The organism is Pelomonas lactea, from assembly GCF_043555885.1.
Classification (GTDB): Bacteria; Pseudomonadota; Gammaproteobacteria; order Burkholderiales; family Burkholderiaceae_C; genus Pelomonas; species Pelomonas lactea.
Window position 1 is genome coordinate 839770 of sequence record NZ_JBIGHX010000001.1, and the last position, 56970, is coordinate 896739.

The following is a 56970-nucleotide window of genomic DNA, read 5'->3' on the forward strand; positions in this document are numbered from 1 at the left end:
TCAAGTCCGAGGAACTGGACACCTACAACGCCAGCGGCCAGGACATCCGCGCGCTGTCGGGCAAGGTGCCCAGCCTGAACATCGAGTCCGACTTCGGCCGCACCTTCCCGCGCTTTTACGTGCGCGGCCTGGGCAACACCGATTTCGACATGAACGCGTCCCAGCCGGTGGGCCTGGTCTATGACGACGTCGTGCAGGAAAGCATCGCGCTGAAGGGCTTCCCGGTCTTCGACATGGCGCAGGTGGAACTGCTGCGCGGCCCGCAGGGCACGCTGTTCGGCCGCAACTCGCCGGCCGGCGTCATGAAGTTCGACTCCGCCAAGCCCGGCAAGAACTTCGAGGGCTACGCCAACATCGGCTTCGGCCGCTGGAACGCCGTCAACCTGGAGACCGCCGTCAACCTGCCGGTCAGCAGCGACCTGCAGTTGCGCGTGGCCGGCCTGGTGCAGCGTCAGGACGACCGCGTGCACAACCCGCTGGCCGCCAGCCTGGGCGCCACCGCCGACCTCGAGGGCTACAACGACAAGGCCGTGCGCGTGCAGGCGCTGTACAAGAACAGCGGCTTCGAGGGTCTTTTCAAGGTGCAGGCCCGCGACTTCAAGGGCACGGCCACGACCTTCCGCGCCAACATCATCAAGAAGGGCACCAACGACCTGGTCGACGGCTACGACGACGCCTACTACCCGACGGACGGCTACAACTCGCAGACGCTGAAGTCCAGCGAGGTCAGCGCCCGGCTGCGCTGGGACTTCACCGGCATGTCGCTCTACTCGATCACATCGCACGCCCGAGCGAAGTTCTACAGCCGCGGCGACGTGGACGGTGGCTTCGGCGCACCCTACGCACCGCCGTCCGGCCCCGACTACGGCAGCCAGAAGGCCAACATCCCGTTCGACGCCCAGACCGCCGACGGCATCCCCTACCTGCGCCAGACCACGCAGGAGTTCCGCCTGCAATCGACCACCGCGGATGCGCTGCAGTGGATCCTGGGCCTGTACTACTTCAATGAGAAGCTGCAGGTGGACAGCTTCAACTTCGACAGCTTCAACGCCGGCGACACGCAGAACGGCTATGCCGTGCAGCACCAGAACGCCAAGTCCTGGGCGGCGTTCGGCAACGTGAAGTACACCGTCACGCCGGAACTGAAGCTCACGGCCGGCCTGCGCTACACCGACGACAAGAAGGATTTCGACGCCGCGCGCACGCAGACGCCGTTCGGTGGCGCCAACGTCGGCCCGCTGACCGCCAATCCCAAGTCCACCAACTGGAGCTGGGACTTCGGCGCCAACTACGCGCTGAGCAGCAGCACCAGCCTGTTCACGCGCATCGCCACCGGCTACCGCGCGCCCAGCATTCAGGGCCGCGTGCTGTTCGGCAACACCATCTCGGTGGCCAATGCCGAGAAGGTGTTGTCCGTCGAAGCCGGCTTCAAGGCCGACCTGCTGGACAACACGGCCCGCATCACCGGCACCGTGTTCAAGTACCGCGTGAAGGACATGCAGCTGACCGCGGGCAGCGGCGGCGTCAACCAGAACCGCCTCATCAACGCCGCCAAGGCGGAAGGACAGGGCTTCGAGATCGACGCCCAGGCCATCATCGCCCGCGACTGGCGCACGACGCTGGGCTTCTCGTACAACGACACCCAGATCAAGGACGCCAACCTGTTCGCCGCCCCGTGCGGTGCGTCCTGCACGGTGCTGGATCCGGCCGGCCCGCTGGCCGGCACGGTCAGCATCAACGGCAACCCGCTGCCGCGCGCGCCCAAGCTCGTCTGGAACTGGACGCTGAAGTACAGCACCCAGCTCGGCAACGGCGAGCTGGCCGTGCTGACCGACTGGGCCTACAAGGACAAGTACAACATGTTCCTGTACGAGGCCGTGGAGTACCGCGCCAAGTCGGCGCTGGAAGGCGGCCTGCGCGTGAGCTACGGCTGGGCCGATGGCAAGTACGAAGTCGCCGCGTTCGGCCGCAACATCACCAACCACCGCCAGGTCGTCGCCGCCATCGACTTCAACAACCTGACCGGCATCGTCAACGAACCGCGCAGCTACGGCGTGCAGTTCAAGGCCTCGTTCTGAGCGCCGCCTGACGACAAGCGGGCCCGGCCCGCGACTCGGTGAAAACCAGCTCACGGCTCGGCCTCTTCTAGGGGTCGAGCCTGTTTTTTTGACCCCTAGAATCCCGCGGACATGTCCGCCGCGCCCACCGATTCCCTCGCCCAGTCCTTTGTTGCCTTTGCCGTCGAGGCGGGCGTGTTGCGCTTCGGCGAGTTCAAGACCAAGGCCGGGCGGCTCAGCCCGTACTTCTTCAACGCCGGCCTGTTCGACGACGGCGCCAAGCTGGGCCGGCTGGCCGGCTTCTACGCCGAGCGCCTGATCGCCTCCGGCCTGGCCTTCGACATGATCTTCGGCCCTGCCTACAAGGGCATCACGCTGGCCGCCGCCGTGTCCATGGAGCTGGCCCGCCGCGGCCGCAACGTGCCCTTTGCCTACAACCGCAAGGAAGCCAAGGACCACGGCGAAGGCGGCACCCTCGTCGGCGCGCCGGTCAAGGGCCGCGTGCTCATCATCGACGACGTCATCTCCGCCGGCACCTCCGTGCGCGAGTCCATCCAGATGATCGAGGCCGCCGGCGCCACGCCCTGCGGCGTCGCCATCGCACTGGACCGCCAGGAGAAGGCGGCCGAGGGCGGCGTCGACAGCCCGCACTCTGCCGTCCAGCAGGTGCAGCAGCGCTACGGCCTGGACGTCGTCGCGGTGGCCGGCCTGGCCGACCTGCTGACCTTCCTGGACGGCGCCCCCGACCTGGCTGCCCACCGCCCCGCCGTCCAGGCCTACCGAGAGCGTTACGGGGTCTGACCCGCCGATGCGCACGCCGATCGTCGCTGCCGCCCTGCTGATCGCCGCGCTGGCCGCACACGCCCAGGAGGCCGTGGGCAAGGGCATCTACACCTGCACGACGGCCGACGGCCGGCGGCTGACCAGCGACCGGCCCATTCCCGAATGCACGTCGCGCGAGCAGCGCGTGCTCAACGCCGACGGCTCGCAGCGCGCGACGCTGCCGCCCTTCCTCAGCCCCGAGGAGCGCGCCGCCAAGGAGGCCGCCGATCGCCGCGCCGCAGCCGAGCGGCTGGCCCAGCTGGACGCCATCCGCCGCGACCGCACGCTGGTGCAGCGCTACCCCACCGAGGCGGCGCACCAGCGCGCGCGCAACGCCGCACTGGACGATGCCAACAAGGCCATGCGCATCTCCGAGCGCCGCATCAAGGACCTCGGCGCCGAGCGCAAGCCGCTGCTCGACGAGGCCGAGTTCTACAAGGGCCGGCCGCTGCCCGCCAAGCTCAAGCAGCAGCTGGACGCCAACGACGCCAGCGTCGAGGCGCAGCAGGTGCTCATCGAGAACCAGAAGGCCGAGATCGTGCGCATCAACACGCGCTTCGATGCCGAGCTGGCACGGCTGAAGAAGCTGTGGGCCGGCGCGGCGCCCGGCTCCATGCCGCCGCTGGGCGAGCTGCCCAAGGCGGCGCCGCCGGCCACGCCGTCGGCACCCAAGCGTTGAAGCCTCCCGGCGCACTGAGCGCCGGGGTCACCATCAGCCGAGCTTTTTCTTCAGCAGCTCGTTGACCAGCGCCGGGTTGGCCTTGCCCTTGGTGGCCTTCATGGCCTGGCCCACCAGCGCGTTGAACGCCTTGTCCTTGCCGGCGCGGAACTCGTCGACGGACTTCTGGTTGGCGGCCAGCACCTCGTCGAGGATGGCCTCGATGGCGCCGGTGTCGCTGACCTGCTTCAAGCCCTTGGCGTCGATGACGGCGTCCACGTCCGTGGCTTCACCCGTCCACAGCGACTCGAACACCTGCTTGGCGGCGTTGTTGGAGATGGTGCCGTCCGAGATGCGGGCGATCAGCCTGGTCAGCAGTTCGGGGCCGACCGGCGCGGCGGCTATCTCGGCACCGCTCGCATTCAGCCGCTTGCTGATCTCGCCCATCACCCAGTTCGCCACCAGCTTCGGCACTGCCCCCGCGGCCTTGGCGGCCTCGTAGTAGCGGGCCGTCGCCAGGCTCTGCGTCATCATCGTCGCGTCGTACTCGGGCAGGCCGTCGACCTCGATGAAGCGCGCGGCCATCACGGCCGGCAGTTCGGGCATCTCGCCCTTCACGCGCTCTACCCATTCCGGCGCGATGACCAGCGGCGGCAGGTCGGGGTCGGGGAAATAGCGGTAGTCGGCCGAGTCTTCCTTGCTGCGCATCGCGCGGGTCTCGCCGGTGTCGGGGTTGTAGAGGACCGTGGCCTGCTGGATCTTGCGGCCGTCCTCGATCTCGTCGATCTGCCAGTTCACCTCGTAGTTCACCGCGTCCACCAGGAAGCGGAAGCTGTTGAGGTTCTTGATCTCGCGGCGCGTGCCGAAGGGCTCGCCGGGCTTGCGGACGGACACGTTGACGTCGCAGCGGAACGAGCCTTCCTGCATGTTGCCGTCGCAGATGCCCAGCCACATGACCAGGGCGTGCAGCGTCTTGGCGTACTCGGCGGCCTCCTGGGCCGAGCGCATGTCGGGCTCGGAGACGATCTCCAGCAGCGGCGTGCCGGCGCGGTTCAGGTCGATGCCGCTTTGTCCGTGGTAGTCCTCGTGCAGGCTCTTGCCGGCATCCTCTTCCAGGTGGGCGCGGGTCAGGTTGACGATGTGCTTCTTGTCGCCGACGAAGAACTCCACCTTGCCGCCCTGCACCACCGGGATCTCGAACTGGCTGATCTGGTAGCCCTTGGGCAGGTCGGGGTAGAAGTAGTTCTTGCGCGCGAAGATGGACAGCGGCGCCACCTTGGCGCCCACCGCCAGGCCGAAGCGGATGGCCCGCTCGACGGCCGCGCGGTTCAGCACCGGCAGCGTGCCGGGCAGCGCCAGATCCACCGGCGAGGCCTGCGTGTTGGGCTCGGCGCCGAAGGCGGTGGAGGAGCCGCTGAAGATCTTGCTCTGCGTGGAGAGCTGGACGTGGTTTTCGAGGCCGATGACGACTTCGTAGCCGCGGATGAGTTGGGGCGTCGTGGGCATGATCAGATTCCTGCGGGCGCGGCCAGGTGCCAGTCGGTCGCCTGCTGCAGGGCGTGCGCGGTGTGCAGCAACTGCCCTTCCTTGAAGTAGTTGCCGATCAGCTGCAGGCCGACGGGCATGCCGCCGGCGCCGGCGCCCACCGGCACGCTCATGCCGGGCAGGCCAGCCAGCGAACCGGGCAGCGTGAAGATGTCGGCCAGGTAGGCCTGCGTCGGGTCGTCCTTGCCTTCGCCGTGCTTCCAGGCGACGGTGGGCGCCACCGGGCCGGCGATGACGTCGCACTGCGTGAAGCACTGCTGGAAGTCGTCCGCGATCATGCGGCGCAGCTTCTGGGCCTGCAGGTAGTAGGCGTCGTAGTAGCCGTGGCTCAGCACGTAGGTGCCGATCATGATCCGGCGCTTGACCTCGGCGCCGAAGCCTTCGGCGCGGGTCTTCTTGTACATGTCCAGCAGGTCGTCGTACTTGGCGGCGCGGTGGCCGAACTTGACGCCATCGAAGCGGGAGAGGTTCGAGCTCGCCTCGGCCGGGGCAATGATGTAGTAGACGGGGATGGCCAGCTCGGTGCGCGGCAGGCTCACGTCCACCAGCGTCGCGCCCAGCTTCTCCAGCTCGGCCAGGCCGGCGCGCACCGCGGCGTTCACGTCGGCCGACAGGCCGGCGGGGAAGAATTCGCGCGGCAGGCCGATGCGCAGGCCCTTCAGCGGCTGCGCGGCAGTGGCACCGTCACGGGCGGCCAGCATCTGTGCATGGAAGTCTTGCGGCGGCTGGTTGACGCTGGTGGCATCGCGCTCGTCGAAGCCGCTCATGCTGGACAGCAGCAACGCGCAGTCCTCGGCCGAGCGGGCCATCGGGCCGGCCTGGTCCAGGCTGGAGGCGAAGGCGATCATGCCGTAGCGCGAGCACACGCCATAGGTGGGCTTGATGCCGGTGATGCCGGTGAAGCTGGCCGGCTGGCGGATGGAGCCGCCGGTGTCGGTGCCGGTCACGCCGGGCACGAGGCGCGCCGCCACGGCGACGGCCGAGCCGCCGGAAGAGCCGCCGGGCACGCGGCCCAGGTCCCACGGGTTGTTGGCCGGGAAGAAGGCGCTGTTCTCGTTGGCCGAGCCCATCGCGAACTCGTCGCAGTTCAGCTTGCCCAAGGAGACGGTACCGGCCGCGTTCAGGCGGGCCACGACGGTGGCGTCGAATGGGCTGCGGTAGCCGGCCAGCATCCTGGAGCCCGCCGTGGTGGGCATGTCTGCCGTGACGTAGATGTCCTTGTGCGCGATGGGCACGCCCGCCAGCGCGCCGCCCTGGCCGGCGGCCAGCAGCGCGTCGGCCGCGGCCGCGCGGGCCAGCGCGCCGTCGGCGTCGACATGCAGGAAAGCGCCCAGCGCCTGGTCATGCGCGGCGATGCGGGCCAGCAGCGCCTGCGTGGCCTCGCGGCTGGACAGCGCGCGGGATTTCAGGGCGGCGGCCAGCTCGGCCACGCCCATGTCGTGAACGGGCTTCATTCGATGACCTTGGGAACGAGGAAGAGACCGTCCTCGACGGCCGGGGCGCTCTGTTGGTTGAGCTCGCGCTGGTTGCTCTCGGTGACGACGTCGTCGCGCAGGCGCAGCTGCACCTGCTGGATGGCCGACAGCGGCGTGTACAGCGGCTCGATGCCGGCCGTGTCGACCGCGCTCATCTGGTCGACGATCTTGAAGAAATCGTTCAGGTTGCCGAGCAGGCTGGCGGATTCGGCCGGCTGCAGCTCCAACCGGGCCAGGTTGGCAATGCGGCTCACGTCGTCGTGGCTGAGGCTCATGGAGGGCGTTTTCAGGTGTAAGGATTGAGCCGAAAACCTACTGTGCTAGGGCTCAAAACAGGGGTGTTCGGTTATTATCGCCGCCCATCTTGCAAGCCTTCGAGGCTGCCCGCTTCGCGATGAATTCCGTCGCGGCCCGGGCGGCCTCGCTGTTTATTCAGCCCCCCGATTTCAAGCCGCGCCCTGCCGGCGAGGCTCCCCGCGCCACACCATGTTCGCCTCCCTGCGCCGCTACTTCTCCACCGACCTGGCCATCGACCTCGGCACCGCCAACACCCTGATCTACGTGCGCGGCAAGGGCATCGTGCTGGACGAGCCTTCGGTGGTGTCCATCCGCCACGAAGGCGGCCCCAACGGCAAGAAGACCATCCAGGCCGTCGGCCGCGAGGCCAAGGCCATGCTGGGCAAGGTGCCCGGCAACATCGAGGCCATCCGCCCGATGAAGGACGGCGTCATCGCCGACTTCACCGTCACCGAGCAGATGCTCAAGCAGTTCATCAAGATGGTCCACGACTCGAAGACGTTCAAGCCGTCGCCGAGGATCATCATCTGCGTGCCCTGCGGCTCCACCCAGGTCGAGCGCCGCGCCATCCGTGAATCGGCCCTGGGCGCGGGTGCTTCCGAGGTCTACCTGATCGAGGAACCGATGGCCGCCGCCATCGGCGCCGGCCTGCCGGTGGCCGAGGCCTCGGGCTCCATGGTCGTCGACATCGGCGGCGGCACGACGGAAGTCGGCGTCATCTCGCTGGGCGGCATGGTCTACAAGGGCTCGGTCCGCGTCGGCGGCGACAAGTTCGACGAAGCCATCATCAACTACATCCGCCGCAACTACGGCATGTTGATCGGCGAACCCACCGCCGAAGCCATCAAGAAGAACATCGGCAGCGCCTTCCCGGGCTCCGAGGTCAAGGAGATGGAGGTCAAGGGCCGCAACCTGTCGGAGGGCGTGCCGCGCAGCTTCACGATCTCGTCCAACGAGATCCTGGAAGCGCTGACCGACCCGCTGAACCAGATCGTCTCCGCCGTGAAGAACGCGCTGGAGCAGACGCCCCCGGAACTGGGCGCCGACATCGCCGAGCGCGGCATGATGCTGACCGGCGGCGGCGCGCTGCTGCGCGACCTGGACCGCCTGCTGGGCGAAGAGACCGGCCTGCCGGTGCTGGTGGCCGAAGACCCGCTGACCTGCGTCGTGCGCGGCTGCGGCATGGCCCTGGAGCGCATGGAGCGCCTGGGTTCCATCTTCACCTCGGAATAAGCCTTTAACGCGCCGCGCGCGCCATGCCTCTCGGCACCCTCGACCGCACCCCTCCCGCCTTCTTCCGCCAGGGACCGTCGGCGCTGACCAAGCTCGCGCTGTGTTCGGCGCTGGCCCTCGTGCTGATGGTGGCGGATGCCCGCTTCAAGCTGATGCAGCCGGCTCGCGCCGCGCTGGCGCTGGTGCTGCAGCCGGTGCAGCGCCTGCTGCTGACGCCGGTGGACGCGTGGGAGAACGCCGGCGACTACCTGCGCGGCACCAAGCGCGCGATGGCCGCCGAAGACCTTGCCAAGCGCCAGCTCGCCGCCCAGGCCGAGCGGCTGTCACGCGCCGAGGCGCTGCAGGCCGAGAACGAGCGGCTGCGCAAGCTGCTGGACCTGCGCCCAGCGCTCACCGTGCCATCGCTGTCGGCCGAGGTGCTGTTCGAGGCGCCGGACCCGTTCTCGCGCCGCGTCGTCATCGACCGCGGCGCGACGCAGGGCGTCCAGGCCGGCTCGCCGGTCATCAACGAGGCCGGCGTGCTGGGCCAGGTGACACGCGTCTATCCGCTGTCCGCCGAGGTCACGCTGCTGACCGACAAGGACGCCGCCATCCCGCTGCTGAATGCCCGCACGCAGATGCGCAACGCCGCCGCGGGCCGGGCCGACGGCAGCGGCATGGAGCTGCGCTTCCTGGCCGCCAACGCCGACGTGAAGGTGGGCGACCTGATGACCACGTCGGGCCTGGACGGTGTCTACCCGCCGGGCCTGCCGGTGGCGAGAGTCGCGGCGGTGGACCGCCGTGGCGACTCCAGCTTCGCGCAGGTGCTGCTGGCGCCCATCGCGCAGCCCGACAGCGCGCGACACGTGCTGGTGCTGCAGCCCATGGATCGCCACATCGCCGCCAAGCAGGAGGCCGAGGTGGCCGCAGCGGCCGAGGCGGCGTCTGCCGCCGAAGCCAAGGCCGTGGCCCGCGAGGCGAAGAAGGCGGCACGCGCCGAGAAGGCCGCGGAGAAAGCCGCTGCCAAGGCATCGGGAGCCGCGCCATGATCATGCTGGCCTGTCTGCCCCCCGCCGCTTCGCGACGCCCCCCCGAGGGGGCCGGGCCTTGGTTGGGGCGGCCCGGCGCGCGGCCCATGGGGAGCGCGCCATGATCATGCCGCGCGCCGCCGAGAAGCTGCTGCTTCCCGCCAACCCCTGGTTCATCGCGTTCACGCTGATCGTCGCGCTGATGATCGACATGGTGCCGGTGGGCCGTGTTGCGGCGATGCCCGATGTACTGGCCGTCGTGCTGGTGTTCTGGGGCGTGCACCAGCCGCGCCGCGTGGGCGTGCTGTGGGCCTTCATCTTTGGCGTGCTCATCGACGTGCACGACGGCGCCGTGCTGGGCCAGCATGCGCTGGCGTACAGCGGCCTGAGCTTCGGCGCGATCACGCTGCACCGCCGGCTGCCCTGGTTCTCGCTGGGCGCCCAGGCCATCCAGGTGCTGCCGCTGTTCGTCGCGGCACATGCGCTGGCCGTCGTCGTGCGCCTGCTGGTGGGCGGCATGTGGCCGGGCTGGACGGTGCTGCTGGCGCCGGTGTTCGAGGCCGCGCTGTGGCCGGTGGCCAGCGTGTTGCTGCTGGCGCCGCAGAAGCGCGCGCCGGATCGCGACGCCAACCGGCCGTTGTGATGCGCCCGGCGCCCGGCCCGAAGTTCCGCCACTGACATGGTCGTCCTGAAGAACCTCCACCAGGAGCTGTCGCGCTTTCGCCTGCGCGTGCTGGCCGCGGGCGCGTTCGTGCTGTTCTGCTTCGGGCTGCTCGTTGCACGACTGGTGTGGCTGCAGGTCATCCAGCACGACAGCTTCGCCGAGCGCGCCGAGACCAACCGCATCGCCGTCGTGCCCATCGTGCCCAACCGCGGCCTCATCAAGGACCGCAACGGCGTCGTGCTGGCCAGCAACTACTCGGCCTACACGCTGGAGATCAACCCCGAGAAGGTGACCGACCTGGACGGCACCATCGAGGCGCTGGGTCAGGTCGTCGACATCCAGACACGCGACAAGCGCCGCTTCAAGCGGCTGCTGGACGAGGCCAAGCACACCGACTCGCTGCCCATCCGCACCAAGCTGACCGACGAGGAAGTCGCCCGCTTCACCGCGCAGCGCTTCCGCTTCCCCGGCGTGGAGATCAAGGCGCGGCTGTTCCGCTCCTACCCGCTGGGCGACGTCGGCGCCCACCTGATCGGCTACATCGGCCGCATCAACCAGGCCGAGAAGAAGGCCATGGACGACTGGGAAGAGGAGGACATCTCCAACTACCGCGGCACGGAGTACATCGGCAAGCTCGGGCTGGAGCAGGCCTACGAGCGCGAGCTGCACGGCATCACCGGCTTCGAGCAGGTGGAAACAAGTGCCGGCGGCCGCGCCGTGCGCCGGCTGGACCACCGCCCGCCCACGCCCGGCAACACGCTGAACCTGTCCATCGACATCAAGCTGCAGGCGCTGGTGGAACAGCTGTTCGGCGAGCGCCGCGGCGCGCTGGTGGCCATCGACCCGCGCAACGGCGAGGTGCTGGCCTTCGTGTCCAAGCCCACGTTCGACCCCAACCTGTTCGTCGACGGCATCGACGCCGACTCCTGGCGCGAGCTCAACGAGGACATCGACAAGCCGCTGCTGAACCGCGCGCTGCGCGGCACCTACCCGCCCGGCTCCACGTTCAAGCCGCTGATGGCCATGGCCGCGCTGACGAGCGGCAAGCGCGCGCCCGGCACGGTCGTCATGGACAACCTGACCTACAGCTTCGGCGGCCGCACCTTCGGCAGCCCCGAGACCGACCGGCCCGGTCCCAAGGACATGCGGCTGGCCATCGTCAGCTCGTCCAACGTCTACTTCTACAGCCTGGCCAACGAGATGGGCGTGGACCTGATCCACGACCAGCTCGCGCCGTTCGGCCTGGGGGCCAAGACCGAGATCGACGTGCAGGGCGAGGTCAGCGGCGTGCTGCCGTCGCAGGCCTGGAAGCGCGAGTACTTCCGCCGCAGCCCGGCCAACCAGAAATGGTTCCCCGGCGAGACCATCTCGCTGGGCATCGGCCAGGGCTACAACAGCTTCACGATGCTGCAGCTGGCCAACGCCTACGCGACCGTCGCCTCCGGCGGCCAGCGCTACAAGCCGCGGCTGGTGCGGGAGATCGAGGATGTCGTGAAGCACGAGCGCCGCCGCATCGCGAGCGACGCGCGCGAGCCGCTGCCGCTGCGCCCGGCCGACGTGGACGTCATCCGCAACGCGATGAACGGCGTGACGCTGGAGGGCACATCGCGCCAGGTCTTCATGGGCGCGGCCTACCAGAGCGGCGGCAAGACCGGCACTGCGCAGGCCGTGGGCCTGAAGCAAGGCGAGAAATACAGCAGCATCAAGGCCGACGAGCGCAAGCGCGACCACTCGCTGTACGTCGCCTTCGCGCCGCTGGAGCAGCCCACCGTGGCGCTGGCCGTCATCGTCGAGAACGCCGGCTGGGGCTCGGCCTCGGCCGCGCCCATCGCGCGCCGCGTGTTCGACTACCTGCTCACCGGCACCTACCCCAGCGAGGAAGACATCGCCAAGACCCAGCTGGGCCAGACCTTCGCGCCCATCGGCACGCCGCGCCGCGCGGCCGACGTGCCGCTGCCGGGCCAGCCCGGCGCGCCGGGCGCCGGCGCATCCGCGGCCTCGGCGCCCGCGTCAGGAGCCTCACGATGACCGTCATCGAGCGCCCGCCCCTGTGGCAACGCCTGAAGCCCTGGCTCAGCGGCTTCGACCTGCCGCTGCTGCTGGCCATCCTGTGGCTGTGCGGCTGGGGCCTGCTGTGCATGTACTCCGCCGGCTACGACCACGGCACCCGCTTCGTCGACCACGCGCGCAACATGGCGCTGGCGCTGGGGCTGATGTTCATCGTCGCGCAGATCTCGCCGCAGAAGCTGATGGCGGTGGCCATCCCGCTGTACGTCTTCGGCGTCACGCTGCTGCTGGCGACGGCGCTGTTCGGCGTCACGAAAAAAGGCGCCACGCGCTGGCTCAACATCGGCATCACGCAGATCCAGCCATCGGAGCTGCTGAAGATCGCCACGCCGCTGATGCTGGCCTGGTGGTTCCAGAAGCGCGAGGGCATCCTGCGCTGGCCCGACTTCATCGCCGCCTTCGGCCTGCTGCTGCTGCCCTTCCTGCTGATTGCCAAGCAGCCCGACCTGGGCACCGGGTTGCTGGTGCTGGCGGCGGGGCTGTATGTGATCTTCTTCGCCGGGCTGCCCTGGCGCCTGATCCTGCCGGTGATGGTGCTGGCGGCGGCCGGCATCGTCACGCTGGTGGCCAGCGAAGACCACATCTGCGAGCCCGACGTGAAATGGGTGCTGTTGAAGGAGTACCAGAAGCACCGCGTCTGCACGCTGCTGGACCCGAGCAAGGATCCGCTCGGCAAGGGCTTCCACATCATCCAGGGCGAGATCGCCATCGGCTCCGGCGGCACCACCGGCAAGGGCTTCATGCAGGGCACGCAGACCCACCTGGAGTTCATCCCCGAGCGCACCACCGACTTCATCTTCGCGGCCTTCGGCGAGGAGTTCGGCCTGATGGGCGCGCTGGCGCTGCTGGCCGGCTTCACGGCGCTGATCCTGCGCGGGTTGATGATCGCGTCGGACGCGCCCACGCTGTTCACGCGGCTGATGGCCGGCGCCGTGACGCTGTCCTTCTTCACCTACGTGTTCGTCAACATGGGCATGGTCAGCGGCATCCTGCCGGTGGTGGGCGTGCCGCTGCCCTTCATCAGCTACGGCGGCACGGCGATGGTGACGCTGGGGCTGAGCCTTGGCCTGCTGATGTCGATCGCGCGCGTCAAGAAGCTCGTCAAGACATAGCCGGCGGTGCGGCCGGCGTTGCCGGGAACCGGATCGTGAACCGCGCCCCCGGCCCCTGGCCGTCCGGCGACTCGCCACCGGCTGCGCGGCGCACGCGGGTGTCGTCCAGCATCAGCTCCGCGTCGTGCTGCTGCACGATCTCCTGCACGATGGCCAGGCCCAGGCCCGAGCCCTCCACACCGCTGCCGAGGGACCGGTAGAACGGCTGGAACACCTTCTCACGCTCGCCCGGCGCGATGCCCGGCCCGGTGTCCTCCACCTGCAGCACGACGACCTGGCCGAACGGATCCTCCACGACGCGCACCGTCACCAGCCCGCCCGCTGGCGTGTACAGCAGCGCGTTGTCGACGAGGTTGCGGATCAGCTCGCCGATCAGCACCGGCTGGCCGTGCACGCGCAGCCGGCTGTCGTCCGGCACCACGCCGTCATAGCCCAGGTCGATGCGCCGCTCCAGCGCCCGCGGCACGAAGTCGCGCACCGTGTCGACGGCCACCTCCGCCAGGTTGACCGGCTCGCGCTTCATGGCCTGCTCGGCATCCTCGGCCCGCGCCATGGACAGCAGCTGGTTGACCATGTGCGCGGCGCGCTCGCTGGCCCGCGCGATCTGCGCCAGCGAGCGCTTCAGCTCATCGGGGTTGGAGCGGCCCGCGTCGATCTCGCGCTGGATCAGCTCGGCCTGCGTGCGCAGGCCCGCCAGCGGCGTCTTGAGCTGGTGGGCCGCGTCGGCCAGGAAATGCTTCTGCCGGCTCATGGACGAGTCCAGCCGCGCCAGCAGGTCGTTGATGGCCTGCACCAGCGGCGCCACCTCGTCGGGCACGCGCTGCTCGTCGATGGGCGACAGGTCCGAGCTCTCGCGCGAGCGGATGCGCCGCTGCAGCTCGTTGAGCGGCGAGATGCCGCGCGCCAGCGCCAGCCACACCAGCAACACCGCCAGCGGCAGGATGACGAACTGCGGCAGGATGACGCCCTTGATGATCTCGTTCGTCAGCCGCGCGCGCTTGCCCAGCGTCTCGGCCACCTGCACCAGCATGGTCTTGCCCGGGCCTGCCTGCCCCTCGGGCGCCACCCACAGGTAGGCCACGCGCACCGCGTCCGCGCCCACCTCGTCGTCGCGGAAATGCAGCTCCCAAGGCACGCCGGGTGCGTCGTCGGTGGGGACCGGCAGCGTCGCATCGCCACTGAGCAGCTCGCCGCGCAGACCCAGCACTTGATAGAACACGGTGTCCGACGCGTCCACGCGCAGCAGCGCCGCCGCCTCGGGCGCCAGCGCGTAGCGGTCGCGCCCTTTCTGCGGCGCGTCGGCGGCGGCCACCTGCTGGCCCAGGCTGCGCGCCATCTCGCCCAGCTCGCGGTCGTAGGGCCGGCTCGCGATGCCCTGCGCCACCAGCCACGTCAGCGCCACGCTGATCGGCCAGATCAGCAGCAGCGGCGCGAGCATCCAGTCCAGGATCTCGCCGAACAGCGAGCCCTGCTGCGGGCTGGCGCCGTCCTTGGCAGGCATTCAGGAATTGATCTTTTCGAGGCAGTAGCCGAGGCCGCGCACCGTCGCGATGCGGATCGGCCCCTGCTCGATCTTCTTGCGCAGCCGATGGATATAGACCTCGATCGCATTGTTCGAGACCTCCTCGCCCCACTCGCACAGCCGCTCGACGAGCTGGTCCTTGCTGACCAGCCGCCCGGCGCGCTGCAGCAGCACCTCCAGCAGCGACAGCTCGCGCGCCGACAGCTCCAGCATCTGGTCGTTGATGTAGGCCACGCGGCCGGTCGCGTCGAACGTCAGCGGCCCGTGCTTGATGACGCTGCTGGCCGTGCCCAGGCCGCGGCGCGTCAGCGCGCGCACGCGCGCCTCCAGTTCCTGCAGCGAGAACGGCTTGGCCATGTAGTCGTCCGCGCCCAGGTCCAGGCCCTTGACGCGTTGTTCCACGCTGTCGGCCGCCGTCAGGATCAGCACCGGCATCGTCGAGCCGCGCGCGCGCAGCTTGCGCAGCACCTCCAGCCCGTGCAGCCGCGGCAGGCCCAGGTCCAGGATGACGAGGTCGAACTCATGCGTGGCCAGCGCCGTGTCGGCCTCGGTGCCGCTGCTGACGCGGTCCACCGCATAACCCGACGCGCGCAGCGCGCGCAGCAGGCCGTCCGCCAGCACTTGGTCGTCTTCCGCAATGAGGATGCGCATGGTTGTCTGTCTCCTGCGCCCGATGTTACGGGCCGACGCCGGCTGCCCTCTGCGCTGGCGCAACTCCGCAAACTGGCTCACGCCATGAGCCACCACGCCCGTAGCATCCGATCCACAGACCCGATACCGGCGCTTTCAAGTCCCCTCGCGGGGGCCGTCTGTCCTCAAGACGCCGGACAAAACCACTGTACAAACGTACAGATTGACCCATAATCCACGCATTCACCTGGAGATTCGAATGGACGCCCCCGTCAAAGCCCTCAACACCGAAAAAGCCAAGGCCCTGCAGGCCGCCCTCTCGCAGATCGAGAAGCAGTTCGGCAAGGGTTCCATCATGCGTCTCGGTGAAGGCGAGGTGCTGGAGGACATCCAGGTCGTCTCCACCGGCTCCCTGGGCCTGGACATCGCGCTGGGCGTCGGCGGCCTGCCGCGCGGCCGCGTCATCGAGATCTACGGCCCCGAGTCCTCCGGCAAGACGACGCTGACGCTGCAGGTCATCGCCGAGATGCAGAAGATCCAGGGCACCTGCGCCTTCATCGACGCCGAGCACGCGCTGGACATCCAGTACGCGCAAAAGCTGGGCGTCAACCTGACCGACCTGCTGATCAGCCAGCCCGACACTGGCGAACAAGCGCTGGAAATCGTCGACGCGCTGGTGCGCTCCGGCTCCGTGGACCTCATCGTCATCGACTCGGTCGCCGCGCTGACCCCCAAGGCCGAAATCGAAGGCGAGATGGGTGACCAGCTCCCCGGCCTGCAGGCCCGCCTGATGAGCCAGGCGCTGCGCAAGCTGACCGCCACGATCAAGAAGACGAACTGCACGGTCATCTTCATCAACCAGATCCGCATGAAGATCGGCGTCATGTTCGGCTCGCCCGAAACCACCACCGGCGGCAATGCGCTGAAGTTCTACGCCTCCGTGCGCCTGGACATCCGCCGCATCGGCTCCATCAAGAAGGGCGAAGAAGTCATCGGCTCCGAGACCAAGGTCAAGGTCGTCAAGAACAAGGTCAGCCCGCCGTTCAAGACGGCCGAGTTCGACATCCTCTACGGCGAAGGCATCAGCCGCGAAGGCGAGATCGTCGACATGGGCGTGGTGCACAAGATCGTCGACAAGTCCGGCGCCTGGTATGCCTACAACGGCGAGAAGATCGGCCAGGGCAAGGACAACTCCCGCGAATTCCTGCGCGAGAACCCGGACATCGCCCGCGAAATCGAGAACAAGATCCGCGCGGCCGTCGGCGTGGCGCCGCTGGGCGCCGACGCGGCCGACGAGGCATAAGCCGCGCCGCGAGTCGCCAAAGCATGGCCAGCCACGGGCCGCTGTCGTTGAAGGCGCGCGCCATCGGCCTGCTGGCCCAGCGCGAGCACAGCCGCGCCGAGTTGCGGCGCAAGCTGTTGCGCATCGACCAACAGCAGCGCTCCCGGCAGGCCGACACGCCCACGAGCGATGCCGAGGCGGGTGAAGCCGGCGTGGCATCGCCCGGCGACACCGACGCTGACGACGACCTCCAGGCCCGCTCGACGGCCGTCGACGCGCTGCTGGACAGCCTTGCCGCCGAGGGCTACCTCGACGAAACCCGCTTCATTGAATCCCGGCTGCACGTGCGCGCCGGCCGCTTCGGCGCGCAACGCATCCAGCAGGAACTGGCCCGGCACGGGCTCAAGCTGGACGCCGACCAGCAGGCCACGCTGCGTGAAACCGAACTGGAACGCGCCCGCGAGGTCTGGCACAAGCGTTTCGGCGCCGAGCCGTCGCGCGAAGCAACGGAGCAGGCGCGTCAGACGCGTTTCCTGCTGACACGCGGGTTTGCCCCTGATCTGGTGCGCCGCTTGCTGCGCGCCTAAGGGCTGCTTGACGGCGCACGCAGAGGCATTTTTCCCCTCCGTGCTACATTGCCGGCTGCCGCCCGCAGGGCGGTTCATCCGGTTACACGCCCTCAGCTCCTTGGCAAAGCGGCCCTGCGAGTCGCTCCACCCGCTGTCCCCGGCACCGGCCGGGGTTGTTTTGCCCGTTCCGTTTCATGCCCCCCGTCCAACCCACCGTCACGCGCCGCCCGCTGCACCGCCGCGCCCTTGATGTGCAGGTGTTCGCGCGTGAAGACGGCCTGTTCGACGTCGAAGCCAGCCTCATCGACACCAAATCGCATGATGTGCCGCTGGCCGGCGAGACGCGCCGGGCGGGCACCCCCATTCATGAGATGCATCTGCATCTGACCGTCGACGCGACGCTGACCATCACGGCCGCCGCGTCCGACACCCGCTGGATGCCGTACGTCGGCGCCTGCGGCGAGCATGGCGACGCCTACGCCCGCATGATCGGTCTGAACCTCATGAAAGGCTTCCGTCAGGCCGTCCAGGAACGATTGGGCGGCACGCGCGGCTGCACCCACCTGACCGAACTCTGCCAAGTGCTGCCCACGGCCGTCATCCAGGCCATGGCCGGCTCCGTCATCGACACCCGCGAGGGTGACGCGGACGGCAATCCGCCTTTCCAGCTCGACCGCTGCCACGCCCTCCGGCGCGACGGCGAGACCGTCGCCAAGTTCTACCCGCGCTGGCACCAGGCGCCGGAGACCGCGACCAACGTTTCCTGACTTCCCCGACCCGAGAGACCCAGCCATGAAAATCCACGAATACCAGGGCAAAGAAATCCTGCGCCAGTTCGGCGTGCCGGTGCCCCGCGGCATCCCCGCCTTCACCGTGCAGGAAGCCGTTGAAGCCGCCCAGAAGCTGGGCGGCCCGGTCTGGGTCGTGAAGGCCCAGATCCACGCCGGCGGCCGCGGCAAGGGCGGTGGCGTGAAGGTCGCCAAGACCATCGACGACGTGAAGGAAAAGTCGGAAGCCATCCTGGGCATGCAGCTCAAGACGCACCAGACGGGCCCCGAAGGCCAGAAGGTGCGCCGCCTCTACATCGAGGACGGCGCCGACATCGGCAAGGAGTTCTACGTGTCGCTGGTCACCGACCGCGCCACGCAGAAGGTCGCCTTCATCGCCTCCAGCGAAGGTGGCATGGACATCGAAGAGGTGGCCCACAGCACGCCCGAGAAGATCGTCACCGAAGTGATCGATCCGCTGACCGGCATCACCACCGAGCAGTCCAAGAAGATCGCCGCCGCCATCGGCATGGAAGGCCACACGGTCGACCAGGCCGTCGACCTGTTCGCCAAGCTCTACAAGTGCTACATGGACACGGACGCGTCGCTGGTGGAAATCAACCCGCTGAACCGTGACTCCAAGGGCAACCTGATGGCCCTGGACGCGAAGTTCAACTTCGACGCCAACGCGCTGTTCCGCCACCCCGAGATCGTGGCCTACCGCGACCTGGACGAAGAAGATCCGGCGGAAGTGGAAGCCTCGAAGTTCGACCTGGCCTACATCAGCCTGGACGGCAACATCGGCTGCCTGGTGAACGGCGCTGGCCTGGCCATGGCCACGATGGACACCATCAAGCTGTTCGGCGGCGAGCCGGCCAACTTCCTGGACGTCGGCGGCGGCGCCACGGCCGAGAAGGTGACCGAGGCGTTCAAGATCATGCTCAAGAACAAGAGCGTGAAGGGCATCCTCGTGAACATCTTCGGCGGCATCATGAAGTGCGACACCATCGCCGAAGGCGTCATCACCGCCTGCAAGGCCGTGAACCTGTCCGTGCCGCTGGTCGTGCGCATGAAGGGCACCAACGAAGAACTGGGCAAGAAGATGCTGGCCGAATCGGGCCTGCCCATCATTGCCGCCGACACGATGGCCGAAGCGGCCACCAAGATCGTTGCGGCCGTTGCCTAAAGCCCAGGAGTAAGAGAAATGTCGATCTACATCAACAAAGACACCAAGGTCATCACCCAGGGCATCACCGGCAAGACCGGTCAGTTCCACACCCTGGGCTGCCAGGCGTATGCCAACGGCAAGAACGCCTTCGTCGCGGGCGTGAACCCCAAGAAGGCCGGTGAGAAGTTCTCCGAGATCCCCATCTACGCCACCGTCAAGGAAGCCGCCGGCCAGACCGGCGCGACCGTCTCGGTCATCTATGTGCCGCCCGCGGGCGCTGCCGCCGCCATCTGGGAAGCCGTCGAGGCCGACCTGGACCTGGCGATCTGCATCACCGAAGGCATTCCGGTTCGCGACATGCTGGAAGTGCGCAACAAGATGAAGGCCAAGGAAGCCGCCGGCGGCAAGCGCACGCTGCTGCTGGGCCCCAACTGCCCCGGCCTGATCACGCCGGAAGAAATCAAGATCGGCATCATGCCGGGCCACATCCACAAGAAGGGCCGCATTGGCGTCGTGTCCCGCTCCGGCACGCTGACCTATGAAGCCGTGGCGCAGCTGACCGAGCTGGGCATCGGCCAGTCGTCGGCCGTCGGCATTGGTGGCGACCCGATCAACGGCCTGAAGCACATCGACGTGATGAAGGCCTTCAATGACGACCCGGACACCGACGCCGTCATCATGATCGGCGAGATCGGCGGCCCGGACGAGGCGGAAGCTGCCCGCTGGTGCAAGGCCAACATGAAGAAGCCCATCGTGGGCTTCATCGCCGGCGTCACTGCCCCTCCGGGCAAGCGCATGGGCCACGCCGGCGCGCTGATCTCCGGCGGCGCCGACACGGCCGACGCCAAGCTCGCCATCATGGAAGAGTGCGGCTTCACGATCACGCGCAACCCGTCCGAGATGGGCAAGCTGCTGAAGGCGCTGCTGTAAACCTGCCTTGAGCATCGACGAGGGCCGTTCATCGAACGGCCCTTTTTCATTCCGCCCGCGCCTGCGTAGTTTCCGCAGCGACAACACGTCCGCCCGCGCCGAAACTCCCGCATCCCCTGCACCACAACGCCATGGACCTGCTCAACGCCGCCTTCCTGATCGCCCTGCTGAAGATCATCTGGGTCAACATCCTGCTCTCCGGCGACAACGCCGTTGTCATCGCGCTAGCCTCGCGCAACCTGGCCCCTGACCAGCAGAAGCGCGCCATCTTCTTCGGCAGTGGTGCGGCCATCGTGTTGCGCGTCGTGCTGACGCTGTTCGCGGTGCAGTTGCTGCAGCTGCCGTGGCTCAAGCTCATCGGCGCCGTGCTGTTGCTGTGGATCGGCGTGCAGTTGCTGGCCGACGGGGACGACGACGCCGACGTCCATGCCAGCAGCAGCATCTGGGTGGCTATCCGCACCATCCTGATCGCCGACCTCGTCATGAGCCTGGACAACGTCATCGCCGTCGCAGCCGCGGCCAACAGCGCGCCCGAGAACGCCCGCGTGCTGCTGCTCGTCATCGGCCTGGGCCTGTCCATCCCGCTCATCATCTTCGGCAGCACGCTGCTGCTGAAGCTGATGGAGCGCTTCCCCGTCATCATCACGCTGGGCGCGGCGCTGCTGGGCTTCGTGGCCGGCGAGATGGCCACGAACGACGCGGCCGTGCACGACTGGTTCGAGGCCCACATGCACGGCCTGGACTACACCGTCAGCATCGGCTGCGCCGTGGCCGTCGTGGCCACCGGCATGTGGCTGGCCCGGCGCGGCAAGGCCGAAGCCCCCTAAGATCGGCCGCATGGCAAGCGGCGGCAAACCCGGTTTCTGGCAACGCCTCGTCGGACGCGGGGCGGACGCCCCACCCAGCGAACTCTCCACGCTGCCGCTTTCTCAGCAGACCGCCGTGCCGGGCGATTCACCGGCGCAGGCCAGGGCCGCCGCAGCGCCGCCGCCCGACCTGCACGACTTCGAGCTGGGCGCCGAGATCGGCCGTGGCGCGATGGCCATCGTCTACAAGGCCACCCAGCGCTCCACGGGCCGCCAAGTCGCCGTGAAGCGGCTGGCGCTGTCTCGCGAGTTCTCCGCCGAAGACCTGGCCGACGTACGCGAACGCTTCATGCGCGAGGCCCGCGCCGCGCGCGCGCTGGAGCACCCCGACATCCTGCAGGTCGTCGACGCCGGCCAGGACGGCCGCGACGCCTGGCTCGCGCTGGAATACGTGCTGGGCCGCGACCTCAGCCTCTTCACCAAGCCCGGCCAGCTGCTGCCGGTGCGCGAGGTGGTGCAACTCGGCGCACGGCTGGCACGCGCGCTGGACTATGCGCACAGCCGCGGCGTTATCCATCGCGACATCAAGCCGGCCAACGTCATGCTGGACCGCGTCAACGGCAGCCTCAAGCTGATGGACTTCGGCATCGCCCGTGTCGGCGACGGCAGCCGCACGCGCACCGGCCTCGTGCTGGGCACGCCGTCCTTCATGTCGCCCGAGCAGTTGGCCGGCCTGACGGTCGACGGCCGCAGCGACCTGTACTCGCTGGGCGTGCTGCTGTACCAGCTGCTGGCGGGTGCGCTACCACACCAGAGCGACTCCATGGCGCGGCTGATGCAGCAGATCGCCACCGAGCCGGCGCCCGACGTGAGGATTCACCGTCCCGAGCTGCCCGAATCGCTGGCGCTGGTGCTGGCCGTCGCGCTGGAAAAGCGCCCCGAGCTGCGCTATCCCTCTGGAGAACAGATGGCGCGGGACCTGGACGCCGTGCTCATCATGGACCTGCAGACCGAGCCCGCAGCGCCGCAGGCCGACGCCGTCAAGTCCCAAGATGAAGCCTTCGCACAAACACTGCGCTTGACGCCGGAGGAAGCAGGGCAGAATCGCCGCTCCCCAGCCGAGCCCCACGAGCCCCCACCAGCCTCATGATCCTGGAGTTCTTCAGCGCCACCGACGTGGGCCGAGCGCGCGACAACAACGAGGACTCGGTCGCGCTCGACGAGGCCGCCGGCCTGGCCGTGCTGGCTGACGGCATGGGTGGCTACAACGCCGGCGAGGTGGCCAGCCAGATGCTGACCGGCTTCGTCAGCACCGAGCTGGGCCGCTGGCTCAAGGATGCCGGACGCGAGGCGCGCGCCGGCGAGGTCAAGCGGGCGATGGACATCTGCGTGGACAACGCCAACCGCGCGATCTTCAACGCCGCCAACACCAACCCCAAGTACGCCGGCATGGGCACGACGCTGGTGCTCGGCGTGTTCCGCCCCGAGGGCCTGCTGCTGGGCCACGTCGGCGACTCGCGCGGCTACCGCCTGCGGGCGGGCCGCCTGCAACAGATCACGCGCGACCACTCGCTGCTGCAGGAGCAGATCGACGCCGGCCTGCTGACCGTGGAGGAGGCCGCCTTCTCCAGCAACAAGAACCTCGTCACGCGCGCCGTCGGCGTCGAAGACACCGTGCTGATGGAGCTGCACCTGCATGAGGTCCAGCCCGGCGACACCTACCTCCTCTGCTCCGACGGGCTGTCCGACATGCTCGACGATGACAGCATCGCCAACCTGCTCAACGGCAATCCCACGTTGCCCGAGGCTGCACAGGCGCTGATCAACGCGGCCAATGACAGCGGCGGCCGCGATAACATCGCTCTGATCCTGGCCCGCGCAGAGGGCCGTCAACGAACCGAAGGCCGGGGCTGGTGGCCCTTCGGACGACGTGGCGGCAACTGACATCCTCGCCTGAGAGTCACGGCACGAACAACAGAACTTGAGGTCATTCATGGGCAAACTGGTCGTTTCGCTCGACGGCGTCGTGATCAAGGAGGTGCAGATCACCAAGGACAAGACCACGCTCGGTCGCCGTCCCTACAACGACATCGTCATCGACAACCTGGCCGTGTCGGGTGAGCACGCCGTCCTGCAGATGGTCGGCAACGACGTTTTCATCGAAGACCTCAACTCCACCAACGGCACCTACATCAACGGCAAGGCGATCAAGAAGCAGTTGCTGGCCGACAACGACACCGTCGAGATCGGCAAGTACAAGATCAAGTTCCTGCTCAACGACGGCGGGGACTACGAAAAGACCATGATCCTCAAGCCCGGCGCGACGCCACCGGGCATGGCGGGCGGGCTCGGCTCCTCGTTCGGCGGCCTGGGTGGCAGCGTGGCGGCCATCGGCCCCGCGTCCATCAAGGTGCTGACGGGCGCCGCCGCCGGCCGCGAGGTCGCGCTGACCAAGGTCGTCACGACGCTGGGCAAGCCCGGCGTGCAGGTAGCCTCCATCACCAAGCGCCCCACCGGCTATGTGTTCGCCCATGTGGAAGGCGCCCAGCGCCCCAGCGTCAACGGCATCCCGCTGACGGGCGAATCGATTGCACTGCGCAGCGGCGATCTCATCGAGCTGGCCGGCACGCAGATGCAGTTCATCCAGGGCTGACGCGCCCTCGACAGGGGCGCTTGCCGCCGCCCGGCGGAGACGGGCCGGCGGGAGTCGCCGGCGTGTGATTTCCTCACGGCCGGGATGCCTCCAACCCGGTATTCCGACCGGTCGCCCCCCGGGGCGGGTGCGTACATTCTTGGCTCCACCTCGCCAGGCGCGAGGCCCCCGATCCCGAGCCAACGCATCGCATGAACATCCGCGTCCTGGGCTGCTCCGGCGCCATCGCCGCCGGCTACAAGACCACCGCCTTCCTGCTGGACGACGATGTCCTCATCGACGCCGGCACCGGCGTGGGCGACCTGCCGCTGGATGCCCTGGCCGCGATCGACCACATCCTGCTGACGCACTCCCACCTGGACCATGTGCTGGGCATTCCGCTGCTGGCCGACGCCGTGCTGCGCCTGCGCGCCGCCGCCGGCCGCCCGCCCATCCAGGTGCACGCGCTGCCGCAGACGCTGGCGGCGCTGCAGCAGCACATCTTCAACGGCGCCATCTGGCCCGACTTCACCCGCCTGCCCAGCCGCGAGGCGCCGGTGCTGACCCTGCACCCCTTCCAGGTCGGCGACCGGCTGGACCTGGGCGGCCGCGCCATCGAGGTACTGTCGGCAGCACACACCGTGCCGGCCGTGGGTTTTGCCGTCGACGGCGGCGCCGCCAGCGGCCACGCCCACTGGGTCTTCACCGGCGACACCGGGCCCAACCCCGCGCTGTGGCAGCGGCTGGCTCAGCTGCGCCTGTCCCACCTCGTCATCGAGACGGCCTTCAGCGACGACGAGATGGAACTCGCCCACGTCAGCCAGCACCTGTGCCCGACCGAACTCGGCCGGGAGCTGGCGCAGCTGGCCGGCAGCGTGGACGTGCGCATCACGCACATCAAGCCCGGCGAGATGGATGCCGTCATGGCCGGCGTGCAGGCGCTCAGCAGCCCGCACCGCCTCAGCGCGCTGCAGGCCGGGCAGGAGATGGTCCTGTAACCAGATGTCAACCATGCAACAAGCACGGCGCTCAAGCGCCGTTTTTGTTGGGCTGACGTTTCTTGGCCAACCGCCACCGAGCGACAAAACGCGTCACCTTGAAGTGACGATTTTTGTCAGAAACGGACGTGCAACGCCATCGGACGTGTGCTTTTGCACGCATCACCCGCTACAAAAAGCTGGCACGACCCCTGCATTCATGGGAGCTGCCTACCTCCCAACCACTCCCGCTGGAGAACCGATATGCAACTGAAAGCTCGCACCCAAGCCCAGAAGGGCTTCACCCTGATCGAACTGATGATCGTCGTGGCCATCATCGGCATCCTGGCCGCTGTGGCGCTGCCGCAGTACCGCACCTACACCTCTCGCGCCAAGGCCGCCAACGCGATCACCGTCGGCGACGCCTACAAGAGCGCTGTTGCGCTTTGCATCCAGGAACAAGGTGGCTCGAAGACGGGTTGCAGCCTCGGCGACAAGGGCATTCCTGGCACGGTCAAGACCAAGGAAGTCTCAAAGGTTGAAGTTTCGGACGGCGACATCACGCTGACGCTGAACGACATCGGCACGGGCACCGAAGGCAAGACGATCACGTTCAAGGTGGCCGACGTCGTCGGCGACGCCGTGATCTGGAAGACCGACACCACCATCGACGCGGCCAACAACACGGTGCTGATCGATTCGATCAAGAAGAACAACGCCAGCAGCTGATCGTGACGTTGCAAGGTGCCGCCCCGGCGGCACTGGTGAAGAAAGGGGCTTCGGCCCCTTTCTTTTCGTCTGTCGTTCTACACGAATGTCTGTCCACCATCGCCTCCCGACCCTCGCCGCGCTGATCGCCATCGCGGCCTGGATGCTGCTGGCCCACCCCTATCAGGGCATCTGGCATGACGGCATCCTCTATTTCGGGCAGGTGCTGCTGAACTCGCGCGTCCCGGGCCTCGCCCAGGACATCTTCTTTGCCGGCGGCTCGCAGGACCGCTACTCCGCCTACTCGCCGCTGATGGTGCCGCTCTACGCGCACCTGGGCCAGATGGGCACGCATGTCGCCGTGCTGCTGGTCGGCTGGGCGCTGATGTTGACTGCCGTGCTGGCGCTTCTGCGCCGCTTCGAGCCGACCGGGCCGCTGCCGTTGTGGGGGCTGCTGGCCTTGGCCGTGATGTCGCCGACCTACGGCGGCACCCGGGTGTTCAGCTACGGGGAGGCCTTCGTCACGGCGCGCAACTTCGCGGAGCCCGCGCTGCTGTGGAGCCTCGTCGCCTTGCTCGCGGGCCGGTGGCGCGCCATGGTGGGTTTGCAGCTGCTGGCGGCGCTGTTCCATCCGCTGATGGCGCTCCCCGTCATGGCCGTCAGCTGGTGCCACCTCGCTGGGAGCGACCGTCGCTGGTGGTGGCTGCTGGCCGGCATTCCCGTGGCGCTGCTGGCGGGCTTCGCGGGTGTTCCGCCGTGGGCCGGCCTGCTCAAGGTCTACGACCCGTACTGGTGGGCACTGGTGGAGACGGGCAACCGCCAGGTCCTGCTCGCCAATTGGACGCTGCAAGACCATCTCACCGTCGTGCTGGACCTGGCCGTGCTGCTCGCCGTCACCCGGCTGCGGCCGTCCGATGCCGGCACCCGGCTGATCTACGCCGTGGTGCTGATCACGGTCGCATTCTTCGGCCTGACGGCACTGTGCGTCGATGGCCTGCACATCGTCCTCCTCACGCAGCTCCAGCTGTGGCGTGCGCATTGGGTGGCGCACCTGCTGAGCATGGCGCTGGTGCCCTGGGTGCTCGCCCGCCTCTGGCAGCGCGGCGGCCTGTGGCCGGTCAGTGCCTGCGCGCTGGCACTGGCGCTGCTGAACGCCCACATCGGCACAGACCATGGCGTTGCAACACTGTCCCTGTGGGCGCTCGCCTCCCTCGTGGCCTGGCGCGTGCGCAACGCATCCCGCATCACCGTGCGGTTGGCCTGCGGCGGCATCGCGTTGTGCGCGCTGGGCCTGTCGGCCCAGCAGCTCGACGGAAAGTTGCGCCAGCTGAGCTGGCTATCGCCCTTGACGCTGTGGGACGAGGGCCTCTTCGAGCTGGCAGCTTTCCCGGCCGTCGCAGCCGCGGGGCTCAGCATGTTGATGCTGATCGCGCGTCGTGGCACCGCAGGTGCCGGCATTGCCACCGGCTTGAGTGCAGCCCTGCTGTGCGCCACCGTCCTGCACTGGGACCAGCGGCAGGACCTGGCACGCGCCGTCGAATCACCGCCAGCCGCCGGGCACCCCTTCATGACCCACATCCCCGCCGACGCCACCGTGTACTGGCCCGACCAGCTGCTGCCCGTCTGGGGCCTGCTGGAACGCAGCAGCCACTACGCGGCGCCACAGGGCGCCGGCGTGCTTTTCAACCGAGATACCGGGCTGATGTTCGGTCCGCGCAAGGCCAGCTACCGGCGGATCAACGAGGATCGCGAACGGTGCCGTACCGGGGCGACGCTGGGCCGCAGCCAAGCCAACTGGCTGCGCTGTGACATGCCCGGCAATGACCGCCTGATGACGTTATGCGCGGACTTCGACGCGCCGGATTTCCTGGTTTTGCGCGGCCTGCTGAACGGCAAGACACCACTGGCCAGTTGGCAGCCCGCGGCACACCGCGAGCCGCCGCAGACCTTCCACCTCTACGCCTGCACCCAATTCAGGCCCGCCGAGTCCCCCTGACATGCCCCAGCACCTGCGCGAGTTCCTGCTGTATTTCGCCGCCAGCGCCGCCGCACTGGCGCTGGACACGGCCATCTTCAGCCTCGGCCTGCGGCTGGGCCTGCCACTGGCCGTGGCGGCGGGCCTGGGGTTCAGCCTGGGGCTGGTGCTGGTCTACACGCTGAGCACGCGCCACGTGTTCGCGCAGCACCGGCTGGCCGACCGCCGCGGCGAATTCGCGCTGTTCGCGCTCATCGGCGTCGCCGGCCTGCTGCTGACCGAGGCGCTGCTGTGGCTGCTGGTGCAGCGGCTGGGAGCTGCGCCGCTGGCCGCCAAGCTGACCACCGCCTGCGGCGTGTTCCTCTTCAACTTCGGGCTGCGCAAGAGCCTGCTGTTCACCGCCCGCCGCGCCGCGCTGCGCCCGCAAGCATGACCTCGCCCGCCACCCTCATCATCGGCGCCGGCCCCGCCGGGCTGACCGCCGGCCTGGAACTGCTGCGCGCCGGCTACCCGCAGGTCACCCTCCTGGAAGCCACCGACGCCATCGGCGGCATCTCCAAGACCGTCAACTACAAGGGCAACCGCATCGACATCGGCGGTCACCGCTTCTTCTCCAAGTCCGACTGGGTCATGGACTGGTGGCGCGACGTGCTGCCCGTCGCCAAGCCCGCGCACGGCGGCGACACCCAGCTCGCCTACCAGGGCCAGCAGCGCTTGCTGGGCTCGCACCAAGCCACTGCCAGCGAGGCCGACGACGACGTGCTGCTGGTGCGCGGCCGGCAGTCGCGCATCTTCTTCGGCGGGCAGTTCTTCGACTACCCGCTCAAGCCCGGCATGGACCTGGTGCGCAAGATGGGCCCGCTGCGCTGCCTGCAGTTCGCCGGCAGCTACATGGCCGCCGCGGCGCGCCCCATCGCGCCCGAGCGCACGCTGGAAGACTTCTTCATCAACCGCTTCGGCCGCCAGCTCTATCTGCAGTTCTTCAAGAGCTACACGGAGAAGGTCTGGGGCGTGCCCTGCCGCGACATCAGCGCCGACTGGGGCGCGCAGCGCATCAAGAGCCTGTCCATCGGCAGCGCGGCAAAACAGGCGCTGAAGAAGATCGTCACCGGCCAGACCGACACCCAGCACACCTCGCTGATCGAAAGCTTCCTGTATCCCAAGTACGGCCCCGGCCAGATGTGGGAGACGGCCGCCGCCGAGTTCGAGCGCCGCGGCGGGCGGCTGCTGCGCGGGCTGGCCGTGGACGAGATCCACCGCCGCGAGAACAAGGTCGAGCGCGTCGTCGCACGCGACGCGCAAGGCCAGCGCCAGAGCTTCGACGCCAGCGCCGTCGTGTCCACCATGCCCATCCGCGAGCTGGCCCAGGCCCTGCGTCCGGCGCCCGATGCACCCGCGCTGACCGTCGCCTCCGGCCTGGAGTACCGCGACTTCATCACCGTGGGCCTGCTGTACCGGCGCATGTCGCCCAAGGTGGCCGGCAAGGCCCGCTGTGTGACGGACAACTGGATCTACATCCAGGAGCCCGGCGTCAAGGTCGGCCGCGTGCAGGTGTTCAACAACTGGAGCCCCTATATGGTGGCCGACCCGGACACCGTCTGGCTGGGGCTGGAGTTCTTCGCCCGCGACGACGACGAGTTGTGGGCGCTCAATGACAACCAGCTCAAGGCGCTGGCCGTGCGCGAGATGCAGCTGCTGGGCATGGCCGACGAGGCCGAGCTGCTGGACGCCACCGTGCTGCGCCAGCCCAAGGCCTACCCGGGCTACTTCGGCGCGGCGTTCGAGCGCTTCGACGAGCTGCGCGGCTGGCTGGACGGCCTGGACAACCTGTTCCTGTGCGGCCGCAACGGCATGCACCGCTACAACAACCAGGACCACTCCATGCTGTCCGCGCGGCTGGCCGCGCAGGCCATCATGGCCGGCGGCGCCGGGCGCGATGCCATCTGGGCCGTCAACATCGACGACGACTACCACGAGGACACGGCGGGCAAGTCCTGAACCGCGGGGGCGTGCCATCATGCGCGCCCATGTCCACCCAGACCCCTGCTTCCGCCGACGCGGCGATGTTCGGCATCGTCATCGCCGCCGCCCTGCCGCCGCTGCTGGCCTTCAACCAGACGCCCGCCGCCACGCTCTACAACCAGCTGCTCGCGCTGGCCGGCTGGGGCCTGGCGCTGCTGCTGTGGGCGCGTGCCGCGCCGGGCTGGCGCGCCGCGCTGACCCGCCCCGCGACGCTGGCGCTCGCGCTGCTGTTCATCGCGCCGCTGACGTCCGTGCTGTGGCGCTCGCTGCCGCTGTCGCTGGGCCTGGGCGCGGCGGCCGTCATCGGCGCCGGCCTGGCCGTGCTGCTGCTGGCCCAGGGCCTGTCCGGCGCCGCACGCCGGCTCGCCGCCGAAGCGCTGTGCTGGGGCCTGCTCATCACCGGGCTGCTCAGTGTGGCCATCAGCCTGGTGCAGGTGTTCGCACCGGACCTGGCCGACGGCACCGCCATCGCCCGCTCCGGCGTCGTCGGCAGCGCGGTCAGCAACCTGCGCCAGCCCAACCACCTGGCCAGCCTGATGATGTGGGCCGCCGTCGCCGCCGTGTTCGTCACCGAGAGGCGCGGCTGGCGCTGGCTGCTGACGCCGCTGCTGTTCGCCTGCGTATTCACCGTCGTGCTCAGCGCATCGCGCACCGGCTACATCGGCATCGCGATGCTGGCGCTGTGGGGCGTGCTGGACCGCCAGCTGTCGCGCGCCGCACGGCTCAACCTCGTCGGCACGCTGCTCATGCTGGGCGTGAGCTGGTGGCTGATGGCCCTCTGGTCCGCCGAAAGCGGCCACGCCTTTCGTGGCGCGGCGCGCATGGCCGAGGGCGCCGGCTCGCCGTCGCGCCTGGCCATCCTGCGCGACGCGTGGGCGCTGACGCTGGCCCATCCCTGGCTGGGCGTGGGCTGGGGGGAGTTCAACTTCGCGTGGAGCCTGACGCCCTTCCCGAACCGGCCCATCGCTTTCTTCGACCACACGCACAACATCGCCTCGCAGCTGGCCGTCGAGCTGGGCCTGCCGTGGGCGGGCGCGGTGCTGGCGCTGCTGGCCTGGGCGCTGGTCCGGGCCTGGCGCGGCGCGGCGCGCAGCAGCGGCGAGGACGCCCGGCTGCGCCGCGCGGCGCTGATGATCGTGCTGACCATCGGCCTGCACAGCCTGCTGGAGTACCCGCTGTGGTACGCCTACTTCCTGCTGCCCGCCTGCTTCGCGCTGGGGCTGGCGCTGCCGGCCCGGGATGGCGATGGCGAGGCCGACACCGCGCGGCCGGCATCGCCGCTGCCGCTGGGCCTGGTCGGCGTGCTGCTGATCGCCGGCAGCGCCTTCGCCGTGGTGGACTACCAGCGCGTCGTCGCCATCTACGCGCCCAGCGAGGACGCCGTGCCGCTGGGCCAGCGCATCGCCAGCGGCCAGCGCTCGCTGTTCTTCGCCCACCAGGCCGACTACGCGGCCGCCACCAGCCAGCCGCCGGGCCCGGCCGCGCTGGCCGCGGCCCGGCGCACCGGCTTCAGCCTCATCGACGCGCGGCTGCTGATGTACTGGTCGCGCTCGTTGGAAGCCACCGGCGACGTCGAAGGCGCGCGCTACCTGGCCGACCGGCTGCGCGAGTTCCGCAACCCGACGGGCGACAGCTGGTTCGCCAGCTGTGCGGAGGCGGCCTCGGGGCCGGTCATGGTGCAGTGCCAGCCGGCATCCGGCATCATCGACTGGCGGTCACTCCGCTGACTCCAGGGCGTGCCAGTCGCCCGACTTGCCGCCCTGCTTCTCCAGCACCCGCACGTTGGCGATGACCATGCCGCGGTCGGCGGCCTTGCACATGTCGTAGACGGTCAGCAGGCCCACCTGCACGGCGCACAGCGCCTCCATCTCCACGCCCGTGCGGCCCAGCGTCTCCACCTGCGCGCGGCACAGCACGCGGCTGCCGGCCTCGTCCAGTTCGAAGTCCACCTTGACGCGCGTGATGGGCAGCGGGTGGCACAGCGGCACGAGGTCGCTGCAGCGCTTGGCGCCCTGGATGGCCGCGATGCGCGCCACGCCCAGCACGTCGCCCTTCTTCGCGGTGCCGCTGGCGATCAGCGCGAAGGTCTCGGGCCGCATGCGGATCTCGCCGGCCGCCACGGCCACGCGGTGCGTCTCGGCCTTGGCGGACACGTCCACCATGTGGGCCTGGCCCTGCGCGTCGAAATGGGTCAGCGGGGAAGTCATGCGAGGGGCTTCATCTTCACGAAACATTGAGGCGGCGGGTTGCAGGCATCATAGACAGCCGCCCGGGCCTGAGCCGCCGGCGGCCGGAGCCCCTGCCAGATGACCACCTCGTTCGCCACCCGCCCCCTGCTGACGCTGATCGCCGCCGCCATGCTGGCCCTGCCCGGCGCGCCGCTGAATGCGCAGGTCAACCTGCCGGCCCTCGGCGACTCGGTATCGCAGGACCTGGATGTCAGCGCGGAGCGCCAGCTGGGCGAGCGCTACATGCGCCAGATCCGCCTGGACCCGGCCGTCGTGCAGGACCCGCTGCTGCAGGAATACATGGCCACCATCTTCGAGCCGCTGATCGCCGGCTCGCGCAAGCTGGGCCACATCGGCGAGGACATCCAGACCCGCTTCGCGTGGGAGAGCTTCCTCGTCGAGGACAAGAGCGTCAACGCGTTCGCGCTGCCGGGCGGCTACATCGGCACCCACCTCGGCCTGATCGCGATGACGGTGTCGCGCGACGAGCTGGCCTCGGTGCTGGCGCACGAGATCTCGCACGTGACGCAGCGCCACATCGCGCGCCGCATCGCGGGCGACTCCAAGAACAGCATGATCGCCATCGCCGGCCTGCTGCTGGGCGTGCTGGCCGCCACGCGCGGCAACATCGACCTGGCCAACGCCGGCATCGTGGGAGGCCAGGCGGCGGCGACGCAGATGTCGCTGAACTTCTCGCGCGACATGGAGCGCGAGGCCGACCGCGTGGGCTTCAACGTGCTGGTGGAGGCCGGCTTCGCGGGCAGCGGCATGGTCAGCATGTTCGAGCGCATGGAGCAGGCCTACCACCTGATGGACAACGGCGCCTTCCCCTACCTGCGCTCGCACCCGCTGACCAGCGAGCGCATCGGCGACGCGCGCACGCGGCTGGCGCTGGAGCCCTTCGCGCGCCCGCGCGGCCTGGCCGAACATGCGCTGATGGCCGCCCGCGCCCGCGCGCTGATGGACCCGCGCGTGGACGCGTGGAAGGTGCTGGAGAACTACGACGCCGGCGCCCGCAACATCCGCGAGAGCGGCGGCTACGAGCAGCTGGGCGCGCGCTATGCCGCGGCGCTGGCGTCCATCAAGCTGCGCAACTTCGACCGCGCCGAGGCCACGCTGCGCAGCGCCGAGGTGACACTGCAGCTCATCAACCCCAGCCCCAGCGAGACCGTCGCCGCACGCCGGCAGCTGACCTATCTGCGCGCCGAGCTGGCCCAGGCGCGCGGCCGTGCGATGGAGGGCACCGCGGCGCTGGACACACTGGCCGGCGAGAAGTCGCGCCCGATGCTGATGCAACGCGTGGGCCTGGCGCTGGTGGCCGATGCCGGCGCGCCCGCGCTGCGGGACGCGGCCGATGCGCTGCAGACGCATGTGAGCCTGCAGCCGCGCGACTCGTTTGCGTGGGCGCAGCTGGCGCTGGTCTGGCAGAAGCTGGGCCAGCCGCTGCGCGCCGTGCGCGCCCAGGCCGAGGTCTACGCCGCCGCCGGCGACCTGAACGGCGCCATCGACCGCATGAGCTCGGGCCTGCGCCAGTCGCGCCGGCCGGATGCCGACCAGGTGGAGGCCTCGGTCATCGAGGCCCGCCTGCGCGCGCTGACCTACGAGCGTCAATCCATGCTGGGCGAGATGTTCCCCGGCCGCTACATCCCGCCGGACGCGCGCCTGCCGGACTGACCCGCCGACGGCGCGATTCAGGCGGCGCGCAGACGCTGCTCTTCCTGGAACAGCGCGTATTCCTCGCGCGTGGCGCGCGCCACGGCGTCGCGCGCCTGGAGGCGCCGATGGAACGCGCGCACCGCCGGCCAGGGCGTGAGGTCCACGCCGGCGAACGGCGCCCAGTTCAGCACGACGGCCAGGTAGATGTCGGCAATGCCGTAGCCGCCTTCCAGATACTCGCGTGTCTGCAGGTGGGCCTGCAGCACGTCCAGCCGCAGCGCGGCCTTGTCCATCGCGTAGGCCTTCACGTCGGCCGGTGCGCGCGGGTCCAGCAGCGGCACGAACACGGCCTTGTGCAGTTCGGTGGCGATGAAGCCCAGCCATTGCCGCACGCGGGAGCGCGCGTCGGCATCCTCGGGCAGCAGGCCGGCCGCCGGGAAGGACTCGGCCAGGTACTGCAGCACCGCCGCGTTCTCGGTCAGCAGCCAGCCGCCGGGCGTGCGCAGCGCCGGCACCTGGCCCATGGGGTTGATCTGCCGGTAATCGCGGCCGTCAGCGGTCCGCTTGGCCTTGTCGACCTGCGTGAACAACGCCTGGGCATCCGCCTCATACAGCGCGATGCGGCTGGCCAGCGAGCAGGCCATCGGGGAGAAGAACAGTTCCATCACGGACTCCAACAGTGTTTTTGTACTGTATTGAATAGAATTAACCGTCGTCAATAAATTTCATGCGCCGTGGTACAAAAATCTGAAGACGAGCATCGGCCGGCCCCACGCCCGCGCGGCCGCCCGCGCAGCTTCGACACCGAGGCCACGCTGGCCCAGGCGACGCTGACGTTCTGGCAGCGTGGCTATGCGGCCACGTCGCTGGACGACCTCAGTGCCGCGACGGGGCTGAACCGCCCCAGCCTGTACGGCGCATTCGGCGACAAGCACGCGCTCTACCTGCAGGCGCTGCGTCTCTACACCGAGCAATCGAATGCGGCGATCGCACACGCGCTGGCCGGGCGCCCGCTGCGCGACGGGTTGCTGCGCGTGTACGAGCTGGCGCTGCAGCTCTATTACCCGGCCGACGCCGCGGCGCGCGGCTGCCTGCTGATCGGCACGGCCGCCACGGAGGCGCCGCGCGACGAGGCCATCCGCCAGGCGCTGGACGAGGCGCTGCGCGGCTTCACGGCGGCGTTCGAGGCCCGGCTGCTGCGGGCGGAAAACGAGGGCGAGTTGCCCGCCGGCTCTGATGCCGCGCTGCTCGGACAGCTGGCCTCGGCCGTGCTGCATTCGATGGCGCTGCGCGCCCGTGCCGGCGAGGCGCGCGAGGCGCTGGCCGCGTTTGCGGCTGCCAGCGTCGAGATGCTGCTCAGTCGCCCGGGAACAGGCGCTCGATGAGCACGTCGATGACCATGCCGCACAGGCTGTAGATCAGCGAGCCGATCAGCGCGGCCCAGAAGCCATTCACGGCCAGGCCGTCCAGCACGGACGCGGCGGCCCAGAACATCAGCGCGTTGATGATGAAGAGGAACAGGCCCAGCGTCAGCACCGTCACCGGCAGCGTCAGCAGCACCAGGATGGGCCGCACGACGGTGTTCAGCAGGCCCAGCACCAGCGCCGCGATGAGCGCCGAGGTGAAGCTCGTCACGACGACGCCAGGGTAGAGGTGCGCCACCAGCAGCAGCGCGCCGGCCAGCAGCAGCCAACGGGTGAGTGTCTTCATGCCGCGAGCATATCGGGCCGCGCCGCCGGCGCCGTGACGATGCACTCAAATGGGAATCGTTCGCATTCGTGTTAATATTTTGTCACTGACACCGCGCACGCTGCCTTGAAACCCGCCCTCGCCTTCGTCGCCCCCTCGCCGCTCGCCGCACCGGCATCGCCCGTGAGCGTGGCGCGTGCGCTGCCGCCGCAGCAGGGCGCGCACGCCGTGCTGGCGCCAGCGCCGCGCAGCCGCCGGCTGCTGCTGGTGGGCATTGCGGGCCTGCATCTGCTGGGCTTGTGGGGGTTGAGCCACCTGCAGGACATCAAGCGCGCCGTGGCGCGCGCCACGCCGGTGGTGGTGCGCCTGGTGGCGCCTGCCGAGCCACCGCGGCCGCAGCCGCCGGCGCCCATCGCGCTGCCCGACATGAAGCCCCCCGCGCTGACGCTGGTGGAGCCGCCGTTGGTGGCCGTCGCCACGGCGCCTGCGCCGTCGCCGGTGGTCGCCGCGCTGCCGCCACCCCCGCCCACCGTCGCGGTGCAGCCCACGCCGGCGCCGCCGGTGCAGGTCACGACCCCGCCCGCGCCGCCGGCGATCAAGCGCATCCCGGCCAGCGCCGTGCGCTGGCTGAGGGAGCCGCGCATGATGATGCCGCTGATGTCCAAGCGGCTGCGTGAATCGGGCGTCGTGCAGGTGCGCGTCGTCGTCGACGTGACCGGCCTGCCGCGCGAGGTTTCGCTGGCGCGTTCTTCCGGCTTCGCGCGGCTGGACGAGCAGGCGCTGCAGGACATCCGCACCGCGCGCTTCGTGCCGCAGACCGAGAACGGCCAGCCCATCGAGTGGGAAGTCATCGCCCCGATGTCCTACGAGATCGACCGTTAGCGCATTGTTTTTTTCTGAGTAGCCATGCCGTGGGTGGCGCATCCAGCGCCGTCGTGGGCAAAGCCATGCCCGCCAAAGACCCATTGGAGAGTTCCATGTCCCGCAAGAAGAAGATGTCCTCAACCGCCCAGGCGCCCAAGGCCCGGGTCGTCCTGCCGCTCGGCGCGCTGGCCGCCGGTTTCGGCCTCGCCTCGGCCGCATTGGCCCAGACGGCGCCGGCCCCCGCCAAGGACGACAATGTGCTGCCCACGGTGCGCGTCCGCGCCAGTGCCGAGCCGCAGGGCAAGGACAGCGTCCAGGCCACCGAGACCCGCATCGGCAAGGGCAAGCAGGACATTCGCGACATCCCGCAATCGCTGACCGTCATCACCGAGAAGGTGATCGATGACCGCAACTTCGGCAACGTCAAGGAAGTGCTGAAGAACACCGCCGGCATCACCTTCCAGGCGGCCGAAGGCGGCGAGGAAGACATCAAGGTGCACGGCATCTCGCTGCAGAGCACCGGCGACATCTTCATCGACGGCATGCGCGACCCGGCCTTCTACGACCGCGACACCTTCTTCCTCGACAAGATCGAGCTGCTGCGCGGCTCGGCCTCGCTGCTGTTCGGGCGCGGCTCCACCGGCGGCGCCGTCAACCAGGTCACCAAGCAGGCGCAGCTGGCCAACCAGAACCAGATCGACGTCAGCGTGGGCAGCCACGGCGCGCTGCGTGCCATTGGCGACTTCGACACCCGCACCGGCGAGACCTCGGGCCTGCGCGTCAGCGTGATGACCAACACCGCCGACAGCAACGGCGCCGGCTCCCGCATCGACAAGCGCGGCATTGGTGTCAACTACCGCCTCGGTGTCGACGAGACCGACGAGTTCGGCATCACGCTGTACGGCCTGCAGAACGACAACGGCATCAACTACGGCGTGCGCTGGATCCGCCCGACCGCCACGTCCCCGTACGTGAACGGCGTCAACACCAAGCTGGACCCTGACAACTACTACGGCCTGGCCAGCGACTTCAACAAGGGCACGGCCTACTACGGCATGCTCACGCACACGCACCGCTTCGACAAGAACACCGAGCTGGTGACCAAGGTGCGCGCCGCCAACTACAGCCGCGACCAGCGCGCCACGCTGTGGAACTTCGCGGCGGCCAACCTGCAGCCGGGCGGCCTGGCCGTCACGCTGGACAACCTGAGCCCCGCCACCGTCATCACGCGCGGCTTCCAGCCCAAGAAGCAGGACATGCAGACCGTGACGGCGCAGAGCGACCTGAGCACCAAGTTCAAGGCCGCCGGCTTCGAGCACACGCTGCAGGCGGGCGTGGACTTCGCGCACGAGAAGAAGCAGGTCTACTTGCCCATCACGGCAGCGCTGGGCGGCATCGTGCCGGTCCGCCCCAACACCACGGTCGGCACGCCGTGGGACGGCGCCAGCATCGACGAGAGCCTGCGCAGCTACCGCACCAACAACGACTACGTGTCCAAGGCCTACGGCGGCTATGTGCAGGACATGATCCAGATCGCGCCGATGTGGAAGGTGCTGGCCGGCCTGCGCTACGACAGCCTGAAGGGCACCTATCACTCGTACAACACCGCGTCCGCCACCGTCGTGTATCCGCTGCAGGACACGCCCCCCACGCCGGCCACGGCCACGACGCTGGCCCTGCCCGGGTCGCCCTGGCACATGAACATCTCGGAGGTCAGCAAGCGCGCCGCCGTGCTGTTCCAGCCCAACGCGCAATGGTCCTTCCACCTGATGGGCGCCACGTCGTTCAACACCTCCGGTGATGCCTACTCGCTGAGCGCGGCCAACGAGAACATTCCGCCGGAGAAGTCGGTCAACGTCGAGCTGGGCGCCAAGTGGGACAGCGCGGACGGCAAGCTCAGCCTGCGCGCCAGCGCCTTCCGCAACACCAAGCTGCACGAGCGCAACACCGACCCGCTGATCACCAACCTGGTCACGCTGTCGGGCAAGCGCCACGCCGCCGGCCTGGACTTCGACATCGCCGGCAAGATCACGCCCGAGTGGGAGGTGTTCGGCAACTTCACGTGGATGCCGGTGGCCAAGATCGACATCTCCAGTGCCGGCCCGGGCAACGGCAACACCAACGAGATCCAGGGCTCGCGCCCGTCGCTGACGCCGCGCTACTCCGGCAGCCTGTGGACGGCCTACCAGGTGCTGCCGCAGCTGCGCCTGGGTGCCGGCCTGAACGCGCGCAGCGGCCAGACGCCCAACCGCAACCCGGTGGGCATCTATGCGCCCAAGTTCGTCACCGCCGACGCGATGGCCGAATACACCGTGGTGCCCGAGCAGCTCAGCTTCAAGCTGTACGTGAGCAACGTGGCCAACAAGATCTATGCCGACCAGCTCTACACCAGCTTCTACGTGCCCGGCACCGGCCGCGTGACGACGCTGACCGGCACTTACAAGTTCTGACGCCCACGACGGACCGCGCGACGCCATGCTGCTGAAGATCCCCCAGATCCTCGATGCCGCCGGCGTCGCCCGCGCCCGTGACCTGCTGGCCGCCGCCCCCTGGGCGGACGGCCGCAGCACCGCCGGCCGCCAGGCCGCGCAGGTCAAGAACAACGAGCAGCTCGTGCCCGGCAGCGAGCCGCACCGCGAGCTGCAGGCCCTGGTGCTGCAGGCGCTGGAGCGGCACCCGGTGTTCTTCTCGGCCGTGCTTCCCAAGCGCGTGCTGCCGCCGCTGTTCAACCGCTACACCGGCGCCACCAACGCCTACGGCAGCCATGTCGACCAGGCCGTGCGCTACCTGCCCGGCGGCGTGCAGCGGGTGCGCACCGACATCTCCTGCACGCTGTTCCTCAGCGACCCGGCCGACTACGACGGCGGCGAGCTCGTCATCGACACCAGCTTCGGCGAGCAGCGCGTGAAGCTGGCGGCCGGCGACCTGGTCGTCTACCCCGGCACCAGCGTGCACCGCGTCGAGCCGGTGACGCGCGGCGCGCGGCTGGCCGCCTTCTTCTGGATCGAGAGCATGGTGCGCGGCGACGAGCAGCGCCGCTTGCTCTACGACATGGACATGAGCCTGATGGCGCTGCGCACCGAGCTGGGCGAAACGCCCGAACTCGTTCAGCTGACCGGCACGTATCACAACCTGTTGCGCATGTGGGCAGATACATGAGACCCCTCGTCCAAGGAGTACCTTGGCCGGTCCCCGGAGGGGACGGCGATGCTTGCCGGCGTGACCGGCACGCACATCGCCTGAGCGGGCCGGCTTGGGAGCGGCCCGGCGCTTGGCCCGCCGCAATGCCATGAGCACGCCACGCATCGAGTCCCTGCCCGAAGGCCTCGCCAACCTGGCCGACTTCGAAGCCCCCGCGCAGGCCAGGCTGGACGCCAACGCCTGGGCCTACCTCAACGGCGGCGCGGGCGACGAGATCACGCTGCGCGCCAACCGCGCCGCGTGGGACGACATCAGGCTGCAGCCCCGCGTGCTGCGCGACCTCGCCGGCGGCCACACGCGCGTGACGCTGCTGGGCCGCGAGCTGCCGGTGCCGGTGCTGCTCGCGCCCGTCGCCTACCAGCGCCTCTTCCATGCCGATGGCGAGCTCGCCATCGCCCACGCCGCCGCGGCGCAGGGCGCCGGCCTCGTGCTCAGCGCCCAGGCCAGCGTGCCGATGGAGGACGTCGCCGCACCCCTGCTCGCCGACCCGGCCGCCGGCCCGCTGTGGTTCCAGCTCTACTGGCGCGACGACCCGGCCTTCATGCGCGCGCTGCTGCGGCGCGTCGAGGCCGCCGGCTACCAGGCGCTGGTGCTCACCGTCGACGCGCCCGTGCACGGCGCCCGCGACCGCGAGCGCCGCGCCGGCTTCAAGCTGCCCGAACACATCCGCGCCGTGAACCTCGGCGGCCTGAAGAAGCCGCTGGACCTGCAGCCCGGCCAGAGCGCGCTGTTCGACGGCCTCATGCCGCGCGCCGCCACCTGGGCGCAGGTCGACTGGCTGCGCGCTGAAAGCCCGCTGCCGCTGCTGCTCAAGGGCGTCACCCATGCCGACGACGCCCGCGAGGCGCTGGCCCGCGGCGTGGCCGGCCTCATCGTCTCCAACCACGGCGGTCGCACGCTGGACACGCTGCCCGCCACGGCCGAGCTGCTGCCGCCGCTGCGCGCGGCCCTCGGCCCCGATGTGCCCTTGCTCGTCGACGGCGGCATCCGCCGCGGCACCGACGTGCTCAAGGCCATCGCGCTGGGCGCCAACGCCGTGCTGCTGGGCCGCCCCTACGTCCATGCGCTGGCCGCCAGCGGCGCTCTGGGCGTGGCCCACGCGCTGCGACTGCTGCGCGACGAACTGGAGATCGCGATGGCGCTCTCCGGCTGCAAGACACTCGCCGACGCCGGCCCGGCGCTGATCTGGCCCGGCACCTCACGACCAAGGACCTCCCCATGAAGAACCTGCTCGCCACCCTCGCCCTGACCCTCACCGCCGGTGCGGCCTTCGCCCACGGCAACGTCTCCTGCCCCGCCATGCCCAAGGAAGAGAAGCAGCCGCAGATGACGCTGCAGAAGAAGCTCGAGGGCGAGGGCTGGAAGGTCCGCAAGGTCAAGGACTACAACGGCTGCTACGAGGTCTACGGCTTCGACGGCAGCGGCAAGAAGGCCGAGGCCTTCTTCAACCCCAAGACCTTCGAGCGCGTCTACCCCGAAGGCGAGCAACCCGCCGCCGCGAAGTAAGCCGTGCGCGTGCGCGTCTGGGACGGCCTCGTCCGCATGCTGCACTGGACGCTGGCCGCTGCCGTCGCCACCTGCCTGATCAGCGGACACTGGCCGCCCAGCCACTTCGACGACTGGCACCACACCGCCGGCTACGTGGCCGGCGCCGCCGTCGCGCTGCGGCTGGCCTGGGGCTTCACCGGCAGCCGCTACGCGCGGCTCGCGCAGTTCGTGCGTGGCCCGCACGCGGTGCTGGCGTACGCGCGCGCGCTGCGCGCCGGCCGCGAGCCGCGCCACCTCGGCCACAACCCGCTGGGCGGCTGGATGGTGCTGGCGCTGTGGTCCACCGCGGCCGCGCTCGCATTGACGGGCTGGCTCTACACGACCGAGTGGCTGTGGGGTTACGACTGGCTGTCCGAGCTGCACGCGTGGCTGGCCTGGGGTCTCATCGCGCTCGTCATCGGTCACCTCGGCGGTGTCGCGATGACCAGCTGGCGGCACCACGAGAACCTCGTCGGCGCGATGTTCAGCGGACGCAAGCGCGCCCCCGAAGCCGACGACATCGACTGAGCACAGCGGCCGCAGAACCCAGGACTGATGCGGCCTCGCGACAGGCAGGGACGCAAAGCCTCGATTTCATGGGCCAATGCGGGTCATCCCCTCTATGAAAGCATTCCCTTCCCCCTGGGAAGCGCAGTACCATCGCCGCCGCAGGGTGCTAGAGAGTATTGAAGGCTTACGCGGCCTTCACCCGGACCCGGCACATCAACAACTTTTGATGGAGTGAATCGACATGGCAACTGCGAAGAAGGCCGCGCCCGCGAAGAAGGCGGCAGCACCGGCGAAGAAGGCCGCCCCGGCGAAGAAGGCGGCAGCGCCGGCAAAGAAGGCCGCGGCAACGCCGGCCAAGAAGGCCGCCGCGACGCCGGCGAAGAAGGCCGCCCCCGCCAAGAAGGCCGCCGCGCCCGCCAAGAAGCGCACGCCCAACGCCGCCTTCATGAAGGCCCTGACCCCCAGCGCGGCCCTGGCCGCCATCGTCGGCGCCGCCCCCCTGCCGCGCACCGACGTGACCAAGAAGGTCTGGGAGTACATCAAGAAGAACAAGCTGCAGGACGAGCTGCAGAAGCGCGTCATCAACGCCGACGCCAAGCTGAAGGAAATCTTCGGCAAGGCCAAGGCCGACATGTTCGAGATGACCAAGCTGATCAACAGCCACCTGAAGTGAAGCGGCGCCGCGCACGCCGCGGCTTCGCCAACACACAGCCCGGCCCCGCCGGGCTTTTCTTTTTGTGGCGCCGCCGGTGGTGGCTCGCGTTCAGCGCGTCAGGTCGGGCGAGGCGCTCAACAACGCCCGCAGACCGGCCTGCAGTCGCGACACGTCAATGGGCTTGAGCCAGTAGTCGTCGAAGCCGGCCTCGCGCGCGGCGCGCACGACGTCGGTGGGGTCGTCGGCCGACAGCGCCACCCAGCGCACGCCCGACAGCGCGGCCGACAGACCGGCATCCGCGGCCACGCGGCGGCGCAACTCCAGCCCCGTCATGTCGGGCAGATGCATGTCCACCAGCAGCACGTCCGGCCGGCCGTCGGCCAGCGCGTCCAGCGCCTCCGCGCCGGTTTCCGCCGTGCGCAGCACCCAGCCCGGCAGCAGGCGGAACACCTCCTCCATCAGGATCAGATGGATGCGGTCGTCTTCGACGTAGAGCACCTGCGGCGCGGCGCGGTCGGGCATGGCGTGGAAGGGGGCAGCTACAGCGGTCGGCACGATAGCAGCAATGCCCTGGTGCTTCGGCCGATGCCGGGCAGGCGTCGTTTCAGCGGGTTTGCGTGATATTTCGCACCCGGCAGGCTCCCCTAGCTTCGGGGGGCCTCAACGCGGACAAACCCTGAATTCCCTACTATTTGGGTACGCGTTCTGTTTCGAGCGTGACCCCTTGTTACGGGTTGTCCGATGTCTTTGATTGCCACTATCGCTCTCGCCGTTTCCGCCGGTTCCGCGCTGCCCGAATGCAGCTGGGACCGTCCGGGCGCCAACCCGTTCATGGGCGATGTGGTGGCGGCCGTCGACCGCTACCAGGACATCCCCGCCGCGACGCGCGAGAAGCTCAAGACGCGCATGAAGGCGCGCAGCTACGACGACATCGCCGTCATCGAGCGCGATGGCATCAAGGGCCAGGGCAAGGCCGAATACGCCCCGGAGATCCGCGACATGCATTTCGGTCCGGGCGCCGTCTGCAGGACGGTGACGCGCACCAAGTGGACCGCCAAGACGCAGGAGCGCGGCCTCGTCTACTGCGAGGACGGCCAGTGCATCCTGGTGCCGACCGTGTGCCGCAACGTCAGCCGCATCAAGCGCCTGGAGGCGCGGCCGGCCGCCGTGGCGCCGTCCGGCGCCGCCAACGTCGCGTCGTCGACGCGCGAGGCCGAGAACGTCGCGCCGCTGGAGTTCGAGGCCCCCGCGGCCGGCCCGATGGCCGCCACCGCGCCGGACAGCTTCGCTGGCCAGTCGGGCACGCCGTCGCTGGCCAGTGGCAGCGGCCCGGCACCGCAGGGCGGTGGCCTGATCGGAGGCAGCAGCCCGACGGTGGCGGGCGGCGGTGCGCCGTCTCCCATCACGCTGGGCATGCCCGGCCTGCCGCCGGGCACCGTGCGCGTGGCCGAGGTGCCCAGCATCACGCCGGCCGTGCCGGAGCCGGGCACCTGGGCGCTGATCGCCGCGGGCCTGGTGGTGGTCGGCTACCGCGCGCGCCGCCGCGGCTGAGCCGCGCGGTCTGACACCCTCTGATTACCTTCTGAGCAGCGGCGCCAGGTAGCGCCCCGTGTGGCTGGCCTCGCAGGCAGCCACGTCCTCCGGTGTGCCGGCCACCAGCAGCGTGCCGCCGCCGGCGCCACCCTCCGGGCCCATGTCGATGAGCCAGTCGGCCGTCTTGATGACGTCCAGGTTGTGCTCGATGACGACGATGGTGTTGCCGGCATCACGCAGCTGGTGCAGCACCTTCAGCAGCAGCGCGATGTCGGCGAAGTGCAGGCCGGTCGTCGGCTCGTCCAGGATGTAGAGCGTGCGGCCCGTGTCGCGCTTGGAGAGCTCCAGCGCCAGCTTGACGCGCTGCGCCTCGCCGCCGGACAAGGTGGTGGCACTCTGGCCCAGCTTCACGTAGCCCAGGCCCACGTCCAAGAGCGTCTGCAGCTTGCGCGCCAGCGCCGGCACGGCGTTGAAGAGCTGGTGCGCGTCCTCCACCGTCATGTTCAGCACGTCGGTGATGTTCTTGCCCTTGTAGAGCACCTCCAGCGTCTCGCGGTTGTAGCGCTTGCCGTTGCAGACGTCGCAGGGCACGTAGACGTCGGGCAGGAAGTGCATCTCCACCTTCAGCACACCGTCGCCCTGGCAGGCCTCGCAGCGGCCGCCGGCCACGTTGAAGCTGAAGCGCCCCGGGCCATAGCCGCGCTCGCGCGCCGTGTTCATCTCGGCGAACAGCTCGCGGATGGGCGTGAACAGGCCCGTGTAGGTCGCCGGGTTGGAGCGCGGCGTGCGGCCGATGGGGCTCTGGTCGACGTTGATGACCTTGTCGAACGCGTCCAGGCCCTCGATCTCGTCATAGGCGGCCGGGTCGGCATGGCTCTGGTAGAGCTTCTTGGCGACGGCGGCGTACAGCGTGTCGTTGACCAGCGTGCTCTTGCCGGAGCCGGACACGCCGGTCACGCAGGTCAGCACGCCGACGGGGATCTCGACGGTGACGCCCTTCAGGTTGTTGCCGCGCGCGTTGACGATGCGCAGCTTCTGGCCCTCGAACGGCTGATGGCGCGTGGCCGGCACCTCGATGCGCGCGGCGCCGCTGAGGTAGCGGCCGGTGGGCGAGTCCGGGTTGGCGGCCACCTGGTCGGGCGTGCCCTGAGCCATCACGCGGCCGCCGTGCACGCCGGCGCCGGGGCCGAGGTCCAGCACCCAGTCGGCGGCGCGGATGGCGTCCTCGTCGTGCTCCACCACCAGCACCGAGTTGCCCAGGTCGCGCAGCCGGCGCAGCGTGGCAATCAGCCGGTCGTTGTCGCGCTGATGCAGGCCGATGCTGGGCTCGTCCAGCACGTACATGACGCCAGTCAGGCCCGAGCCGATCTGCGACGCGAGGCGGATGCGCTGCGCCTCACCGCCGGACAGCGTGTCGGCGCTGCGGTCCAGGCTCAGGTAGTTCAGGCCCACGTCGTTCAGGAAGCGCAGCCGCGACGCGATCTCGCGGATGACCTTGTCGCCGATGTCGGCCTTGTTGCCCTTGAGCGTCAGGCCCTCGAAGTAGTGCAGGCACTCGCGCAGCGTCGAATGCTCCACCTCGTAGATCGGCCGGCCCTTGAAGCCGGGCGGCGCGTCGGCCGGCTGCAGCACGACGTGGCGGGCCTCGCGGCGCAGGCGCGAGCCCTCGCAGGCCGGGCAGGGCTTGGCGGCCATGTAGCGGGCCAGGTCCTCGCGCACGGCGGCCGAGTCGGTCTCCTTGAAGCGGCGCTGCAGGTTGGGCAGGATGCCCTCGAACGGATGGCTGCGCTTGACCGAGCGCTTCTTGCCCGACGCCGTCTCGGCCTGGTAGGTGAAGCTGATCTCCTCCTCGCCGGAGCCGCGCAGCAGCACCTGCTGGGCCTCGGGCGACAGGCTCTCCCACGGCGCCTCGACGTCGAACTTGTAATGCGCCGCCACCGATTCCAGCAGCGAGAAGGTGTAGGGGTTGCGGCGGTCCCAGCCCTTCACGGCGCCGCTGGCGAGTGACAGCGTGGGGAAGGCGACGACGCGATCGGGGTCGAACACGGTGACCTGGCCCAGGCCCTCGCAGCTGGGGCAGGCGCCCACGGGCGAGTTGAACGAGAACAGCCGCGGCTCCAGCTCGGGCAGCGAGTAGGAGCACACCGGGCAGGCGAACTTGCTGGAGAACAGCGTCGTCTCGCTGGAATCCATGTCCATGACCAGCGCGCGGCCCTCGGCCAGCCGCAGCGCGGCCTCGAAGCTCTCGGCCAGGCGCTGGCGCAGCTGGTCCGCGCCGTCGTGGCGCAGCTTGATGCGGTCGATGACGACGTCGATGTCGTGCTTCTCGGCCTTCTTCAGCGCCGGGATCTCCGGCGCCTCCACCGTCGCCCCGTCGACGCGGAAGCGCACATAGCCCTGCGCCTGCAGCTCCTGGAACAGCTCGACGAACTCGCCCTTGCGGTCGCGCACGACCGGCGCCAGCAGCATCAGCTTGCTCTCGTCGGGCATGGCCAGCACCGCGTCCACCATCTGGCTGACGGACTGCGCCTCCAGCGGCAGGTGGTGGTCGGGGCAGAACGGCGTGCCGGCGCGGGCGTACAGCAGGCGCAGGTAGTCGTGGATCTCGGTGACGGTGCCGACCGTGGAGCGCGGGTTGTGGCTGGTGGCCTTCTGCTCGATGGAGATCGCGGGCGACAGGCCCTCGATGACGTCCACGTCGGGCTTGTCCATCAGCTGCAGGAACTGCCGCGCGTAGCTGGACAGGCTCTCCACGTAGCGCCGCTGGCCTTCGGCGTACAGCGTGTCGAACGCCAGCGACGACTTGCCCGAGCCGGACAACCCCGTGATGACGACCAGCGCATGGCGCGGCAGGTCGACGTCGATGTTCTTCAGGTTGTGCGTGCGCGCCCCGCGCACGCGGATGAATCGGGATTCGGGGACTTCGGGCAGATCCGGCAGGGCCATGGCAGTTTTCACAAGCGAACCGGCCATGATAGGCCGACGCTTCGTCGCCGTCGCCTGCAGCCCAGCACGCGCAGCCTGCGCTTCATCGCAGCGCCGTGGCGGCGCGCGGCCCCGCTGCCGAAACTGCTTCCATCGACATAGCGATCCCGCTGTGAAAACCCGGAAGGAAGCACCATGAAGACCACCGTTCTGATCCAGGCCGCCGCCGTCGCCGCCTTTGCCATCACCGCGCTGACCGCCCAGGCCGCCCCGCAGGAGGTGCACAAGCTGCCGCGCGTCGTCGTCACCGGCAAGGCCGTCAAGGAGATTGCCCAGCTGCCCCGCGTCGTCGTGACCGGCTATGCCGTGCGTGAAGTCGCCCAGCTTCAGCAGCTGCCCCGCGTGACCGTCACCGGCCGCCGCGCCTGAGTCCGCTTGACGATGCGCCCCACCCCCGACACCCGAGCCGAGTCGCCGGCGCAGCAGGCCGCCGGCCGGGTCTGTGCCGCCGAGTCGGCTTGCGTTCTGCGACGAAAGTCACGGCTCTGAAAGACAATCGGGCTTCTGCATCGGAGCCCGCTAGTGAAAGAAGAGTTGCGCAAACGCCGGTCCTGGCTGGATGGCTTCATGGCCTACCCCGCCCCCGCAGGCCTGAGCGAGACCCAGCTTCGCGAAAACATCATCCTGCTGGACCAGGCCCTCTACGAACTGTGGAACCTGGGCCACAACCTCATCTTCGGCTGGACGCCCGAGGCGCGCGGCCTGCGCGTGCTGGTGGCGCCCCACCCCATGCTGACCGAGTTCGCCCTGGGCGACGGCGACCTGCCGGCGGCCGAGCTGGCGCGGCGCGCGCGACTGCTGGACGACCTGCTCTCCAGCCAGGAACACCTGCAGGCGCAGGCCTTCGACACCGTCAGCGCGGCGCTGGGCGTCGCGCCCCGCCTCATCGCGCTGCCGTTCGCGCCCGAGCAGGGCCTGGGCCTGCCGCTGATCGCGGCCATCGCCGCGCGCTACGGCGTGCGCCTGGTGGAGGACCGCGCCGTCATCCTGTTCGACGCCGTCGGCTTCTCGCTGCTGACGCCGCTGCAGCAGGTCGTGCAGCTCAACAGCCTGTCCTGCTCGGTGAATGCGGCCTACGCCAAGCTGCTGGACCAGGAGATCAACATCAACTTCGCCCGCACGACGACGGGCGACGGCTTCTACATCTGGAACCGCATGCGCGGCGTGGAGGCCAACGTCGAGCTGTACCAGCTGATGCAGTTCATCCTGGCCGACAACGCGCTCGCGCAGGAACGCGCCACGCGCCCCGAGTCGGTGCCGCGGCTGCGCGCCTGCTTCCACGTCGGTTCGCACTACGAGTTCTATCAGTCCGAGGGCCTGAACCCGACCTCGTTCAGCTATTTGGTGGGCCAGGTGACCATCGAGCTGGCGCGCATGATCGAGAAGGCGCAGCCGGGCCAGATCCTGGTCGGCAAGTTCAACACGCTGATGCACGACGAGGCCACCGGCGGCGACGTGCGCATCGACAGCCTGGACTTCGTCGAGCGCACGCGCGCGCCGCTGCGCAGCCTGAACGGCCTGAAGCTGGCCGGCTCCGAGGTCGACGAGATCGCCTGCTACCTGACGGGCCGGCGCGACGCCGACGGTCTGTGGGGCATCAGCGAGTACCACGTGGCCGACAAGCACGGCCTGATCCACCGCGTCTACAACGCCAAGATCAACATCCATCGCCGCAACGGCGAACCCATCTACCTGGGCCTGCGCGAGGAAGACCTGCCCCCCGACGCACCACGGACCGTCGCGGAAACGGACTTTCGCCCGCTGCAAGCCTGACGGGCGCGGTCAATCTAGGGCGCCTGCCGAGGCCCTCAGCGCTAGGATGACCGGGCCGTGACCGAGTCCCCCGTCCCCTTCACCGCACCCGCGGCCCCCGCCAGCGTGGGCCAGCGCCGGCTGCTGACGCTGCTGTTCGTCGACCTCAGCGGCTCCACCGCGATGGCCGAGTGGATGGAGGCGGAGCACTACGCGGCCATGCTGGGCGAGCTGCGCGACCTGTACGAGCGCATCGTTCCGCACCACGGCGGCGTCATCGCGCGCATCCAGGGCGACGGCATGCTGGCCGTGTTCGGCCATCCCGACGTGCGCGAGGACGACGGCCGCCGTGCCACCGAGGCCGCGCTGGAGCTTCACGCCGCCGTGCGCGGCCTGCTGCCGCCCGGGCCGCGGCCGGCCGACTTCAAGGGCCTGACGCTGCACAGCGGCATCCACGCCGGCATCGTGCTCGTCAATGAGGGCGACCAGATGCGCGGCCGCTTCGAGCTGCTGGGCAACGCACCCAACATCGCCGCGCGGCTCAGCGAGGCGGCACGCGCCGACGAGATCATCGCCAGCGAGGAGAGCCTGGGCCTGCAGAGCCAGTTCTTCGAGACCGGCCCGCGCTTCTCGCTGCAGCTGCGCGGCCGCGCGACGCCGCTGGCCGCCTACCGCGTGTTCGGCCGCGCGCCGGTGGGCCGGCGCTTCGAGGCCAGCATGCGGCGCGGCCTCGCGCCGTTCGTCGGCCGCGGCACCGAGCTGGCCGCGCTGGACGCCGGCCTCGCCCGGGCGCTGGCGGGCGGCACCGTGTGGCTGGGCCTGCGCGCCGGCGCCGGCGTCGGCAAGACCCGCCTCACCGAGGAATTCCTGCGCCGCGCCGGCGACCAGCCCTGCCGCATCCACCGCGGCTACTGCGAAAGCTACCTCAGCGCCGAGCCGCTGCAGCCCTTCCTGCAGATGCTGCGCGCCATGGACGGCATGGCCGACGCGCCACCCGAGCTGTTCGCCGCCCAGCACAGCGCACCCGCGGAGCGGGCCGACGCGCTGCTGGCGCTGCTGCTGGCACTGGCCCGCGGCACGCCGCAGCTGGTGTTCATCGACGACCTGCAGTGGGCCGACGACGCCTCGCTGCGCCTGCTGCACCGGCTGCGCAGCGGCGCCGAGCGCGCGGGCCTGCCGCTGATGCTGCTCAGCGCCAGCCGCCCGCCGACCACGGCCGGCCTGCCCGGCGCGCACGACGCCGACGCACAGCTGCTGACGCTGCCGCCGCTGACCGAGTGCGAGTCCGCCCGCGCGGTGCACCACCTGCTGCCGCAGGCTGACCCCTTCATCGCCGCCGAGGTGCAGCGCCACGCCGGCGGCAACCCGCTGTTCATCGAGGAGCTGTGCCACGCCGCGGCCGATGCCGGCGAGAGCCTGGTGGAAGGCCAGAGCAGCTCGGCCTGGCTGGCGGCGCTGGTGGAGTCCCGCGTGGGCCGGCTGCCGCCCGAGCAGGCCTGGCTGGTGCGGCTGGCCGCCGTCATCGGCAACGTCATCCCGGTGTGGCTGCTGCAGGCGCTGTCGGGTTGCGGCGAGCAGCACCCGGCCGTGCTGGCGCTGGCCGCGCAGGACTTCATCTTCCCCGACAGCCACCCCGGCCACCTGCGCTTCAAGCACGGCATCACGCGCGACGTCGTCTACGAGGCCACCGGCCTGCACGAGCGCCAGGCGCTGCACCGCCACATCCGCGCCGAGCTGGCCGCACGCGGCGGCGCCGAGGGCCAGCTGCACGAACAGCTGGCCTACCACGCCGCGGCCGCCAACGACTGGCCCGCCGCCGCGCTGCATGCCGAGGCCGCGGGCGACCAGGCGCTGGCCGCGTCCGCGCTGGACCGCGCGAAGAAGCAGTTCCGCGCCGCGCTGGCCGCGCTGGAGTTCCTGCCCGACGACGACGCCCGCCGGCGCCGCTGGATCACCATCGCGCAACGCCTGGGCATGGCCTGCGTGTTCGACGCGTCGCAGGACGACCTGCGCGTGCTCAAGCACGCCGCCGTGCTGGCCGCCGCCGACGGCGACGCCGGCCTCGTCGCCCGCACCGAGTACTGGCTGGCCTACGTGGGCTACGCGCTGGGCGAGACGCGCGACAGCCTGCGCCACGCGCGTGCCGCCGTCGAGAAGGCGCAGCAGTGCGGCGACCACGCGCTGCTGGCCCAGCTGCCCGGCACCGTGGGCCAGCTGCAGGCCGCCGCCGCCAACTACGCCGAGGCCACGCCCATGCTGGACCTCGCCATCGAGCGCCAGCGCCTGCGTGCCAGCAAGAGCGCCGTCAACCGCATCGGTCTGTCGTTCTCGCTGTGCTGCCGCGCCTACGTGCTGGGCGACCGCGGCCGCTTCGACGAGGCACACGCCACCTTCGCCGAGGCGCTGGCGCCGTTCGACGGCAGCGGCCACGCCGTGGAGGCCAGCATCCAGGGCTGGCGCGCCGCCGTCTTCCTGTGGCAGGGCCGCTGGGCCGACGCGCAGGCCGCCGCGGCCGTGGCCCACCGCGTGGGCGCGCAGGTGCGCAGCATGTTCACCTGCGCGATGGGCCATGCGGCCGGCGCCTATGGCGCCTGGATGCAGGACGGCGACCCCGGCGCGCCGCAGCGCGTGCTGGACGCCACCGCCTGGCTGGCGCCGCGCGGCGGCGGCCTGTACAGCAGCTTCAACCACGGCTGGCTGGCCGACATGCGGGCCACCCAGGGCGACATCGCGGCCGCGCGCCGGCATGTCGCGCTGGCGCTCAGGCGCGGCCGCCAGCACGACTGGATAGGCGGCGCCATGGCCTACCGCGCCGCCGCCCGGCTGGCCGCCCAGGCCGGCGACGCGGCGCAGGCCCGCCACTACCTGGCGCTGGCCCGCGGCGCCGGCGAGCAGCGCAACTCCGACCACGAGGCCGCCGTCACCGCACTGGTGGAGGCCGAGCTGCGGCTGGACGACGGCTGGCGCGCCGCGCTGGACCGCGCGCAGGCCGCGTTCGAGCGCATGGGCATGGCCGGCTTCCTGGCACGCGCGCAGCACCTGCGCGGCGGCTGAGCGCCGACGCCGCTGCGACTGGCAATGCCTGTTACGTGTGCGTCGTCGCCGCGGCAAGCTACGTAAAACCGCGCATCCACATTTTCAGAACACTGTTTCATAGTTGCAGCGCGATGCGCGGCCGCCTGGCTGCGCCGACCTGACGTCGCCGCGCCGTGAGCGCGGGTCGACCGGTTGCGACCTGACGTCGGCACTGGTTTCCTTCCCAATCCACCGCTCCCGTGCCGGCGCGCGCCGCAGCGCCGTCGCGGACAGGCTGCGCGTGCCTGGATGGAATCCGCGCCGCCACCCGACAGGAGACAAACGCCATGAAGAAGATCACGCCCCCGCCGCTGCCCGTCGTCCGCACCGCCGGCGCCGCCGTGTCGCTGCTGCTCGCCGCCACCGGCGCCCACGCCGCGGACTGGCCATCCGGCTATTCCAAGTGCGCCGACGAAGGCGGCACCTGCAAGGTCGGCACCAGCACGCGCGCCGTGTCGTTCGGCATCAAGGACAAGTGGGTCATCAAGAACCTCAGTGGCAACGTCGCCTGCACGACCGCCACCTTCGGCAGCGACCCCAACCCCGGCATCACGAAGAAATGCGCGCTGGGCCCGGCGGCCTCACCCGCGCCCACGCCGGCGCCGACGCCGGCCCCCACCCCTGCGCCAACACCTGCACCCACCCCGGCCCCCACGCCGGCTCCGTCCCCCGCACCCACGCCCGCGCCCGCCCCGGCCGGCCACAGCGGCGGCTATGCCGGCACCGTGACCGGCGGCGGCGCCGCCGCGGTGCAGACCGTCAGCACGCCCGAGCAGATGCAGGCCGCCATCAACGCCTACGACGGCAGCTCCGGCCTGGTGCTGCGCTACACCGGCACGTTCGACTTCGGCACCATCCCCGACGCCTGCACGCAGTGGAAGAAGCCGGCCGGCGCCATCGTCGAGGTCAAGAACAAGAGCAACGTCACCATCGAGGGCGCCAACGGCTCGGCGGCCAACTTCGGCCTGGCCATCAAGGGCGGTGCGCAGAACGTCATCATCCGCAACATGACCATCGGGCTGCTGCCGGGCTCCATCGACGCCATCGGCATCGAAGGCCAGGGCGGCAAATACCCCGGCTACATCTGGATCGACCACAACACGCTGTTCAGCAGCCTGAAGGAATGCAGCGGCGCCGGTGACCTGGAGTTCGACGGCCTCATCGACAGCAAGGCCGGCGCCCACCACATCACCTACTCGTACAACGACATCCACGACCACCACAAGGTGGGCCTGATCGGCTCCAGCGACAGCGACGCGAGCGACCGCTTCATCACCTTCCACCACAACCTGTACCAGAACATCGGCTCGCGTGTGCCGCTGCAGCGCGGCGGCTACACGCACATCTACAACAACCTCTACAGCGGCGTGAAGACCTCGGGCGCCAACATCCGCATGGGCGGCTACTCGCTGATCGAGGGCAACTGGTTCGAGAACTCGCAGAACCCGGTCACCTCGCGCGACAGCTCGGCCATCGGCTACTGGCAGCTGCGCGACAACAACGTGCGCACGCCGGCCGACTTCGCGACCTACGGCATCACCTGGGTGCCCAGCGAGTCCTCGCCGTCGCGCGACGCGACCGACTGGGTGACCACCGCCAACTTCCCGCTGGGCATCCCGTACAGCTACACGCTGCAGCCGGCGTCCTGCGTGAAGCAGAAGCTGCCCAGCGCGGCCGGGGCGGGCAAGAACCTGGCGAAGGTCAGCTGCTGAACAGGGCCGTTGGGGTCGCAGGCCCCAACCCGGCATGACATCAGGCCCGGGCGGCACGCCAACAGGCGCGCCGCCCGCCTGACCTCAGCGCGGCAGCGCGGACCGCGACACCTCCTGGGCCAGCGGCGTGTAGGTGATGCGCGTGTCCAGCTGGCCGTCCTTGTCCGTGTCCACGTCGGCGTACTTGAGCACGCCCAACGTGTAGTGCTCCACCCGCAGCGGCTTGCCGCTCGCCGGGTTAATGGTCTCCGTCGTGTCCAGCACGCCGTGCGTGAAGGTCGAGCGCAGCTCGGGGTAGCCATCGCCATCCGAGTCGGAGAGCGTCATCTCGACGTTGCCGTTCTTCAGCCACTGCCGGGTCTCGAAGACGCCGTCGAAGTTGTCGTCCGACTCCGCGGACTCCAGGTGCCCGCGCGCGTCGTAGCGCGCGATGTAGTCGATCTTGCGATCCAGGTTGCGGTCCACTTCCAGCTGGAGCGGCATGCCGTTGGGCGAGTACGTCACCTTCTCGTCCAGCTCGCCATCCCGGTTGTAGTCGACGCCGTCAGACCGCGCCGGCGCGCGGTACATCGCGTAGGTGGCGCCCACGCCGATCACCAGCCCCAGCGCCAGGCCGGCCCAGCCGCGCGACCTGCGCGCCGGCGCGGGCGCAGCGCGGGGCGTCGGCGCCACCTGCGTCGCCTCCCAGCGGTCGATGACCGCGCGGGCCGCGGCATGGTCCTCGTCGGCCACCACCAGCCGCACCAGCCCGCTGGCCGGGATCTCGCCTACGGCGCCATGCAGCGATTCACCATGGATGTGCGCCGTGAGGCCTTCCTGCTTCAGCAGGTCCACCAGCATGTGGGCTTCGATGGCGCTGCCGGCTTCGTAGAGAGTCTTCATGCGTTCGCGGATGTGAGGGTCGCAGATGGGCTCAGCGGAGCCATTTGATGAGGTACGAGCGCTGGTTGGGGTGACCGAAGTGAACGCCAGCGATTGCCTCACGCGCGCTGGTGTTCGCGTGGCTCACCCAACCTACCAGCTTCTCAATCAACCAGCCGCCAACGGCCGCCCTCGCGCACAAGCTGCGCGTGGCCGCAGGGCTTGGGCTCGGCGTCGGTCGGCAGCAGGCAGATCTTGGCCACATCGACACGCTCCGCCGCCGTCCACGATGCCGAGTCGGGCCCCCAGACCGGCTTGAAGACGGCTTCGCGACGAAACCCCGTCGACAAAGCTGACCAGACTTCAATGACATTTGGCTGGAATCCCGCCGTCAGGTCCGCCGATGCAGCGACGAAGTGCCGGCCATCGGGTGACACCACCGGATAGGCCGGCATTCGCGCCATGCGTCCTGAGCGGCTGTCGATCAAAAGATGCTCGCTGCTCTCATGCTGCATGCGCAGCACGACGTGGTGCTGCGCCGGACCGACACGCCCGAGATAGCTGTAGGCAACCGTCTGATAGCCCGTGCTGTCGATCTCGTCCACCAGCCTCAGGGTCCGGCCGGGCGTCTGGATCGACAACACGTGCCGTGAGCGGGCAATGCCGGGCGAAGGCAAGGCCTGCCGCTCGATGCCCTGAGCGCATGCCAGCCAACTGAAACCGCTCTCCGCGCAGTCCTCGACGCGCTTCTGGACATCGCGAGGCGCCACCTGCGCCGCTGCATTCGCCGCGAAGAGAACTGCGGCCAAGCCATGGATCCGCCTCACACCGCCAACGCCACCACCGTCGGCGCCCCCGTGAAGCGCATGACCCCGGCATCCAGCACCGCCGCGATGACGCCCAGCATCACGCCCATGCCCATGCCGTAGCCCGAGCAGGCGTGCGGCGGCGCGCCGTTGGGGTCGGCCCGGTCGCCGCCGAAAGCGACGTGGTGGCGCAGCGGGTCCTGCTGCGTGGCCGAGCCCAGGCCCACCACCAGCACGCGGCCCGGCTGGACGTCAACCTGGCCGAGCTTGTGCGCCACGCGCGCCTTGCGCCAGATCTGGAACGGCGTGGGCCGCTGGTTCAGCGTGGCCACCATCGTGGGCCGCAGCCGCGCGACGGCCTCGGCATACGGCCGCATGCCGGTGGCCGCGTCGGGCTTCACCTCGGTCCACAGCGGCTGCAGCTCCCAGAGCTTCCTCGTCTGCACCCAGCCGGCCAGCACGGTCAGCAGGTTGGCATGCGTGGTGGGCGGGAAGCCCAGCATGATGCCGGCCAGCGTGCGCGCCGGCAGGTCGGGCGTGGCGCCAGGCACGGCCTGGGCGGCAGCGACGATCTTGGCGGCCAGCGGTGGCAGCTGCGTGCCCGGCTCATCCAGCCAGGCCTGGGTGGCCGCCAGGAAGCGCTGGCCCGCCGCACGGCCCTCGGCCTTCACGGCGTCGGTCGGGTAGGGGCCGAACACGTGGCGCGACACCTTGAACAGGTCGCGCGGGCAACGCGGCGCCACGGCACCAACACCCGGCGCGCCGGCATAGGCTTCGGCGTGGAACTCCGTGCCCCAGATGCGCTTGCCGTCGGGCTGGCCGAACCAGGCCGTGCACAGCGCGGCCAGCACGCCTTCGCTCAGGCGCTCGAAGTCCAGCGGCGTGTCAGCGGGCAGGTCCTTGGGCTTCTGGCTGGCGGGGAAGGCGTCCAGCAGCGCGCGCGCCTCGGCCTTCAGCTTCTCCAGGCCCATCTTGGCGATCTTGTAGGCCGTGGCGTAGCACTGCGCCTCGCTGTAGGCCTCGATGGCGGCGTTGATGGCCGGCGCCTGCTCGCGGTGGCCGGTGTCGTCGTCCAGGCCCAGGAAGCCCACGCCGATGGAGTCGTGCATGCGCTCGCCGTAGCCGCTGTTGGAGTAGCGGTCGGGGGCGTTCCTCAGCACCTCGCAGACGCGCTCGGCCGCGCCCACCAGCACGCCGTAGGCGGTGTCCACCACGCCGCCGGGCTGGGCGCGCACCCAGGCCCAGGCCTGGTCGCGGGTGTTGGTGTCTTCCAGCCACAGCTGCATCGCGGCCTTGTCCTGCAGGTCGGGCACGCGCTCGGGCACCGGCACGGGCGCCGGCAGCGGCAGGGCCAGCTCCACCAGGCCCGGCAGGCCCTTCAGCGCGGCGATGGACGGCACGAAGAAGTAGGCGCCCCACTGCAGCGTGACGAAGGGCTCGGGGCCCAGGTCCACCTCGTAGGGCTTGCCGGCATGCTCGAACGGGAACAGCCGCGGGCCGGCGCTGCCGTCCACGACGCCCAGCAGCGGGTCCGGCTGGCCCGAGTAGCCGCCGCTGGCGTTGCCGCCGGCGATCCAGCGCTGCACCACCTCGAACTGCTCGGCCAGGTGGGCGTTGTAGGCCATGAAGACCAGGCCGCGGTCCTCGTCGTCCGGCGCGTCGGCATGCACCGGCGCGCCGTAGCTCATGCCGCGGCGCAGGATGCGCGGCATGCGGCTCTTGGAAAACGCGGTGCCGGCCAGGTCGCGCGGGTTGGCGCGGCGGATGTGGGCGTGGAAGGGGCAGGCGGCGCCCTGCGCGTCCTTGGCGTAGTTGAAGTCGTTGCCGGTCACGGCCGGCGCGGCCAGCGCGCGGCCGTCCTGCCAGCGGCCCATCAGCTTGGCGAGCACGAGGTCGTGGTCCAGACCGATCTTCCTGGCCTGCTCGTAGGTGCGCTTGGCGAAGCGGCCGGTGTACTGGCGCAGCTTGCGCACGACGAGGAAGCTGCCGCGGTCCAGCAGCGCGTCGGGCTGCTCGGGCACGGCGTAGCCCTTGTCACGCTCGGTCGGGAAGCCCTGCAGGATCTCGCCGGTCTTGACGGTGTCGTCCCAGGCGGTGCCGGGCGTGCCGGCCCCGGCGAGCTGGGGTTGGCTGATGCCGTCCTTGAAGCCGAAGTGCTCCTTGTCGGCCGCGTTGCTGCGCATGGGCTCCAGCGCCACCAGCGCCAGGCCGGTGCCCACGGTCAGCGCGTCGGCCAGCGCGCGCAGGCGCTGCTCGTCGGCGGCCGTGAAGGCGTCGCCCGACTCGGCGGCCGGGAAGCGCAGCTGCACCAGCACATGCGTGTTGTCGGGCGCAACGCGGTCCACGCCGTTGACGTGGCGGGCCAGCGCCCAGTGCGTGGGGTGGTTGTGGCGCACGTCGCCCAGCAGGCCGGCGCGCGCGGCCATGCCCTCCTTGAAGGCCTGCGGGAAGCGCTCCAGCCGCGCGGCGGGCACGCCCAGCGCCTTCAGGCCGGCCAGCGTCAGCGCCACCTGGCGCCAGACGCCGTCGGCGCTGGTGCCGTCGTTGTCGCGGTTGACCGGCGCCGTGCTCAGCCAGGCCACCGCCTGGGCCGCGTTGGCCACGCGCAGCAGCACCAGGCCGCCGCGGTTGCCGGGCGGCTTGGTCAGGATGCAGGCCTGCAGGTCGCCGGGCTTCAGCGACAGCGCGCGCGCCTGCCCCTGCGGCTCGGGCAGCGGCTGCTCGAACCACTGCAGCATCTCGTAGTGCCGCTGGCGCAGCGCGCCGCCGGGCGTCTTGCCGCCGTCGTTGGGGAACTGCTGGGCGGTGTTCAGCTCGCTCAGCTCGAACAGGATGTCGTGCGTGGCGCGCAGCAGGCAGGCGCGGTCCGGCGCATGCGCGCCGAAGAAGCGCTGCAGCGTGAACAGCCCCGCCAGCGGCACCAGGCCGCGCGCGGCCATCGCGAAGCGGTCCTTGTCCCCGGTGGGCAGCGGCTGCACCTCGCCGGAGGCC

50 protein-coding genes (2 of these 50 cut by a window edge) are annotated in these 56970 nt (G+C 69.8%); 37 read left to right on the forward strand and 13 right to left on the reverse strand.

The genetic code is table 11. From position 1 onward, the window contains the following. The 3 genes from ACG04Q_RS03760 to ACG04Q_RS03770 all read left to right on the forward strand — a co-directional run. A protein-coding gene (locus ACG04Q_RS03760) for a TonB-dependent receptor (RefSeq protein ID WP_394509482.1) crosses the window boundary here: on the forward strand, positions 1-2078 show its 3' portion. 193 nt of this gene lie to the left of the window's left edge; only the last 2078 of its 2271 coding nucleotides appear in the window; the start codon falls outside the window, past its left edge; it ends in the stop codon at positions 2076-2078. Between the two features lie 111 nt (positions 2079-2189). Beyond that, the gene (gene pyrE / locus ACG04Q_RS03765; protein ID WP_394509483.1) at positions 2190-2858 is read left to right on the forward strand and encodes an orotate phosphoribosyltransferase; all 669 of its coding nucleotides are present in this window, start codon (positions 2190-2192) and stop codon (positions 2856-2858) included. A gap of 7 nt (positions 2859-2865) precedes the next feature. Beyond that, entirely contained in the window at positions 2866-3558 is a 693-nt protein-coding gene (locus tag ACG04Q_RS03770) for a hypothetical protein (protein ID WP_394509484.1), read from the forward strand. 33 nt (positions 3559-3591) lie between these two features. Here ACG04Q_RS03770 and gatB read toward each other — a convergent pair whose 3' ends face one another. The 3 genes from gatB to gatC are packed head-to-tail and all read right to left on the reverse strand — an operon-like array spanning position 3592 to position 6832. Further along, on the reverse strand, positions 3592-5043 hold the full coding sequence (gene gatB / locus ACG04Q_RS03775) for an Asp-tRNA(Asn)/Glu-tRNA(Gln) amidotransferase subunit GatB (protein WP_394509486.1): 1452 nt from the start codon (positions 5041-5043) through the stop codon (positions 3592-3594). Positions 5044-5045: 2 nt separating this feature from the next. Next, positions 5046-6536 carry an Asp-tRNA(Asn)/Glu-tRNA(Gln) amidotransferase subunit GatA gene (gene gatA, locus ACG04Q_RS03780; protein WP_394509487.1) on the reverse strand — a complete coding sequence of 497 codons (1491 nt, stop codon included), beginning with the start codon at positions 6534-6536 and terminating at the stop codon, positions 5046-5048. Continuing rightward, a complete protein-coding gene (gene gatC / locus ACG04Q_RS03785; protein ID WP_394509488.1) occupies positions 6533-6832 on the reverse strand; it encodes an Asp-tRNA(Asn)/Glu-tRNA(Gln) amidotransferase subunit GatC in 300 nt (99 codons plus the stop codon). The genes gatA and gatC overlap by 4 nt, the downstream gene beginning before the upstream one ends. A 211-nt stretch (positions 6833-7043) precedes the next feature. Here gatC and ACG04Q_RS03790 point away from each other — a divergent pair, with 211 nt between their 5' ends. The 5 genes from ACG04Q_RS03790 to rodA all read left to right on the forward strand — a co-directional run bounded on the left by ACG04Q_RS03790 (position 7044) and on the right by rodA (position 12937). Continuing rightward, positions 7044-8087 carry a rod shape-determining protein gene (locus ACG04Q_RS03790; RefSeq protein ID WP_056191483.1) on the forward strand — a complete coding sequence of 348 codons (1044 nt, stop codon included), beginning with the start codon at positions 7044-7046 and terminating at the stop codon, positions 8085-8087. Positions 8088-8110: 23 nt separating this feature from the next. Continuing rightward, positions 8111-9115: a rod shape-determining protein MreC gene (gene mreC / locus ACG04Q_RS03795; RefSeq protein ID WP_394509489.1), complete on the forward strand. Its 1005-nt coding sequence runs from the start codon at positions 8111-8113 to the stop codon at positions 9113-9115. Positions 9116-9215: 100 nt separating this feature from the next. Then, a complete protein-coding gene (gene mreD, locus ACG04Q_RS03800; RefSeq protein WP_394509490.1) occupies positions 9216-9737 on the forward strand; it encodes a rod shape-determining protein MreD in 522 nt (173 codons plus the stop codon). A 36-nt stretch (positions 9738-9773) separates the two neighbouring features. After that, positions 9774-11786, forward strand: coding sequence for a penicillin-binding protein 2 (mrdA, locus tag ACG04Q_RS03805; protein WP_394509491.1), 2013 nt, complete (start codon positions 9774-9776; stop codon positions 11784-11786). After that, positions 11783-12937, forward strand: a complete 1155-nt coding sequence (rodA, locus tag ACG04Q_RS03810) for a rod shape-determining protein RodA (RefSeq protein WP_394509492.1) — start codon at positions 11783-11785, stop codon at positions 12935-12937. Before mrdA ends, rodA begins: the two co-directional genes overlap by 4 nt. On the opposite strand, the gene ACG04Q_RS03815 is transcribed toward rodA, so the two are convergent. Next, positions 12927-14438 (reverse strand): sensor histidine kinase, encoded by a 1512-nt coding sequence (locus ACG04Q_RS03815; RefSeq protein WP_394509493.1) that lies wholly within the window; start codon positions 14436-14438, stop codon positions 12927-12929. The two genes, rodA and ACG04Q_RS03815, sit on opposite strands and share 11 nt — an antisense overlap. Beyond that, positions 14439-15110 carry a response regulator gene (locus tag ACG04Q_RS03820; RefSeq protein ID WP_394509494.1) on the reverse strand — a complete coding sequence of 224 codons (672 nt, stop codon included), beginning with the start codon at positions 15108-15110 and terminating at the stop codon, positions 14439-14441. Between the two features lie 238 nt (positions 15111-15348). On the opposite strand from ACG04Q_RS03820, the gene recA reads away from it, so the two are divergent. From recA to ACG04Q_RS03895, 15 genes are all read left to right on the forward strand, one after another. Continuing rightward, positions 15349-16392 carry a recombinase RecA gene (recA, locus tag ACG04Q_RS03825; RefSeq protein ID WP_394509495.1) on the forward strand — a complete coding sequence of 348 codons (1044 nt, stop codon included), beginning with the start codon at positions 15349-15351 and terminating at the stop codon, positions 16390-16392. Positions 16393-16415: 23 nt separating this feature from the next. Continuing rightward, the gene (locus ACG04Q_RS03830) at positions 16416-16958 is read left to right on the forward strand and encodes a regulatory protein RecX (RefSeq protein ID WP_394509496.1); all 543 of its coding nucleotides are present in this window, start codon (positions 16416-16418) and stop codon (positions 16956-16958) included. A 176-nt stretch (positions 16959-17134) separates the two neighbouring features. Beyond that, entirely contained in the window at positions 17135-17707 is a 573-nt protein-coding gene (locus ACG04Q_RS03835) for a DUF2889 domain-containing protein (RefSeq protein WP_394509498.1), read from the forward strand. A gap of 25 nt (positions 17708-17732) precedes the next feature. Further along, a complete protein-coding gene (gene sucC, locus ACG04Q_RS03840; protein ID WP_394509499.1) occupies positions 17733-18893 on the forward strand; it encodes an ADP-forming succinate--CoA ligase subunit beta in 1161 nt (386 codons plus the stop codon). 18 nt (positions 18894-18911) lie between these two features. After that, entirely contained in the window at positions 18912-19805 is an 894-nt protein-coding gene (gene sucD, locus ACG04Q_RS03845; protein ID WP_394509500.1) for a succinate--CoA ligase subunit alpha, read from the forward strand. Between the two features lie 131 nt (positions 19806-19936). Then, a complete protein-coding gene (locus ACG04Q_RS03850) occupies positions 19937-20632 on the forward strand; it encodes a TerC family protein (RefSeq protein ID WP_394509502.1) in 696 nt (231 codons plus the stop codon). 115 nt (positions 20633-20747) lie between these two features. Further along, positions 20748-21761 (forward strand): serine/threonine-protein kinase, encoded by a 1014-nt coding sequence (locus ACG04Q_RS03855; protein ID WP_394509503.1) that lies wholly within the window; start codon positions 20748-20750, stop codon positions 21759-21761. Continuing rightward, positions 21758-22555: a Stp1/IreP family PP2C-type Ser/Thr phosphatase gene (locus ACG04Q_RS03860; protein WP_394509504.1), complete on the forward strand. Its 798-nt coding sequence runs from the start codon at positions 21758-21760 to the stop codon at positions 22553-22555. Before ACG04Q_RS03855 ends, ACG04Q_RS03860 begins: the two co-directional genes overlap by 4 nt. Before the next feature lie 49 nt (positions 22556-22604). Then, positions 22605-23264, forward strand: a complete 660-nt coding sequence (locus ACG04Q_RS03865) for an FHA domain-containing protein (RefSeq protein WP_394509505.1) — start codon at positions 22605-22607, stop codon at positions 23262-23264. A 191-nt stretch (positions 23265-23455) separates the two neighbouring features. After that, the gene (locus tag ACG04Q_RS03870) at positions 23456-24241 is read left to right on the forward strand and encodes an MBL fold metallo-hydrolase (RefSeq protein ID WP_394509506.1); all 786 of its coding nucleotides are present in this window, start codon (positions 23456-23458) and stop codon (positions 24239-24241) included. A 243-nt stretch (positions 24242-24484) separates the two neighbouring features. Further along, positions 24485-24949: a pilin gene (locus tag ACG04Q_RS03875; protein WP_394509507.1), complete on the forward strand. Its 465-nt coding sequence runs from the start codon at positions 24485-24487 to the stop codon at positions 24947-24949. An 85-nt stretch (positions 24950-25034) separates the two neighbouring features. Next, on the forward strand, positions 25035-26924 hold the full coding sequence (locus tag ACG04Q_RS03880) for a hypothetical protein (protein WP_394509508.1): 1890 nt from the start codon (positions 25035-25037) through the stop codon (positions 26922-26924). A gap of 1 nt (position 26925) precedes the next feature. Next, positions 26926-27336 carry a GtrA family protein gene (locus tag ACG04Q_RS03885; protein ID WP_394509509.1) on the forward strand — a complete coding sequence of 137 codons (411 nt, stop codon included), beginning with the start codon at positions 26926-26928 and terminating at the stop codon, positions 27334-27336. Next, on the forward strand, positions 27333-28901 hold the full coding sequence (locus ACG04Q_RS03890; protein WP_394509510.1) for an NAD(P)/FAD-dependent oxidoreductase: 1569 nt from the start codon (positions 27333-27335) through the stop codon (positions 28899-28901). The genes ACG04Q_RS03885 and ACG04Q_RS03890 overlap by 4 nt, the downstream gene beginning before the upstream one ends. A gap of 29 nt (positions 28902-28930) precedes the next feature. Then, positions 28931-30652, forward strand: a complete 1722-nt coding sequence (locus ACG04Q_RS03895; protein WP_394509511.1) for a PglL family O-oligosaccharyltransferase — start codon at positions 28931-28933, stop codon at positions 30650-30652. Here ACG04Q_RS03895 and moaC read toward each other — a convergent pair. Next, the gene (moaC, locus tag ACG04Q_RS03900; protein WP_394509512.1) at positions 30641-31132 is read right to left on the reverse strand and encodes a cyclic pyranopterin monophosphate synthase MoaC; all 492 of its coding nucleotides are present in this window, start codon (positions 31130-31132) and stop codon (positions 30641-30643) included. The genes ACG04Q_RS03895 and moaC overlap by 12 nt on opposite strands. 99 nt (positions 31133-31231) lie before the next feature. Here moaC and ACG04Q_RS03905 point away from each other — a divergent pair, with 99 nt between their 5' ends. Continuing rightward, on the forward strand, positions 31232-32827 hold the full coding sequence (locus ACG04Q_RS03905; RefSeq protein WP_394509513.1) for a M48 family metalloprotease: 1596 nt from the start codon (positions 31232-31234) through the stop codon (positions 32825-32827). A gap of 17 nt (positions 32828-32844) precedes the next feature. On the opposite strand, the gene ACG04Q_RS03910 is transcribed toward ACG04Q_RS03905, so the two are convergent. Continuing rightward, complete coding sequence (locus ACG04Q_RS03910) at positions 32845-33474, reverse strand: glutathione S-transferase family protein (RefSeq protein ID WP_394509514.1); 630 nt, start codon at positions 33472-33474, stop codon at positions 32845-32847. Between the two features lie 69 nt (positions 33475-33543). Between ACG04Q_RS03910 and ACG04Q_RS03915 the strand changes: the two genes are divergently transcribed. Continuing rightward, positions 33544-34194, forward strand: a complete 651-nt coding sequence (locus ACG04Q_RS03915; protein ID WP_394509515.1) for a TetR/AcrR family transcriptional regulator — start codon at positions 33544-33546, stop codon at positions 34192-34194. Here the strand turns inward: ACG04Q_RS03915 and ACG04Q_RS03920 are convergent. After that, positions 34166-34519, reverse strand: coding sequence for a phage holin family protein (locus tag ACG04Q_RS03920; protein WP_394509516.1), 354 nt, complete (start codon positions 34517-34519; stop codon positions 34166-34168). The genes ACG04Q_RS03915 and ACG04Q_RS03920 overlap by 29 nt on opposite strands. Before the next feature lie 105 nt (positions 34520-34624). On the opposite strand from ACG04Q_RS03920, the gene ACG04Q_RS03925 reads away from it, so the two are divergent. The 7 genes from ACG04Q_RS03925 to ACG04Q_RS03955 all read left to right on the forward strand — a co-directional run bounded on the left by ACG04Q_RS03925 (position 34625) and on the right by ACG04Q_RS03955 (position 41273). Further along, positions 34625-35380 carry a TonB family protein gene (locus ACG04Q_RS03925; protein WP_394509517.1) on the forward strand — a complete coding sequence of 252 codons (756 nt, stop codon included), beginning with the start codon at positions 34625-34627 and terminating at the stop codon, positions 35378-35380. Between the two features lie 95 nt (positions 35381-35475). Continuing rightward, positions 35476-37812: a TonB-dependent receptor gene (locus tag ACG04Q_RS03930; RefSeq protein WP_394509518.1), complete on the forward strand. Its 2337-nt coding sequence runs from the start codon at positions 35476-35478 to the stop codon at positions 37810-37812. Between the two features lie 25 nt (positions 37813-37837). After that, complete coding sequence (locus ACG04Q_RS03935; protein ID WP_394509520.1) at positions 37838-38521, forward strand: Fe2+-dependent dioxygenase; 684 nt, start codon at positions 37838-37840, stop codon at positions 38519-38521. A gap of 130 nt (positions 38522-38651) precedes the next feature. Further along, a complete protein-coding gene (locus ACG04Q_RS03940) occupies positions 38652-39785 on the forward strand; it encodes an alpha-hydroxy acid oxidase (protein WP_394509521.1) in 1134 nt (377 codons plus the stop codon). Beyond that, on the forward strand, positions 39782-40069 hold the full coding sequence (locus tag ACG04Q_RS03945) for a PepSY domain-containing protein (protein ID WP_394509523.1): 288 nt from the start codon (positions 39782-39784) through the stop codon (positions 40067-40069). Before ACG04Q_RS03940 ends, ACG04Q_RS03945 begins: the two co-directional genes overlap by 4 nt. Before the next feature lie 3 nt (positions 40070-40072). Continuing rightward, entirely contained in the window at positions 40073-40618 is a 546-nt protein-coding gene (locus ACG04Q_RS03950; protein WP_394509524.1) for a cytochrome b/b6 domain-containing protein, read from the forward strand. 223 nt (positions 40619-40841) lie between these two features. Continuing rightward, positions 40842-41273: an SWIB/MDM2 domain-containing protein gene (locus tag ACG04Q_RS03955; protein WP_394509526.1), complete on the forward strand. Its 432-nt coding sequence runs from the start codon at positions 40842-40844 to the stop codon at positions 41271-41273. A gap of 90 nt (positions 41274-41363) precedes the next feature. Here ACG04Q_RS03955 and ACG04Q_RS03960 read toward each other — a convergent pair whose 3' ends face one another. Then, a complete protein-coding gene (locus ACG04Q_RS03960) occupies positions 41364-41777 on the reverse strand; it encodes a response regulator (RefSeq protein ID WP_394509527.1) in 414 nt (137 codons plus the stop codon). A 219-nt stretch (positions 41778-41996) separates the two neighbouring features. Between ACG04Q_RS03960 and ACG04Q_RS03965 the strand changes: the two genes are divergently transcribed. Further along, a complete protein-coding gene (locus tag ACG04Q_RS03965) occupies positions 41997-42806 on the forward strand; it encodes an MHFG family PEP-CTERM protein (protein ID WP_394509528.1) in 810 nt (269 codons plus the stop codon). Between the two features lie 24 nt (positions 42807-42830). Here ACG04Q_RS03965 and uvrA read toward each other — a convergent pair whose 3' ends face one another. Then, on the reverse strand, positions 42831-45734 hold the full coding sequence (gene uvrA / locus ACG04Q_RS03970; protein ID WP_394509529.1) for an excinuclease ABC subunit UvrA: 2904 nt from the start codon (positions 45732-45734) through the stop codon (positions 42831-42833). 174 nt (positions 45735-45908) lie between these two features. Between uvrA and ACG04Q_RS03975 the strand changes: the two genes are divergently transcribed. The 4 genes from ACG04Q_RS03975 to ACG04Q_RS03990 all read left to right on the forward strand — a co-directional run bounded on the left by ACG04Q_RS03975 (position 45909) and on the right by ACG04Q_RS03990 (position 52312). After that, entirely contained in the window at positions 45909-46142 is a 234-nt protein-coding gene (locus ACG04Q_RS03975) for a hypothetical protein (RefSeq protein ID WP_394509530.1), read from the forward strand. A 198-nt stretch (positions 46143-46340) separates the two neighbouring features. After that, complete coding sequence (locus ACG04Q_RS03980) at positions 46341-47546, forward strand: hypothetical protein (protein ID WP_394509531.1); 1206 nt, start codon at positions 46341-46343, stop codon at positions 47544-47546. A gap of 57 nt (positions 47547-47603) precedes the next feature. Next, the gene (locus tag ACG04Q_RS03985) at positions 47604-50579 is read left to right on the forward strand and encodes an ATP-binding protein (RefSeq protein ID WP_394509532.1); all 2976 of its coding nucleotides are present in this window, start codon (positions 47604-47606) and stop codon (positions 50577-50579) included. 308 nt (positions 50580-50887) lie between these two features. Beyond that, positions 50888-52312 carry a pectate lyase family protein gene (locus ACG04Q_RS03990; RefSeq protein WP_394509533.1) on the forward strand — a complete coding sequence of 475 codons (1425 nt, stop codon included), beginning with the start codon at positions 50888-50890 and terminating at the stop codon, positions 52310-52312. A gap of 84 nt (positions 52313-52396) precedes the next feature. Here ACG04Q_RS03990 and ACG04Q_RS03995 read toward each other — a convergent pair whose 3' ends face one another. The 3 genes from ACG04Q_RS03995 to ACG04Q_RS04005 form a co-directional block, all read right to left on the reverse strand. Then, positions 52397-53194 (reverse strand): putative signal transducing protein, encoded by a 798-nt coding sequence (locus tag ACG04Q_RS03995; RefSeq protein WP_394509534.1) that lies wholly within the window; start codon positions 53192-53194, stop codon positions 52397-52399. Positions 53195-53337: 143 nt separating this feature from the next. Beyond that, positions 53338-53982: a hypothetical protein gene (locus ACG04Q_RS04000; RefSeq protein WP_394509535.1), complete on the reverse strand. Its 645-nt coding sequence runs from the start codon at positions 53980-53982 to the stop codon at positions 53338-53340. A gap of 14 nt (positions 53983-53996) precedes the next feature. Continuing rightward, a protein-coding gene (locus ACG04Q_RS04005) for a Dyp-type peroxidase (RefSeq protein WP_394509536.1) crosses the window boundary here: on the reverse strand, positions 53997-56970 show its 3' portion. 557 nt of this gene lie beyond the right edge of the window; 2974 of the gene's 3531 nt are visible here — the last part of the coding sequence; the start codon falls outside the window, past its right edge; its stop codon occupies positions 53997-53999.

Coding starts and splice junctions, on each gene's coding strand:
- pyrE (WP_394509483.1), top strand. CDS start 2,190: ATGTCCGCCGCGCCCACCGATTCCCTCGCCCAGTCCTTTGTTGCCTTT.
- ACG04Q_RS03770 (WP_394509484.1), top strand. CDS start 2,866: ATGCGCACGCCGATCGTCGCTGCCGCCCTGCTGATCGCCGCGCTGGCC.
- gatB (WP_394509486.1), bottom strand. CDS start 5,043: ATGCCCACGACGCCCCAACTCATCCGCGGCTACGAAGTCGTCATCGGC.
- gatA (WP_394509487.1), bottom strand. CDS start 6,536: ATGAAGCCCGTTCACGACATGGGCGTGGCCGAGCTGGCCGCCGCCCTG.
- gatC (WP_394509488.1), bottom strand. CDS start 6,832: ATGAGCCTCAGCCACGACGACGTGAGCCGCATTGCCAACCTGGCCCGG.
- ACG04Q_RS03790 (WP_056191483.1), top strand. CDS start 7,044: ATGTTCGCCTCCCTGCGCCGCTACTTCTCCACCGACCTGGCCATCGAC.
- mreC (WP_394509489.1), top strand. CDS start 8,111: ATGCCTCTCGGCACCCTCGACCGCACCCCTCCCGCCTTCTTCCGCCAG.
- mreD (WP_394509490.1), top strand. CDS start 9,216: ATGATCATGCCGCGCGCCGCCGAGAAGCTGCTGCTTCCCGCCAACCCC.
- mrdA (WP_394509491.1), top strand. CDS start 9,774: ATGGTCGTCCTGAAGAACCTCCACCAGGAGCTGTCGCGCTTTCGCCTG.
- rodA (WP_394509492.1), top strand. CDS start 11,783: ATGACCGTCATCGAGCGCCCGCCCCTGTGGCAACGCCTGAAGCCCTGG.
- ACG04Q_RS03815 (WP_394509493.1), bottom strand. CDS start 14,438: ATGCCTGCCAAGGACGGCGCCAGCCCGCAGCAGGGCTCGCTGTTCGGC.
- ACG04Q_RS03820 (WP_394509494.1), bottom strand. CDS start 15,110: ATGCGCATCCTCATTGCGGAAGACGACCAAGTGCTGGCGGACGGCCTG.
- recA (WP_394509495.1), top strand. CDS start 15,349: ATGGACGCCCCCGTCAAAGCCCTCAACACCGAAAAAGCCAAGGCCCTG.
- ACG04Q_RS03830 (WP_394509496.1), top strand. CDS start 16,416: ATGGCCAGCCACGGGCCGCTGTCGTTGAAGGCGCGCGCCATCGGCCTG.
- ACG04Q_RS03835 (WP_394509498.1), top strand. CDS start 17,135: ATGCCCCCCGTCCAACCCACCGTCACGCGCCGCCCGCTGCACCGCCGC.
- sucC (WP_394509499.1), top strand. CDS start 17,733: ATGAAAATCCACGAATACCAGGGCAAAGAAATCCTGCGCCAGTTCGGC.
- sucD (WP_394509500.1), top strand. CDS start 18,912: ATGTCGATCTACATCAACAAAGACACCAAGGTCATCACCCAGGGCATC.
- ACG04Q_RS03850 (WP_394509502.1), top strand. CDS start 19,937: ATGGACCTGCTCAACGCCGCCTTCCTGATCGCCCTGCTGAAGATCATC.
- ACG04Q_RS03860 (WP_394509504.1), top strand. CDS start 21,758: ATGATCCTGGAGTTCTTCAGCGCCACCGACGTGGGCCGAGCGCGCGAC.
- ACG04Q_RS03865 (WP_394509505.1), top strand. CDS start 22,605: ATGGGCAAACTGGTCGTTTCGCTCGACGGCGTCGTGATCAAGGAGGTG.
- ACG04Q_RS03870 (WP_394509506.1), top strand. CDS start 23,456: ATGAACATCCGCGTCCTGGGCTGCTCCGGCGCCATCGCCGCCGGCTAC.
- ACG04Q_RS03875 (WP_394509507.1), top strand. CDS start 24,485: ATGCAACTGAAAGCTCGCACCCAAGCCCAGAAGGGCTTCACCCTGATC.
- ACG04Q_RS03880 (WP_394509508.1), top strand. CDS start 25,035: ATGTCTGTCCACCATCGCCTCCCGACCCTCGCCGCGCTGATCGCCATC.
- ACG04Q_RS03885 (WP_394509509.1), top strand. CDS start 26,926: ATGCCCCAGCACCTGCGCGAGTTCCTGCTGTATTTCGCCGCCAGCGCC.
- ACG04Q_RS03890 (WP_394509510.1), top strand. CDS start 27,333: ATGACCTCGCCCGCCACCCTCATCATCGGCGCCGGCCCCGCCGGGCTG.
- ACG04Q_RS03895 (WP_394509511.1), top strand. CDS start 28,931: ATGTCCACCCAGACCCCTGCTTCCGCCGACGCGGCGATGTTCGGCATC.
- moaC (WP_394509512.1), bottom strand. CDS start 31,132: ATGACTTCCCCGCTGACCCATTTCGACGCGCAGGGCCAGGCCCACATG.
- ACG04Q_RS03905 (WP_394509513.1), top strand. CDS start 31,232: ATGACCACCTCGTTCGCCACCCGCCCCCTGCTGACGCTGATCGCCGCC.
- ACG04Q_RS03910 (WP_394509514.1), bottom strand. CDS start 33,474: ATGGAACTGTTCTTCTCCCCGATGGCCTGCTCGCTGGCCAGCCGCATC.
- ACG04Q_RS03920 (WP_394509516.1), bottom strand. CDS start 34,519: ATGAAGACACTCACCCGTTGGCTGCTGCTGGCCGGCGCGCTGCTGCTG.
- ACG04Q_RS03930 (WP_394509518.1), top strand. CDS start 35,476: ATGTCCCGCAAGAAGAAGATGTCCTCAACCGCCCAGGCGCCCAAGGCC.
- ACG04Q_RS03935 (WP_394509520.1), top strand. CDS start 37,838: ATGCTGCTGAAGATCCCCCAGATCCTCGATGCCGCCGGCGTCGCCCGC.
- ACG04Q_RS03940 (WP_394509521.1), top strand. CDS start 38,652: ATGAGCACGCCACGCATCGAGTCCCTGCCCGAAGGCCTCGCCAACCTG.
- ACG04Q_RS03945 (WP_394509523.1), top strand. CDS start 39,782: ATGAAGAACCTGCTCGCCACCCTCGCCCTGACCCTCACCGCCGGTGCG.
- ACG04Q_RS03955 (WP_394509526.1), top strand. CDS start 40,842: ATGGCAACTGCGAAGAAGGCCGCGCCCGCGAAGAAGGCGGCAGCACCG.
- ACG04Q_RS03960 (WP_394509527.1), bottom strand. CDS start 41,777: ATGCCCGACCGCGCCGCGCCGCAGGTGCTCTACGTCGAAGACGACCGC.
- ACG04Q_RS03965 (WP_394509528.1), top strand. CDS start 41,997: ATGTCTTTGATTGCCACTATCGCTCTCGCCGTTTCCGCCGGTTCCGCG.
- uvrA (WP_394509529.1), bottom strand. CDS start 45,734: ATGGCCCTGCCGGATCTGCCCGAAGTCCCCGAATCCCGATTCATCCGC.
- ACG04Q_RS03975 (WP_394509530.1), top strand. CDS start 45,909: ATGAAGACCACCGTTCTGATCCAGGCCGCCGCCGTCGCCGCCTTTGCC.
- ACG04Q_RS03980 (WP_394509531.1), top strand. CDS start 46,341: ATGGCCTACCCCGCCCCCGCAGGCCTGAGCGAGACCCAGCTTCGCGAA.
- ACG04Q_RS03990 (WP_394509533.1), top strand. CDS start 50,888: ATGAAGAAGATCACGCCCCCGCCGCTGCCCGTCGTCCGCACCGCCGGC.
- ACG04Q_RS03995 (WP_394509534.1), bottom strand. CDS start 53,194: ATGAAGACTCTCTACGAAGCCGGCAGCGCCATCGAAGCCCACATGCTG.